Annotated in this window: 51 protein-coding genes, 1 tRNA gene and 3 pseudogenes (1 of these 55 running past the window's edge); 13 read left to right on the top strand and 42 right to left on the bottom strand. The window is 41.9% G+C overall.

Annotated features, from left to right (window positions below; genetic code table 11):
* The 4 genes in view from K1M91_RS04575 to K1M91_RS04560 are tightly spaced (each overlapping or abutting the next) and all read right to left on the bottom strand, a layout consistent with a single transcriptional unit that may run on beyond the window.
* Nucleotides 1-58, bottom strand: the 5' end (the start) of a protein-coding gene (locus K1M91_RS04575; protein ID WP_232800373.1) for an acyl carrier protein. Its footprint begins 158 nt before the window's first position; only the first 58 of its 216 coding nucleotides appear in the window; its start codon is at nucleotides 56-58; the stop codon falls past the left edge of the window.
* Nucleotides 43-1,839, bottom strand: a complete 1,797-nt coding sequence (locus K1M91_RS04570) for an HAD-IIIC family phosphatase (protein WP_232800372.1) — start codon at nucleotides 1,837-1,839, stop codon at nucleotides 43-45. Before K1M91_RS04570 ends, K1M91_RS04575 begins: the two co-directional genes overlap by 16 nt.
* Nucleotides 1,829-2,242, bottom strand: a complete 414-nt coding sequence (locus K1M91_RS04565) for a VOC family protein (RefSeq protein WP_232800371.1) — start codon at nucleotides 2,240-2,242, stop codon at nucleotides 1,829-1,831. Before K1M91_RS04565 ends, K1M91_RS04570 begins: the two co-directional genes overlap by 11 nt.
* On the bottom strand, nucleotides 2,239-3,141 hold the full coding sequence (locus tag K1M91_RS04560) for a class I SAM-dependent methyltransferase (protein ID WP_232800370.1): 903 nt from the start codon (nucleotides 3,139-3,141) through the stop codon (nucleotides 2,239-2,241). The genes K1M91_RS04565 and K1M91_RS04560 overlap by 4 nt, the downstream gene beginning before the upstream one ends.
* A 242-nt stretch (nucleotides 3,142-3,383) precedes the next feature.
* Between K1M91_RS04560 and K1M91_RS04555 the strand changes: the two genes are divergently transcribed.
* Genes K1M91_RS04555 through K1M91_RS04545 form a run of 3 tightly spaced genes read left to right on the top strand, consistent with a single transcriptional unit; the run spans nucleotide 3,384 to nucleotide 5,978 of the window.
* Entirely contained in the window at nucleotides 3,384-4,445 is a 1,062-nt protein-coding gene (locus tag K1M91_RS04555) for a hypothetical protein (RefSeq protein WP_232800369.1), read from the top strand.
* 4 nt (nucleotides 4,446-4,449) lie between these two features.
* Nucleotides 4,450-5,724: a 6-hydroxymethylpterin diphosphokinase MptE-like protein gene (locus tag K1M91_RS04550; RefSeq protein WP_232800368.1), complete on the top strand. Its 1,275-nt coding sequence runs from the start codon at nucleotides 4,450-4,452 to the stop codon at nucleotides 5,722-5,724.
* Entirely contained in the window at nucleotides 5,715-5,978 is a 264-nt protein-coding gene (locus tag K1M91_RS04545; protein WP_232800367.1) for a hypothetical protein, read from the top strand. The genes K1M91_RS04550 and K1M91_RS04545 overlap by 10 nt, the downstream gene beginning before the upstream one ends.
* On the opposite strand, the gene K1M91_RS04540 is transcribed toward K1M91_RS04545, so the two are convergent.
* The 23 genes from K1M91_RS04540 to K1M91_RS04430 form a co-directional block, all read right to left on the bottom strand.
* Nucleotides 5,961-6,878 carry a hypothetical protein gene (locus tag K1M91_RS04540; protein ID WP_232800366.1) on the bottom strand — a complete coding sequence of 306 codons (918 nt, stop codon included), beginning with the start codon at nucleotides 6,876-6,878 and terminating at the stop codon, nucleotides 5,961-5,963. The genes K1M91_RS04545 and K1M91_RS04540 overlap by 18 nt on opposite strands.
* Nucleotides 6,878-7,597 (bottom strand): class I SAM-dependent methyltransferase, encoded by a 720-nt coding sequence (locus K1M91_RS04535; protein WP_232800365.1) that lies wholly within the window; start codon nucleotides 7,595-7,597, stop codon nucleotides 6,878-6,880. The genes K1M91_RS04540 and K1M91_RS04535 overlap by 1 nt, the downstream gene beginning before the upstream one ends.
* Nucleotides 7,598-8,914: an NAD(P)-binding protein gene (locus K1M91_RS04530; RefSeq protein WP_232800364.1), complete on the bottom strand. Its 1,317-nt coding sequence runs from the start codon at nucleotides 8,912-8,914 to the stop codon at nucleotides 7,598-7,600.
* Nucleotides 8,911-10,998 carry a 6-hydroxymethylpterin diphosphokinase MptE-like protein gene (locus tag K1M91_RS04525; RefSeq protein ID WP_232800363.1) on the bottom strand — a complete coding sequence of 696 codons (2,088 nt, stop codon included), beginning with the start codon at nucleotides 10,996-10,998 and terminating at the stop codon, nucleotides 8,911-8,913. Before K1M91_RS04525 ends, K1M91_RS04530 begins: the two co-directional genes overlap by 4 nt.
* A 7-nt stretch (nucleotides 10,999-11,005) precedes the next feature.
* Complete coding sequence (locus K1M91_RS04520; RefSeq protein ID WP_232800362.1) at nucleotides 11,006-11,323, bottom strand: hypothetical protein; 318 nt, start codon at nucleotides 11,321-11,323, stop codon at nucleotides 11,006-11,008.
* Nucleotides 11,320-11,745: a flagellar export chaperone FliS gene (fliS, locus tag K1M91_RS04515; RefSeq protein ID WP_232800361.1), complete on the bottom strand. Its 426-nt coding sequence runs from the start codon at nucleotides 11,743-11,745 to the stop codon at nucleotides 11,320-11,322. Before fliS ends, K1M91_RS04520 begins: the two co-directional genes overlap by 4 nt.
* Before the next feature lie 19 nt (nucleotides 11,746-11,764).
* A complete protein-coding gene (fliD, locus tag K1M91_RS04510) occupies nucleotides 11,765-13,147 on the bottom strand; it encodes a flagellar filament capping protein FliD (RefSeq protein WP_232800360.1) in 1,383 nt (460 codons plus the stop codon).
* 31 nt (nucleotides 13,148-13,178) lie between these two features.
* On the bottom strand, nucleotides 13,179-13,613 hold the full coding sequence (locus K1M91_RS04505) for a flagellar protein FlaG (protein WP_232800359.1): 435 nt from the start codon (nucleotides 13,611-13,613) through the stop codon (nucleotides 13,179-13,181).
* A gap of 66 nt (nucleotides 13,614-13,679) precedes the next feature.
* Entirely contained in the window at nucleotides 13,680-14,495 is an 816-nt protein-coding gene (locus tag K1M91_RS04500; RefSeq protein WP_232800358.1) for a flagellin, read from the bottom strand.
* A gap of 294 nt (nucleotides 14,496-14,789) precedes the next feature.
* Nucleotides 14,790-15,608: a flagellin gene (locus tag K1M91_RS04495; protein WP_232800357.1), complete on the bottom strand. Its 819-nt coding sequence runs from the start codon at nucleotides 15,606-15,608 to the stop codon at nucleotides 14,790-14,792.
* Nucleotides 15,609-15,669: 61 nt separating this feature from the next.
* Entirely contained in the window at nucleotides 15,670-16,893 is a 1,224-nt protein-coding gene (flgL, locus tag K1M91_RS04490) for a flagellar hook-associated protein FlgL (RefSeq protein ID WP_232800356.1), read from the bottom strand.
* 5 nt (nucleotides 16,894-16,898) lie between these two features.
* Nucleotides 16,899-18,896 carry a flagellar hook-associated protein FlgK gene (gene flgK, locus K1M91_RS04485; RefSeq protein WP_232800355.1) on the bottom strand — a complete coding sequence of 666 codons (1,998 nt, stop codon included), beginning with the start codon at nucleotides 18,894-18,896 and terminating at the stop codon, nucleotides 16,899-16,901.
* Between the two features lie 149 nt (nucleotides 18,897-19,045).
* Nucleotides 19,046-20,095, bottom strand: a complete 1,050-nt coding sequence (gene flgJ / locus K1M91_RS04480; RefSeq protein ID WP_232800354.1) for a flagellar assembly peptidoglycan hydrolase FlgJ — start codon at nucleotides 20,093-20,095, stop codon at nucleotides 19,046-19,048.
* 8 nt (nucleotides 20,096-20,103) lie between these two features.
* Entirely contained in the window at nucleotides 20,104-21,201 is a 1,098-nt protein-coding gene (locus K1M91_RS04475) for a flagellar basal body P-ring protein FlgI (RefSeq protein ID WP_232800353.1), read from the bottom strand.
* Nucleotides 21,202-21,221: 20 nt separating this feature from the next.
* Nucleotides 21,222-21,896, bottom strand: coding sequence for a flagellar basal body L-ring protein FlgH (gene flgH, locus K1M91_RS04470; protein WP_232800582.1), 675 nt, complete (start codon nucleotides 21,894-21,896; stop codon nucleotides 21,222-21,224).
* A gap of 25 nt (nucleotides 21,897-21,921) precedes the next feature.
* Nucleotides 21,922-22,710, bottom strand: a complete 789-nt coding sequence (gene flgG, locus K1M91_RS04465; protein ID WP_232800352.1) for a flagellar basal-body rod protein FlgG — start codon at nucleotides 22,708-22,710, stop codon at nucleotides 21,922-21,924.
* A gap of 21 nt (nucleotides 22,711-22,731) precedes the next feature.
* Nucleotides 22,732-23,478: a flagellar basal-body rod protein FlgF gene (gene flgF, locus K1M91_RS04460; protein ID WP_232800351.1), complete on the bottom strand. Its 747-nt coding sequence runs from the start codon at nucleotides 23,476-23,478 to the stop codon at nucleotides 22,732-22,734.
* A 135-nt stretch (nucleotides 23,479-23,613) separates the two neighbouring features.
* Nucleotides 23,614-24,945 carry a flagellar hook protein FlgE gene (flgE, locus tag K1M91_RS04455; protein WP_232800350.1) on the bottom strand — a complete coding sequence of 444 codons (1,332 nt, stop codon included), beginning with the start codon at nucleotides 24,943-24,945 and terminating at the stop codon, nucleotides 23,614-23,616.
* Between the two features lie 46 nt (nucleotides 24,946-24,991).
* Nucleotides 24,992-25,789 carry a flagellar hook assembly protein FlgD gene (locus K1M91_RS04450; RefSeq protein ID WP_232800349.1) on the bottom strand — a complete coding sequence of 266 codons (798 nt, stop codon included), beginning with the start codon at nucleotides 25,787-25,789 and terminating at the stop codon, nucleotides 24,992-24,994.
* A 12-nt stretch (nucleotides 25,790-25,801) separates the two neighbouring features.
* Nucleotides 25,802-26,224, bottom strand: a complete 423-nt coding sequence (gene flgC, locus K1M91_RS04445; protein WP_232800348.1) for a flagellar basal body rod protein FlgC — start codon at nucleotides 26,222-26,224, stop codon at nucleotides 25,802-25,804.
* A 2-nt stretch (nucleotides 26,225-26,226) separates the two neighbouring features.
* A complete protein-coding gene (gene flgB, locus K1M91_RS04440) occupies nucleotides 26,227-26,622 on the bottom strand; it encodes a flagellar basal body rod protein FlgB (RefSeq protein ID WP_232800347.1) in 396 nt (131 codons plus the stop codon).
* A gap of 182 nt (nucleotides 26,623-26,804) precedes the next feature.
* A complete protein-coding gene (locus K1M91_RS04435; protein ID WP_232800581.1) occupies nucleotides 26,805-27,647 on the bottom strand; it encodes a protein-glutamate O-methyltransferase in 843 nt (280 codons plus the stop codon).
* A gap of 31 nt (nucleotides 27,648-27,678) precedes the next feature.
* Entirely contained in the window at nucleotides 27,679-28,596 is a 918-nt protein-coding gene (locus K1M91_RS04430) for a chemotaxis protein CheV (protein WP_232800346.1), read from the bottom strand.
* 242 nt (nucleotides 28,597-28,838) lie between these two features.
* Here K1M91_RS04430 and flgA point away from each other — a divergent pair, with 242 nt between their 5' ends.
* The 3 genes from flgA to K1M91_RS04415 all read left to right on the top strand — a co-directional run bounded on the left by flgA (nucleotide 28,839) and on the right by K1M91_RS04415 (nucleotide 30,357).
* On the top strand, nucleotides 28,839-29,516 hold the full coding sequence (flgA, locus tag K1M91_RS04425) for a flagellar basal body P-ring formation chaperone FlgA (protein WP_232800345.1): 678 nt from the start codon (nucleotides 28,839-28,841) through the stop codon (nucleotides 29,514-29,516).
* 74 nt (nucleotides 29,517-29,590) lie between these two features.
* Complete coding sequence (flgM, locus tag K1M91_RS04420) at nucleotides 29,591-29,911, top strand: flagellar biosynthesis anti-sigma factor FlgM (protein ID WP_232800344.1); 321 nt, start codon at nucleotides 29,591-29,593, stop codon at nucleotides 29,909-29,911.
* Nucleotides 29,911-30,357: a flagellar protein FlgN gene (locus tag K1M91_RS04415; protein WP_232800343.1), complete on the top strand. Its 447-nt coding sequence runs from the start codon at nucleotides 29,911-29,913 to the stop codon at nucleotides 30,355-30,357. The genes flgM and K1M91_RS04415 overlap by 1 nt, the downstream gene beginning before the upstream one ends.
* A 36-nt stretch (nucleotides 30,358-30,393) precedes the next feature.
* Here the strand turns inward: K1M91_RS04415 and K1M91_RS04410 are convergent.
* Together K1M91_RS04410 and K1M91_RS04405 are read right to left on the bottom strand one after the other, a co-directional pair.
* A tRNA-Arg gene (locus tag K1M91_RS04410) sits at nucleotides 30,394-30,470 on the bottom strand.
* Nucleotides 30,471-30,536: 66 nt separating this feature from the next.
* Nucleotides 30,537-31,700: a flagellar assembly protein T N-terminal domain-containing protein gene (locus K1M91_RS04405; protein WP_232800342.1), complete on the bottom strand. Its 1,164-nt coding sequence runs from the start codon at nucleotides 31,698-31,700 to the stop codon at nucleotides 30,537-30,539.
* Between the two features lie 405 nt (nucleotides 31,701-32,105).
* Here K1M91_RS04405 and K1M91_RS04400 point away from each other — a divergent pair, with 405 nt between their 5' ends.
* Nucleotides 32,106-32,930: a FlgO family outer membrane protein gene (locus K1M91_RS04400; RefSeq protein ID WP_232800341.1), complete on the top strand. Its 825-nt coding sequence runs from the start codon at nucleotides 32,106-32,108 to the stop codon at nucleotides 32,928-32,930.
* 14 nt (nucleotides 32,931-32,944) lie between these two features.
* Entirely contained in the window at nucleotides 32,945-33,397 is a 453-nt protein-coding gene (locus tag K1M91_RS04395) for an LPP20 family lipoprotein (protein ID WP_232800340.1), read from the top strand.
* A 245-nt stretch (nucleotides 33,398-33,642) separates the two neighbouring features.
* Here the strand turns inward: K1M91_RS04395 and K1M91_RS04390 are convergent, their stop codons facing one another.
* Entirely contained in the window at nucleotides 33,643-34,398 is a 756-nt protein-coding gene (locus K1M91_RS04390; RefSeq protein WP_232800339.1) for a DUF2057 domain-containing protein, read from the bottom strand.
* 75 nt (nucleotides 34,399-34,473) lie between these two features.
* On the bottom strand, nucleotides 34,474-35,496 hold the full coding sequence (locus K1M91_RS04385) for a porin (RefSeq protein ID WP_232800338.1): 1,023 nt from the start codon (nucleotides 35,494-35,496) through the stop codon (nucleotides 34,474-34,476).
* A 585-nt stretch (nucleotides 35,497-36,081) separates the two neighbouring features.
* Here K1M91_RS04385 and K1M91_RS04380 point away from each other — a divergent pair.
* The 3 genes from K1M91_RS04380 to K1M91_RS04370 all read left to right on the top strand — a co-directional run bounded on the left by K1M91_RS04380 (nucleotide 36,082) and on the right by K1M91_RS04370 (nucleotide 38,122).
* On the top strand, nucleotides 36,082-36,909 hold the full coding sequence (locus tag K1M91_RS04380; RefSeq protein ID WP_232800337.1) for an SDR family oxidoreductase: 828 nt from the start codon (nucleotides 36,082-36,084) through the stop codon (nucleotides 36,907-36,909).
* A 37-nt stretch (nucleotides 36,910-36,946) separates the two neighbouring features.
* Nucleotides 36,947-37,834 carry a TraB/GumN family protein gene (locus K1M91_RS04375; RefSeq protein ID WP_232800580.1) on the top strand — a complete coding sequence of 296 codons (888 nt, stop codon included), beginning with the start codon at nucleotides 36,947-36,949 and terminating at the stop codon, nucleotides 37,832-37,834.
* Between the two features lie 132 nt (nucleotides 37,835-37,966).
* The gene (locus tag K1M91_RS04370; protein WP_232800336.1) at nucleotides 37,967-38,122 is read left to right on the top strand and encodes a DUF3149 domain-containing protein; all 156 of its coding nucleotides are present in this window, start codon (nucleotides 37,967-37,969) and stop codon (nucleotides 38,120-38,122) included.
* 20 nt (nucleotides 38,123-38,142) lie between these two features.
* On the opposite strand, the gene cobC is transcribed toward K1M91_RS04370, so the two are convergent.
* From cobC to purL, 6 genes are all read right to left on the bottom strand, one after another.
* Nucleotides 38,143-38,739 (bottom strand): alpha-ribazole phosphatase family protein, encoded by a 597-nt coding sequence (gene cobC, locus K1M91_RS04365; protein WP_232800335.1) that lies wholly within the window; start codon nucleotides 38,737-38,739, stop codon nucleotides 38,143-38,145.
* On the bottom strand, nucleotides 38,724-39,515 hold the full coding sequence (gene cobS, locus K1M91_RS04360) for an adenosylcobinamide-GDP ribazoletransferase (protein WP_232800334.1): 792 nt from the start codon (nucleotides 39,513-39,515) through the stop codon (nucleotides 38,724-38,726). Before cobS ends, cobC begins: the two co-directional genes overlap by 16 nt.
* Entirely contained in the window at nucleotides 39,508-40,539 is a 1,032-nt protein-coding gene (gene cobT / locus K1M91_RS04355) for a nicotinate-nucleotide--dimethylbenzimidazole phosphoribosyltransferase (protein ID WP_232800333.1), read from the bottom strand. Before cobT ends, cobS begins: the two co-directional genes overlap by 8 nt.
* Before the next feature lie 360 nt (nucleotides 40,540-40,899).
* Complete coding sequence (gene cls, locus K1M91_RS04350; RefSeq protein WP_232800332.1) at nucleotides 40,900-42,372, bottom strand: cardiolipin synthase; 1,473 nt, start codon at nucleotides 42,370-42,372, stop codon at nucleotides 40,900-40,902.
* 65 nt (nucleotides 42,373-42,437) lie between these two features.
* Complete coding sequence (locus tag K1M91_RS04345) at nucleotides 42,438-44,783, bottom strand: GGDEF domain-containing phosphodiesterase (protein ID WP_232800331.1); 2,346 nt, start codon at nucleotides 44,781-44,783, stop codon at nucleotides 42,438-42,440.
* A gap of 322 nt (nucleotides 44,784-45,105) precedes the next feature.
* Nucleotides 45,106-48,993: a phosphoribosylformylglycinamidine synthase gene (purL, locus tag K1M91_RS04340; protein ID WP_232800330.1), complete on the bottom strand. Its 3,888-nt coding sequence runs from the start codon at nucleotides 48,991-48,993 to the stop codon at nucleotides 45,106-45,108.
* A gap of 253 nt (nucleotides 48,994-49,246) precedes the next feature.
* Between purL and mltF the strand changes: the two genes are divergently transcribed.
* Complete coding sequence (gene mltF / locus K1M91_RS04335; protein ID WP_348983260.1) at nucleotides 49,247-50,764, top strand: membrane-bound lytic murein transglycosylase MltF; 1,518 nt, start codon at nucleotides 49,247-49,249, stop codon at nucleotides 50,762-50,764.
* Here mltF and tadA read toward each other — a convergent pair.
* Nucleotides 50,761-51,270 (bottom strand): tRNA adenosine(34) deaminase TadA, encoded by a 510-nt coding sequence (gene tadA / locus K1M91_RS04330; RefSeq protein ID WP_232800328.1) that lies wholly within the window; start codon nucleotides 51,268-51,270, stop codon nucleotides 50,761-50,763. The two genes, mltF and tadA, sit on opposite strands and share 4 nt — an antisense overlap.
* A gap of 148 nt (nucleotides 51,271-51,418) precedes the next feature.
* On the opposite strand from tadA, the gene K1M91_RS21355 reads away from it, so the two are divergent.
* Complete coding sequence (locus K1M91_RS21355; protein WP_282561088.1) at nucleotides 51,419-53,347, top strand: methyl-accepting chemotaxis protein; 1,929 nt, start codon at nucleotides 51,419-51,421, stop codon at nucleotides 53,345-53,347.
* Between the two features lie 172 nt (nucleotides 53,348-53,519).
* On the opposite strand, the pseudogene K1M91_RS04320 reads toward K1M91_RS21355, so the two are convergent.
* The 4 genes and pseudogenes from K1M91_RS04320 to K1M91_RS04305 all read right to left on the bottom strand — a co-directional run.
* Nucleotides 53,520-53,912: pseudogene (locus tag K1M91_RS04320) on the bottom strand (transposase); the annotation flags it as partial.
* 225 nt (nucleotides 53,913-54,137) lie between these two features.
* Nucleotides 54,138-54,489, bottom strand: a pseudogene (locus tag K1M91_RS04315) (DUF4277 domain-containing protein); the annotation flags it as partial.
* A 447-nt stretch (nucleotides 54,490-54,936) separates the two neighbouring features.
* Nucleotides 54,937-56,007 (bottom strand): glycosyltransferase family 4 protein, encoded by a 1,071-nt coding sequence (locus K1M91_RS04310; RefSeq protein ID WP_232800327.1) that lies wholly within the window; start codon nucleotides 56,005-56,007, stop codon nucleotides 54,937-54,939.
* 662 nt (nucleotides 56,008-56,669) lie between these two features.
* A pseudogene (locus tag K1M91_RS04305) lies at nucleotides 56,670-57,341 on the bottom strand (transposase); the annotation flags it as partial.
* Nucleotides 57,342-57,671: the final 330 nt, after the last annotated feature.

The raw sequence follows: 57,671 nt of genomic DNA, 5'->3' as shown, positions 1-57,671 counted from the left end.
TCAGTTCAGGTGACACGTTTAGTGTTTGGCTCAGAATATCGACTAGTTTTTGTTGCATGGTTCATCCTCATTAATAATACAAATAAAAGAAGGTGCGATGAGCGGATTAAATTCTGGGCATTCGTATTCTTGGGTCGTGGGATCCTCGACGCTTGATGTTAATACAAATCCAGATTTCACATAAAAATCAGCTGTCTGCGCATTTTTATCGGTCTGAATGCGTCGTGCCGTTATGTTTTTTATTCCCTTAGCGCGACAAATTTTAATCACTTCGCTTAAGAAAGCATATTCAACTTGACGGCCCAAGGCACGACAAGACAGTAGCAAGGTGTCTATTTCAGCCTTGGTATCGCTGATATAGCGAATCAAAACAGAGCCAACAAGCCCCATCTCACCAAACCTATCATTAAGTGAGGCAGTAAGGATAAAGCCTTCTTCCCTCTCGATAAATTGCCTGATCTGTCCTTCACTGTAACGCAGTGTAGTCAAATTAAATTGGTTGGTTTTTTGTGTTTGTTGTGCCACACGCGGAATATCCGCTTCGCTTGCCTCTTTCACCGTTAAACACATATTTAATCCCTGAAGGTAATCCGACAACGAATGCTGTTGTTTAAACGCTTGACGTTTTTTTTGCGTTTGCAACATCTGTCCACGTAATTTATCTTCATCGGTTTGTCGCCACGTATCAAACCAAGTCGATGCATTTAATTTATTTGCATAAGTAGCTCTTGATTTAGGATCTAGCCATACGGCGGTCAACATTGGCAATTGATGACAAACCTGTTCAACTTCAAATTGACTGTCATCGAGAAATACCAAGCTATCGATACCAATATTTAGCTCATCAGCGATTTCAGCTAAATTAGTCGACTTATCTTGCCAATTAATTTTCGCGGCGGCGATGTGTTCTTTTTTCAACAACATATGTAAATGTTGATCAAAAACCTGCCACACATCTTCTTCATTATTTTTTGAACAAAGCGCGATCAGCACACCACGATGATATAGCTCAACAATCGCAGCCTGAAAGGCATAAAACGTATTACCGGGATAATGTGGTGAAAGTTGGATCCCTGAAAGCCCATCTTCACCGATAACACCTCCCCACAATGTATTATCACAATCAAGTACCAAGCATTTTTTTGCGGCTTGATGTTGAATGTGAAACAGCCCCATGGCCTGTTTTGCCAGTTCAATTAAAGTTTCTTTGCTGTACGGCGCTTTAGCCGCAAACCAATAACGCCAGTCATAAAAATGCTCTGTGCCAACGCTTCGCATTACTCGTTCACTTGATAGGTATTTAGCGGAATTAAAGGTTTCAAGCAGTTTATGAAGCTGAATATTTAAATGATGAATAAATGTGCTTTGCCCATGGGGTAAATAGGTATCGGCTTGCCCGTAGCTCGGATTGATTGGTAATTCAAAGTCATGCCAAATAATACTCGCTGTTGGCGACGTGGTCGCTAGTTGAGTTAATACTTGGAGAGCGGTTGCTAAGAAAAAGTCCGCTTCTTGCTGTCTTTGCAATGGCGTTAACTGGCAAAATTTTTCATTTATAGCAGGTAATGTCATGAAAAGATGCGGGTAGATCAAAATAAGATCGGTTTTGTCGTTAACAAGTTCAGGATTTGATGCGTCTTGCAATAAAGTATCAAATCCACCCCATGTTAATTGGGCATCATAACCAGACTGAGCGGCATAGTACTGCAGAGGTATCGCGATAGATTCTAATGTAATATTTCTTAATATCGAGATTCTAAGTGGTTTTAATGCCGCTTTATCTATACTTGCCAACCGAGATTGCATCTGTGTAAATGTCAGTGCTGGCTCAATCATCATGTAACACCTCGATCAAACCCACACCTCGCACGATATAAAAAGAGACATATTTACCCGCGAATAATATCGCCGGTTTTGGCGCTGAAACGGGAACAATACGTAAACCTTGCTGCTGCATGGAAACGATACTTTTTTCAACATCCTTTGCCGTGTAACACGTATGATAAATAATCCCTTGCTGTCCCTGCAAAATATTGTCTAAGGGGCCCGACTCGCCTGCAGGCCAAACGAGCTCCACTCGCGGCTGGTTAGCATGTTCAGCCATTTGTAAATTTACTTTTTGCAGCGGATCATAAAGCGCCTCACCAAGCTGATAGCCCAAGCCTTTGAGATAGATACGCGCTGCTTTTGGGTCATGAACGGCTAAACCAAAATGGTGAAATCTAAGTTGCCAGTCGCTCATCTTTTTTCCAATACCATCGCAGTGTTAATCGGTAGTTTATCAACAACGGTTTCCTCGAGTGTTTTACCTAAATAAGGAATTACAAGTTCATTTTTAATTGAAAAACCACTTTCATTAATTTGTTGACGTAAGCTCTGCATATCGGGGTATAAATAAATATGATCTATCGCTGGCGTATTAATACAAGTGGTAATAAAAACATGCGCGCCTTCATTAGCCAGCGTATATAGCTGTTGCAAAAATGCGCCAGGCTGCTCAACATGCTCGAGTACTTCTGCCATCACTAAGCAATCAAATGTTTGCGTCGAGTCCCACGCAAAAAAATCGGCCTCGGTAATAAGGTAATCCGCTGAGCAATTAAAATGGGGACAACTGAGAATCCGCTGAGTCATCTCAACGCTAGTGGCACTAATATCGACTCCTTGATAGAAGTTATATTGGCTACATTGCATCGCTTTCATAAAGTAAAAACCGTGACCAGGACCGACCTCAAGATAACGCCCGGTTCGTTGCTTAGGTAAAGTTTCAATAAAAAAGCGATACATGGCCAAATGATTAGGCCAAAGAAACGTCGACAACGCCAAGCCATGCATATATTGATTCATATACTCAGGGTGATGATACACTGAATTAGCCACTTCTTGGTAACTTTGATGTCGGTATTGGCCATGTCGACGGAAATACACTTGCTCACGAAAAGTATCCTTCACAATTAAATCATATGATTTAGCCAAGTGCTCCACCGTAATATCTTGAGCGAGGCAGTAATTGAGATATTGAAGAAATGTCGTGCGCTCTTGAGCACTAAGAACACTCAAACTGCGATCTAAAAATTGAGTTTGTAATGGATTTATACGGCCAATCTCAGTCAACAGTTGGGATAAAGGGGCATTGTTCATCTAGCAATCTCTCTCAGCATATAAATAACGGTGGCAAGCAAGGTTCGTTCAACAAAGCAAAAAGTAGGCCCAAAGTGAAGATAATAAGTATTTTATCTTATAACATTACAACATAGGTCGCTGTAAAAATTCATTCCCACATTAAAATGGTTATAGATGCCGTGAAAGGGACAAACATAAAAGACACGGGAATAAATCTTGCTAAGTTACAAACACTTTTTCAATTCAAGTAGGTAGTATTGTTGCAACAGATCACAATATCGTGGGCGTTAGCTAAATTAGAGCAAGCCTGTAGAGATTACCCCGCACTTACCATTAGTCTGGCGAATAACGAAAGCTGGCAGCATTTTTGTCATGAAATTAAGGTTCTAGCCCCAGAATACCAGTGGCAACTCGGTGACTATGCCCAGTCCTATAACTCGTTTTCCAGTTGCGAAACGCTACGATTACCAATAATGGTTTTCCAAGATGGTAAACCTGCTGCGATTTGGCCGCTCAATATTCATTCGGTAGTAGATGAATATCATATTTTAAGTAACTCCAGCCCAGTATTACCCCCCATGTTTAAATCGGTGCTAGCGGAAAAATCGCAGAAAAGCATCATACAGTGCTGTTTAAAAAGCTTGTATTTGCTCGCTGATGATTTAAGTGTCAAAAAATTGACAACCTGTACAATTGAAGGCTGGAATCATCATGAGCTATGGACTAAGGCGTGGATGATGCAAGGGGCTCAACTCCAGGCCAGCCATGAATGCTTTGTCGATTTAACATTATCAACCTCACTCTACAGAAAACAGCTGTCGAAGGGCTGTAAGTCAACCATCAAGCAGGCTTTATCATTGTGGGATTTTGAGCTGATAACATACATGAGCACAGCGCAACGAGATGCATTTTCGTATTTACACCAGCAAGTCGCTGGCCGCATCACCCGTTCGAGTGTCAATTGGGAAACGCAGCGACGACTCACTGAGCAAGGATTATCGTTCGCTATTTTTGTCTATGATAAAGGCAAACTTATTGGCGCAGCTCAATTTTTAACAAGTACAGAACTAAGCGCTTATGCCATCGCCGCCTATGACCGAAGTTTATTTCAGTTTCCTATTGCGCATGGCGTACAGTGGTTAGCTATAGAGCATATGCGCAGCTGTGCAATAAAAACCTATCATATTGGGGCAAGATGCTACCAAGGAGAATGGTTTCAACCATCCGAGAAAGAGCAAGATATTGGTCAATTTAAAGCAAGCTTTGCCTCAGAAATGCGATTAAAACAAACATTGATACTCGATATTCAAAAGGTGACTTAACCAGATGATTAATCAAGAAAATAGCTTTCTTACTCTGATAGCGAAACGATGGCCTGAAACCTATCGAAAGCTACTGCAATCACCAGCAATAAACCCTGAAGTTGTGAATGAGCCACAGGCTACCTTTGTTATCAACGGAATCCAATTAACCAGTTGCTACAATCAAACCGCTGAGGCGAGTGTACAGTGCAGCCTAATTAGAGCATCAGCTCAGGAGGTGACAGTATATGGTACTGCTCTAGGCCATGCCATAAATCAACTTCTCACTCGTGAAGATTTATTAAAAATAACAGTGGTGATCTTAAATTTGTCAGTTTTTAAATTGACCTTGCTTAAATTTGGCCAACACCAATGGTTAAGCAACCCTAAAGTAGATCTCGTGCTCGCTCGTACTTGCAACCAAGTGAAATACCCCTTTCTCGCTAGTCCTGCAGAATTAGTTCTAGCAGAGGACAGTGCGATGAGATTAAGAGATAAGGTATGCCTTGAGTTAGATACTGAGTTTATCGATTCGCATCACCAACACAACCAAGTCGCCAAAGAGCAGATAAATCATAACCTTGAATTGATCAAATCAGACCATGATGCACGTGAGCTCGTTTCAACTTACAAGTATAAAAAAGAAGTGTATATTGCCGCTGCTGGGCCGACCTTGGCTGATCATTACGCTCTATTAGCGCAACGCCCTGAAAATACGTTATTAATTGCAGTAGATGCAGCATTAAGGCCCTTAGATAGCCAAAATATTATTCCTGATATCGTTGTGACGATTGATCCCAAACCTGATATTTGCTTTGAACAGCTTGATTTAGAGGTCTATCGCAACACCTCATTAGCTTACTTTCCACGAATGGCATCCAGCTTATTGAAGAGGTGGCTAGGCCCTCGTTATTGCAGCTATTCAGTTGGAGCTCTATTCGACCCAATAAACCTCATTTATCCAAAAATGAGACTATTCAGTGCCGGAAGCGTGCTGCATCCAGCTGTGGATCTTGCAGTAAAAATGGGAGCTGACAAAATCATTTTGGTGGGTGCAGATTTTGGCTACCCCTACGATACAACGCACGCGTTTTGGCCAACAAATTTTACAATTCCAAGTATTGATGATATGGGCGTCCACTTAGTAAAGAATTGGAAACAGGAATATATTTGCACCCTACCCAATTTACGAGGATATTTACGTGATTTAGAGGACTACATTGCGCTACACCCGAACGTGAAATTTTATAGCGTAAGCCCCAATGGAGCCGAAATAAATGGAGCCCAATTATGGACATAGACGATACTGATCTGCGATCACAGTTAAAGGCTGTCGCACAGCTTTTTAGGCAAGGAAAAGAAGCGGCAGGAAACCAGCACTTAGTGGTGTTGATTGACACAATAGAAAAAGAGCAACGAACCCTAACACAGCAGCAAACGGAGCAACTAAACAACATATTAAAAGTGCTATTCGCAGCTCAACAGCGCCGCGATATATTGTTTGTAGCCGATATTATAGAGTATGAGATAACAAAATTATTCACCACTTTGTAAGATGTCCTTTAATCTGTCTGACCAAACAAGCTCACTGTGCAACGGGAAAGCTAAACATGGCCTGTAATCAACTGCGATTGGGGAACCGGAAAAATTAAAATTATAAAGTGCGGTCTTGATACCCAGTTGGGCTAACTTCAACTGCTTTTTCATCCGAAACTCTGCCGTCTCAGAGTGGAATAAAGGTGCTATTCCCGGTGCACCTGAGCGATATTCAACAACCTTATGCATCCACAAGGGCCATTGTTGAAATAAACCTATTTCAGCTAAACGGGACAAATTCTTTTGCCTAGCTTTTGATTCCATCGCCAATGCCTGTATTAAGTCACCTTGGATATCAGGTTGAATTAAATCGATGTTATTGTAGTAAGATTTTGCTATGTCTACGTTTAAGACATTATCCAAAGTAAGAGGACAAGGAGCCGTGCGGCCATTCTTAACAACTTGTAACTTTCCCTGATAACTCAATAATCCTCCAAGAGCTAATCCAAGGCATTTATATAAACTAATACAAGTATAACCATCAGTGACATTTGAGTAGCGAATGAGGGCATCAGGCGAATCAACCGCATCAACAATAATATAATCACTATACTGCTTCACCGACTCTATGACTGACGCTGGTAGAGGCCACCCCCATTGCTCATAAATAAGTATTGCATCAACCTTCATATCATAGCGAACAACTTCCGCCATTGGTATTGGAGTGGCGATACGCCCAAGACAAGAAATAACGCAAGCAGAGCTAAACTCAGGAAATGCTATTCGACTTACACGCGTCAAATTTAAGTCGAGCATCGATTGCTGAATAGCCTGCCTTCCACTAGCAAAAATATTTTCATTAGCAACACTTTCTCCACAAGGGAGCACATTGGGGTGTTCGCGCCAAAGATCAATCATTACGCACCAAGTTGTACAATTATATCTTCCCTTGTATTGCCAAATGGCAAATCACAAGGCTGAGAGCAAACATAGCTTTCACAGTTTTGTCGGCGTACATGTGCCAATATCTGTAGTACTAATTGATCATCAAAACCGACACTGGAAGTTACCGCTTCAAACGCGGGCTCATCGATACCACTTTGTTTCACTTGTTCATTCCAATCAGTTAAAAAGTCCGCGCCAGCCTGAGAGCTCAAAAAACGGTTCTTTCTATCTTTGTTGGGTATATCTCCTAATAGCAAACGCCCGCCGGGCTTAAGTAACTTTAGCGCTTTATCTATAAAATCAAACACCTCGCCTTCATCTGCAAGACAATGTAGTACACTGTAAACTAAGATTTTTTCGAACTTTGGCAAGGTTATCAGATCAACATCAAGAAAGTTACCAGCAACTAATGACTGACCGCTATGTTGATATCGCTTTGTTAACTTATCTAAACAACTCGGGTGGTCGATACCGGTGACACTGCGACATATAAAGGACATCGGGATCAATAAATTACCTGTTCCGCAACCAATTTCTAATAGATTATCGGTGGCTTGCAAATCCAATTTATGGAGGATATCAGGCACAATACGCTTTTCGGCAAGTTCCTGCACTCCATACCGGCCTGCAATTTGCGTGTGATTATTAATAGATGAGGCTCTTGCCCCATAAGCATGGTAATAAGTCGTCATTTATACTAATCGTCCTTTGATTAATTCAGCCGCTTGGATTAATAGGTCCGCCATAAAAAAGCCTTTACCACTGCCTCGGCCTACTAACACTAAATTTGGGTAAGAAGCGGTTAGGTGCTCATTATAAGCAATCTGATTAGCGTGGCCCTTTGCGCTTAAAACAGGAAAACCATTTTTTATTTCAACGCAATTTTGATACAAACAGTGATGACGATGATCTATTATACCCATGGTATTTAGTTCTTTAATTACATGATCAATGCTAGCTTGAAAGTCATAACCTTCTTCATTTAAGGCTTCAACCGTTACTCGGTATACATCATTATCATCCGTTAAATTCTGGTACACTGTGACTCGACCACTTAAGAATTCAGGTTCATGTACATTAATATAGTAAGCATCTGTTAGTAACGGTTTATCAAATGCAAAGTGAAATAATGCCGTATTTCTAAACACCGGTCTTTCTGGCGCTGATGTACTGTTTAAATAACGAGCTAAAAATGCACTCGGAACAGACCAAACGAGAAGATCTGTATCAAGCATGCCTTGTGATGTGCTGATACTTTTGATCGAGTTGTCTCTATCTTGTTCGAAGTTTTTACATTGGCAGCCAGTCAATACTTTCACCCCCTGAGACTTTAGTTTATCTAATAACAATAGATACCAACGGCCAATGCCTCCTTGTTTAGGGTAGTATTTTGCAGCACCTGAAGACGCATGATGATAACCAATGCGACAATTATAATCATCAAGCTGCTTTAACTGTTCTGAAATAGATGGATTAAAAGCCAATACTCTATTTAAATCGAAAAAGGAAAAACATGCAGGGCTTAATTGATGAGCTGGACAGCCAAAATATTTCAATACAATGGGTCGTATAACCTTTTCAAAAATTAAATCTCCGTAATGATTACGATATAAAGTTTCCAAATTTTTAGGTGATGTATTTTTCCCTTGTTGCTCCAGTAATGAGTAAGAAAGCACCATTGCATCTTCCCGCTCTGACAAATTAACAAAGGGACTGATAGAGCTTAAGCGTCCATCATAAAAACTAGCAGAATGGCCCGTGTCAAACTGTTTTAGCTCTCCATTGGCATGATTAAACATAAAGTCGTCAAGCTCATCAATACCCGAAGAAGAGGCAACATGAGTGCCATAATCAAACGCACCAAAATCTGTTTTTATGCTTCTTAGCAATCCCCCAGGCTCAGCCTCACTATCAATAATGGTAACGTCAAAGCCCTGTTTGCGTAGGATAAATGCCGAAACAAGGCCAACAACTCCAGCACCTACGACGACCGCTCTCTTACAACTCATTCATCCACCTTAAAAATGGTTTTATCACGCCATTCTGAAAGCATTTCTGTGGTATCAGCATGGAGTAACTTCTGATGATATTTTGTTTTTATTGCTTCTAAGTAATCTCTCAATATTTCTAAGCCTTCCAAATTCACTTTCACAGCTATTTCTGGGTCTTCAATACTTTGCAATATTCGGCTGAGAATGGTGTGGGTATACAAGATACTGCCGCGAATCATATCCCTGAAGTATAAACTTTCTTGCTCACCACCTGATTCAAGGTAAATATATTGCCTATATAAATTAGTTAGCGCATCAAAACGTGTTACCTGTGGCTCATATGTTATTTCAATCAAACCATCTATAAATTCGTCAAAATTTAATTGACTTAGGCCTTGTTCAAATTCTATTGCTAAATCAATACAATCTCTGTGGTAATAGTCAAAGCAGCGATCAACAATCTCTTTTTTATCAATTGCTGAGGTACCTAATTCGAGTAAGTGAGGCTCTAATGGCTGAGCACCTTCTACGAACACACCATCACTCAAGTTAAAACAGTTAATATGAGGGGATCTTGTAATGAATGCAGTTAATGATTGAGCTGAATAGCCAAAAGCACTACTAGTACGAACACTGCCACCAAAATTACCAGGTAGTTCAAGGTGGTTCTGATCCTTTAAATCAAATAAGGCTTTATCTTCGCCATCTTCTTTGTAGTAAATACTATCTTTACTGTGGTGTTGACCAAAAGGAAAGCCAAGATCAGTACCTATAAAATAAAACTCTCTAAAGCCTAACGCCTCAACAAGCGTTAACGCACAATTAGCCACTGTTGGATTACAGTAAGCAACACGCTTAATGGAAGTACCTAAATGGCTTAAAGAGCGTGTAAGCAAAGTTGATGGCTCATCAGCCTTAAGACCTACCATTCTCCTCTCAAATAAACCAAACACCTCTGGGCTCACTGTATTGATTGATAAAAAAGGAATTTTTTTTAACAGTGATTTGTCAACAGAAAGTAAGCGGTCATGCACTGGGCGGGTTCGCTCTTGTTCAACATGAAAATCAGGCAAAATACCATTTCTTAACAAGCTATCAATTGTTGTGCCGCAACTGACAATAATGGCTCTATCAGCATGGTTTTTAATCAACGCCATGTTCTTGTCTAAGGAAGGGCCATTGCCGCAGATGAATACAGGTACCGTTGCATTACATGTAAGTGGTTCTTTAACAGCAATTGCAGGGCTAGTTCTCAAGTTATGATAGTGATGAGCAACGGCCATCAAAGCATCATCAAAAAAACCAAAGCCATATACTAACTCATACGACTTTAACTTAAACAACTTCACTGCATTCGATATTTTCTCATCTAAATAATGCTCATACACAAATGCTTTAGATATGTCATAACGACCTTTTCTAAATAAGTCTGAACCTAAATCAGCAAAAAAAACCTCCTCATCCCCCCCTAAGCTCAGATGAAGTGAGCCACCTTTTTCATCTAGCGTAGTTAAAATGTAATGCCAATCAATTAGGTGTAATGAAGCATAAAAAAAGTCATGATTAGGCTCATAAATATATATCCGATTAACTTCATGTGTCGAAATCAGATTTTCTAAGTAAAACCCCGTCCCTAGGCCAAAACAAATGAGCATGCCTAATGCTTCTGGGAAAAAAGCCTCTTTACTTATACTCGTTTCATACTTTTTTTCTAATGCGATAAATTTTTCAAGAAAATCAAGATGTATAAAGTTCGCTATATTTTCATGCTTACCGCGCTTAACAGAGAAATTAGTCGTTTGTGGAGAGCGCTTAAAATATTCAAAGTCCATTAAACTAGTACGAAAAGCATCACCACCAAATACTAGCTCATCTGTACCTTTAGTTACTAAATCAACACTGAAATCGGTCGCTACTAATTCGAATTTTTCAGGTTGGTAATGAGCGAAAGCTTCTGCTATTGCGGGAATATAATCTTGAAAGGCTTTAATATTGTTTGCAAAAACACTTTGATAATCTTTTGCTATATAGGGGACACGAGCAATTGTCTCTTCTATCGAAGGTGTAGCAAATGAGGGGGGAGCACTGGGAATGTCGGACATGGTTGGGTCACCTAAATTTATTTATCGCTATGTATTTTGACACCTTAGCGTTAGCTAACTTGCGAGCCTGCTCTTGCTGTTTGAGTGCTTGCTTTAGCAGACTAAGTTGGTTTAACTGATTAGCATCACGAGCTTGAATAGAAAGTAAAAAGTCTTTAATTTCTGATGTTGTAGCAGATTGGTTAGCGCTATTCCACAGTTGTTCAATCAAGTTTTGACGTTGCAACAAAACTTGATTTAATTCCTCTATACTCTCTCCTGCAATTAATTCACTAGCGCGGCAGGTCAAATATTCAATTTTTTTAGTAAGCTCTGTTCGCATCATGCTGTTGAATTCTGGGCCGCTCGCATTTGCTCTGCTTTTGCTTTATCCGCTTCTGAGATACCTTCCCATGCCTCTTTAATTGGTGAGATTAAAGAGACAACTTCATCAATTTGCTGGCCAGATTGATCAGCAGAAGCCTCGCCTAACCTTCTTATCATGTAATCATATAACTGATAGAAGTTTTCACCTATTTCAGGGCTTTGTTTCATATCAATGCCATCTTGTAGGCCTGCAATAATACCAATCGCTTTGTTTAATGATTTTGATTTTCCTTCAAAATCCTTTCGAATAATACAGCCTTTAGCAACAGCAAGAGTGTCAACCAACCCTTGCATCAACATCAGAATGACTCGATGTGGATCAGCGGCAAGCAATGATGATTGATGATTTGTATTCTGATACGCTTTTATATTAGCCCGCATGTTGGTTTACTCCCTACCTCTATTTTTTCTCTATGGGTTTCAATACACTTTCTATGTAAGAGCTAGTCGCATTATATTGAGCAATCGTTACATCCAATGCGGTATATTTCTGTCTCAGAGTAGCCTCATAAGATTCCATATAACGACCCAGTTTTTCCCTATCGTCAGCAACACGAGTGAGAGAATCCTTGAGGGCTGCCTCACGCTCTTGTACGACACCACCGTTTTCCAAGTAAGACGCCGTAAACGTACTTAATTGTTTTGCCACACCATCGTCACCTGCAAATAATGCGCCAAGATCAGCAAGGTTATTAGAAATAGCGCTATCCAAACGCTGACTACCACTTTGCTGCCCATTTTTCATGATGCTTGACACTTCTAGTTCACCGTCAGCATTCATCGTGATACCTGCATCGTAAAGCATTGATAAGGCACCGGATGTGCCTGTCACAGGAGAGCCAACAATTGATCGGAGCTGTGATTCATAACTGCGAATACTTGAGTCGAATGCAAGCGGCCCATTCGTGGGGTCAGATAAAGCATTAAGTGTTTTCTGTAATGCATTATAGCCGTCAACGAAATCATTGATTAAGGCTTCAACACCGTCGGTGTCAACCCCTATATCCAAAGTGAGTTTTTCCCCTGCTTGCGTCAAATTACTGACTTCCAATGCAATACCACTGATCGCATTTGAGAATGTATTGGTTGATGATGTCACCGTCTGACCATCAATTTTGATCTCTGCATCCGTTGCGTTTTTTGCCGATACCATACCTGTTGATATAGCCGCTAAGCTGGCATTATTATTAGTCACTGATAATTGATTTGCCTGGCCTGTTACTTCAGAGGTATAAGTCAATACAGGGCCTGCATCAGAGTTAATTATATTTGCTTTAACGCCGAAGTTATCACTTGAGTCGTTAATTTTCTTTTGAATATCTTCCAGTGTATCGGTCGCGTCAACTGAGATATCAAAGGTATTACTACCTGCACCAAATGTTAGTACCCCACTACCAACGGTATCCGTTGCAGCAGAAAAAGCCCCCGGCGTAGAGTCAAGCCGAGAGCCTTGAGCGAGTTTCAGAACCTCAACTTCAAAGGTGCCTCCAGTTACTACGCCATCGGTGGTTGCCTTTATTATATTACTATTATTATCTGTACTACCGAGATAAGAATATGAAGACTTATTCTGAAAGAAAGTGTCAGGATTTGATAACTTTTTGAGTACATCTTGGAATTGAGATAGGGATGATTTAAGAGTACCTACTCCAGATAATTCTTCCGTCGCATCTAATTCACGCTCATTAATAGAAGCGACTCGAGTACTTTGCTCTGCTTTAACAAAGGTAGATATGATGCTTTCAAGATCCAATCCAGATCCAATACCCGTTAGTGTCGCCATTTATGGCCTCCAAACTTGATCACAAAACGCATTAAGCCTTACTATCAATAAGTATACCAACTTTATTGGTTAACTCCTGCTCGAGCTCTTTAATTTTTTCTGCAATCCTTAGCATTTCTTCACTTGGAAGTTGTCTGACTAATTCCTTGGTCTGCTTGTCTGTAACGGTAATCACTGTTTTATCGGTTGAATCGTCAATGGAAAAGTTAACTCCTCGCTTGCTGCTATCTAGGAATCGTTGTACTAAAGAGACGGCTTCTTCAACTTTTTTATTATCCGAAGCGTCTATCTTAGCATTTCTAGGTATTTCTTTGCTCTCGACATCAGCATTACTTTGATATTTATTGCTTGCTTCAGATGCTAATGCGACTTGGTCATGACTGTTTTGCTTGTTACTCGACTGTAAACTTTGTTTAGCATAAGAATCAATCACAAAGGAAGCTACATTGGGCTCACTTGTTTTCATATTAACCCCCTACGAATTAAAGCACCTATAGGCATAGGTGCTTTATCTGTTACCTAGTTGCCCTGATTAACCTATTAATGATAGGGCAATTTGTGGCTGTTGGTTAGCCTGGGCGAGCATAGAGCTTGCAGCTTGCTGCATAACAGTGTTCCGTGCCATTGAAGCCGATTCTTGCGCAAAATCAGCATCCATAATACGAGATTTAGACGCTGATACGTTCTCAGCAATGTTAGTTAAGTTGCGTATAGTTGATGAAAAACGGTTTTGTTTTGCACCCAAATCTGCCCGCTTATCATTAACTGCTGCTAATGCAGAATCGAGGTCAGCAATCGCAGTCTGTGCTAATGCTGCAGTTGAAATACCTGAATCTACACCAAGAGCAGCAGCATCCATAGACACAGACACTCGTACATCAATGGTTTGACTTTGGTCCGCACCCACTTGGAATGCTGCGCTGTAGCTACCATCTAATAATGTTACACCACCGAAGGTTGTGGTTGACGCAACACGAGTTATTTCGCTTTGTAACTCAGTGTATTCTTTGTTTAGGGCTGCACGGTCAGCAGTGGTATTCGAACCATTCGCTGATTGCAGCGCCAATACACGCATGCGTTGTAGCATATTTGTCGTTTCATCTAAGGCGCCCTCAGCTGTTTGTGCTAAAGAGATACCGTCATTAGCATTACGTGCGCCTTGGTTTAAACCATTCACTTGCGCTTGTAAACGTGAACCTATTTGCATCCCAGCTGCGTCATCTTTAGCACTGTTAATACGCAGGCCTGAAGACAGACGTTGAAATGATTGAGATAATGCATCTGTTGAATTGGTTAAGTTACGTTGTGAGTTCATTGATTGAACGTTGGTGTTTACATAAAGAGCCATGGTATTTCTCCTATTAAGCTTTAATATCCAGGGTCTGCTGCTTAAACTTGATGTTGCCACAGCCCTTTGTGTTTGTTTGCACCTTACTTTCTGTGCTCATAAACTGTATCGGCGTAAGGAAATAATCCTTGAATCTTTTTTTAATATTTTTTGTGTTTTTTAATTTTACCTTAATAAACAGAAACCTAAAAAGTACATAAAAGGGAAAAGCAAGTGATTAATGAAAATAATAGAAGATAATATAGAAGGGATAAAAAGGGAAAAGCCCCAAAAAATGGGGCTGAGGATCACTCCTCACCCATTTAGAAGTGATAATGCAATTTGTGGTTGTTGATTAGCTTGTGACAACATAGTGCTTGCAGCTTGCTGCATCACCGTATTTCTAGCCATCGCTGCTGATTCCTCAGCAAAATCGGCATCCATAATACGCGACTTTGACGCCGATACATTTTCTGCGATATTTGTTAAGTTGCGGATAGTAGATGAAAAACGGTTTTGCTTAGCACCCAAATCAGCTCGCTGATCGTTCACATTCGCCAGCGCTGAACTTAAATCGGCAATTGCCGTTTGTGCATTAGCTGCAGTCGAAATACCGGCCGTAACCCCCAAAGTAGTCGCATCCATCGAGACACTAACACGCACGGTAATGGTTTGGTTTGCATCTGGACCAACCTGGAAAGCGGCAGTATACGTACCATCAAGTAATGTCACACCACCAAAAGTGGTTGTTGACGCGACACGGTTTATTTCATTTTGCAGCTCAGTATACTCTTTATTCAAAGCCGCACGGTCTGAAGTTGTATTAGAGCCATTGGCTGACTGCAAAGCTAATACACGCATACGCTGTAGCATATTAGTCGTTTCATCCAATGCACCTTCAGCAGTCTGGGCGAGGGAAATACCATCATTTGCATTTCGAGCGCCTTGATTTAAACCGTTAACCTGCGTTTGAAGACGTGTGCCTATTTGTAAGCCAGCTGCGTCATCTTTTGCACTGTTAATCCTAAGGCCAGAAGATAAACGAGTAAAAGAAGTACCTAATTCATTACTCGCTTTAGTTAAGTTTCGTTGCGAGTTTAGAGACGCAACGTTGGTATTTACATATAGTGCCATTTTTTTATCTCCATGATTTACAACACTGATAAAAATGCAACATGTATGCCACTTTTAACAATCAAACGTAATCGAATAACGACAAACTAGTGACTTTATTAAAAGTGGAATACGCAACTTGCATTGCCATCTCTTGTTGCGCGAGTTTAGCTGAGGCTTCTGCGTAATCAGTTTCTGATAAGCGCGCCCTTGCTTCTTGGTTTAAAATATCAAATGAGCTGTTAGATGCTTCGACACGTTTCATGGTGTTGATGCGAGAACCTATCTCCCCTATAACACCTAAAATTGAATCAGCTGAATTCTTTAAACCAACCGTTACGTCTTTTAAAATAGGCTGCAAATCAGCTTGATCAACAGTTGGATCTTTCAATGCATTTTTAAAATCTTCTAAATGATTCAAGACGTTTTCATTACTAGGAGGATCGAGGTCGATCTGCGCAGTCGTGCCTGCAACGCCGTCTAAAGTTATTGCCATACCGGCAAACTCAATGGCTTGTCCTGGCACAAAGTTGCCGCTTATGGGTGGAGTCAATGGGTTATTACTAGCGTCAAGAATAACGAAGGTATCTGGAGCACCTGGGGTCGTGACGACATTCAGCTGACTATTCGCCGGATTAGCAAAGTCATAGCTTGCTTTGTGATAATTATCAAATTGCTCTTGCGCAGTAATTTCCACCTTAATGGTTCCCGCTGAAGGAACACCAGTTGCGGTATAGCGTGCAGGCACTTTTTCAAAAATATCTAGGCCAGAGTCACCTTGTTGTACAAATACACTCGGTGAAATTTGGATTTGATTAGTGACGCCATCTCCTTGAAATACATAGCGCCCTGTTGCAGGATTTTTAGCAAAAGCCTGCATATTCGACTGGCTGCCGGAGAAAATAAAATCACCACTGGCGTTGCGCGCATTCATCAAATCATAAATTTCGCTTTGTAACCCCTCAACCTCCGTTGCAATCGAAGCGCGCTCTTTGCTCGATAAAGTACCGTTATTCACTGTGATCGCTAATGTGCGCGCCCTATCAATCGCAATTTGAATTTTATCTAGTGTCGACTCTTCGACACTTAGGCCCCCCGTAACCAGTGTCGAGTTTTTAATGTATTGCTTATTGGCTTCAATCACTTCCGATAAACGGTTGGTTTTGGCAAAACCAGTCGGGTCTTCAGACGCCAATTGGTAGCGCTCACCACTAGTAAGTTGATGTTGGGTCTTGACTATATTGCTGGTGCTACTGGCCATATTGGCAGTGCTAGCATGAAAAATCTGGTTGGTTGAGATACGCATGAATATTACCTCGCCGCATTCAATAAGGTATCAAAGGTGGCCCTAGCAGCACTGACAATTTGCGCTGCAGCGCTATAAGACTGCTGGAATTTCAATAAATTAGAAGCCTCTTCATCAAGATTTACACCCGACACGCTTTCATGCCAATTAGTGCTTTGATCAAGTTTGGCCACCGAGGCTTGAGCGGCAACAATGGCATTACCGGTACGCTCACCAATACTTGATTGCATACGGGAAAACCCTTCATGTAGCGTCATTAAATTGTCGCCTGATGCGACGACATTTTTACGCATTAGGCTTTGGTTTTGTAAATCTGCCATTTTTAGGCCGTTACTATTATCAGCAAAGCCGTTGTCGTTAAATCCAATTGAGAATGTCTCGCCATGAAGCGGGTTCCCCGTTAGGCTAATCTCATAGCCGGGATCCGTAATAGCTGGCACAGCGTTCGCTAACAGGTTCTCTCCAGTGCCAGGAGGACTCGTCACACTACCCAGTAAATTTGCGGGGCTATTGCCGTCATAGATTTCATAAACGATGTTACCGCCAGAGGTATTTATCAATACCTGCTGCGGCGCAGCAGCAGTTAGCCCCGTCGTTGCGTTAAAAGCATAGGTATCGGTTGCCGTTACCCCTTCTAATTCAATATGGGCTTTACTGGTATTGCTAGCACTCGCATCCACTCGAATAGGTGACGCCAACGCTAGCTCTTCAGGGCGCACCATGCTGATATCAATTAAGTCGGCAGCATCACGGGTAGGCTGTACTAAAAATTTGTCTCCTGCCACATATGGCGGCGGATCAAAATCGAATTTAAGACCGTGGCTTGGAATTTCAATACTGCCTGGCAATGCCCCTACTATATCCCCAGCGGGGATAAGGCTGCGTTGTCCATTCTCTAGCGCATAAACTTCAAAACTATTGGCACCAGTCATCCGCACTTCGTAGTCAGCAGCCGTAACGGCACTGCCTAAGCCGGGTAAAAAACTACTAGTAATCCCTTTTGAGGTATCAGAATTACTGGCGTAATTATGCGAAGTTGTGGTAGGTAGCTGAAAAATATCGCCACCAATATTGCCATCTAAATCCATCCCTAAGCGGTTTTGAGTATTAAATGCATCCGTGATAGCAATGGCCAACTGCCCCATACTATTCCTAACTTTGCCTATTTCTTGATCGCGAAAATCAAACAAAGCGGCCAATTTACCACCTGCTTTGGTGCCGTTAATGCCAGCACTAACGCCCGCAATAGAATACTCTAAATCACTTTTTCGGCCATCGGGGTTACCGTTAACAACCTGAAATTGTGAATATTCAATTCCCGTCACTAACGGATCACCGTTACGCAACATTACCTGCACTGCACCACTTTTACCGTCAATAACATTGATATCGACTTTTTCAGCAAGCAAGCGTATAGCCTCATCACGATGATCGAGTAACGCGCCCGATGCACCACCGGGCAAGTTATTGGCTTGCATTACTTCTTTATTGAGTTCACCGACGTTTTTAATTAAGGCGTTAATTTCAGAAACTTCTGTACCAATTTCTTTATTAACCGTTTTCTCTTGCTCGCTGTAATTCTTAGCTAGCATGTTATAAGTGCTGATCAACGATTTAAGCTCGCCTAACATCAGCTGGCGTGTATCAAGGGAAGTGGGATCGTCATTGGCGGTATGAACAGATTGGTAGGTCGAATCAAAGGCGGTGCCTAAGTTATTCGCCTTATCGCTCATCATAGCGTCGGTACGCTGTAGCTCAAAACTTAACGCTTGAGCATAGGCATTTATACTGGTGTCGCGGCGCATTTCACTTTGAGCAAATTGGTCTAACACACGACGATCAACAATACCTGACACCCCGGCATTAAACTGATCGGAAACGGCTATATTGCGCTGGCGGGTATAACCCTCAGTATTAATATTTGAAATATTATTACCTGTGGTCGCCAACATGCGCTGAAACGCATTAATGCCTGATGTGCCAATTTGTAATAGATCTGCCATAACAACCTCAGTTTCTTCCATGCCCGAAACGGACACCGACGGAAAACAATCACTTGTTCTAGCAATGCATTAATTATGCCAATTATATATAGCGAGTAATATAGTAGACTAGGAAACGGCGGCAACCTTTTGCCGCATAATACGCTGTATTAAATGTGTGATTCGACGCGTTTTAGCACGCTCATCACTTTATCGGCGTAGCGAGGATCGGTGGCATAGCCGGCTTTTTGTAGCTGACGCATAAAACGCTCGGGATCATCAGTGGTTTTAAGAGCATGTTGGTAGCGTGGGTTTTGCTGTAAAAACTGCACATAATCGCTAAAGCTTTGTTCAAAATCTTGATAAACGCGAAACTTAGCGCGCTCTTTCACTGCTACCCCATCGTAGTATTCTAACGTGTCTTTATTCGTGTGTTTGCCTTCCCAGCGACGGTCCGCCTTAATGTTAAACAAGTTAAAGCTAGAATCATTATTCATGGTTTGAATAACCTTTTTACCCCACCCCGTTTCAAGAGCCGCCTGTGCCACCAAAATAGTTGGGCTCACGCCAAGTGCCTGCGCCGCTTTTTTGGCAAAAGGTAATAACGACTGCACAAAAGATTCTGGGCCATCAAATTTAGCCGCCTTACTCGCTTCAATTTTTAGTAAATCCGCCTCTGATAACGCCTGCTCTAGTGCGCGACTTGAAGCTGCGAGCGCTTTTACATCATGAGAAGAAGGTAAAATGGAAGACGGTGATAACGGCAATGGGCCATGATTAGAAACACTGCGTCGCGCTGGCACACTGAAAGCGTCAGGGGTGCTATCTTTCATCACGGTGGCAAAAGTTTGGCGCCCTGGCATATTGAGTGGCTCACCCTCTTCGCGCTTGGTGTGGCCATAACTGGGATCAAGTTGTCGTGTTAACACCTCAGCTAAGCCCATGGTACCCGACTGGCTTAATTCCAGGGATAGCTGCTGATCTTGCATTTGCTGATAAAACTTAGTGTGACGATTATTAAATGGACTGTCGGTTTCAAACGCTTCGTTTGCTTGGCGCATGCTTTTAATTAACATCCCAGTGAACATAGCTTCAAATTGCTTGGCCACTTCTGATAGTGCACCCTTCTCATCTTTTTGCGCGGCTTCACGCAATGAGTTTAAGCTTTGCACATCGTAATACGTGCTGGGTTGTATATTGCTTGCGCCTAGTTTATCCATGTTACCGCCTAGATAATAATTAACTCACCTTGCAGCGCGCCGGCTTGCTTTAAGGCTTCTAAAATTGCCATTAAGTCACCCGGTGCTAAACCGACTTGGTTCACCGCACGAACCAACTGGTCTAAACTCACGCCAGTATCAAACTTAAACATACGACTGTCTTCTTGAGTGACATTAATTGTACTGTTATCTGTCACAACTGTTTCACCACCCGCTAATGCATTAGGCTGTGACGCAGTCTGCGCTTCTGCGATAGTCACCGTGATACCACCGTGAGTAATGGCTGTTGGCAATAAACGAACATCTTTACCAATAACAATGGTACCAGTGCGTGAGTTCACTATTACTTTGGCACTTTCTGACGCAGGCTCAAAGTCTAAATTCTCTAACGTTGCAAGATAAGACACACGTTGCGAGATATCTCTTGGCGCATAAACACGGACCGACGTCGCATCCATTGGCTTTGCAGTATTTGGGCCAACTAGCTGATTGATGGTATCCGCCATACGTTTAGCGGTGCTAAAATCAGGTCTATTTAAGTTGAAAGTGAGGTAATCACCATTGCCAAAGGGAGAAGCGATCTCACGTTCAACAATCGCACCATTAGAAATACGACCAACGGTTGGCGTATTGATAACGACTTTTGAGCCATCAGCCCCTTCGGCGCCTAAACCACCTACCACTAAACTACCTTGTGCAAGGGCATAAACGTTACCATCCACCCCTTTTAGAAAAGTTTGTAATAATTCACCGCCACGTAAGCTTTTTGCTTCACCTATAGCAGACACAGTTACGTCAATTTTTTGACCAGGTTTAGTGAAAGCGGGTAGTTCAGCAGTGATCGCCACAGGGGCAACATTTTTTATTTTAAGTTTTACGCCCTGAGGTACATTAATACCAAAGTTACGTAGCATAGTGGCAAAAGACTGCTCTGAAAACGCACTGCTTTTTTCACCTGTGCCAGGTAAGCCAACCACTAAACCGTAACCTACCAATTGGTTAGAGCGAACCCCTTCAACAGAGGAAACATCTTTTATCCTCACCGCTTGGCTATTGAAGCTAAACAATAGTGCACTGAAGGTAAATATTGCGAGTAAGCGTTTCATAATCTATTCCTTCACTTAATCTATAGTGGCCAGTATGGGCCGTTGAAGAATTTGGTTAACCACCCCTGACGCTGAGTGTTGGCAAAATCACCAGTACCGCCATATTGAATGCGTGCATTAGCTATACGCATTGATGAAACCGTATTATCACTGGAGACATCTTCCGCTCGTACAATCCCCGTTAGGCGCACAAATTCATCACCGTTATTGAGCATGATCCACTTCTCACCTCGTACCACAAGGTTGCCGTTGCTAAGCACTTTCACCACATTAACCGAGATATTACCGTTCAAGCTGTTACTTTGGTCAGCTTGTCCTTGCCCGCTAAAGGCGCTGGTTTGCCCCAGTCCAAGTTCAATCGGATTACCGCCAATTTTAGCTACACCACCTGGGATCGTAACCTGGTCAAGGTTAAAACTATTGCTTTTATCTAAACCAGATTTAGCTTTCTTTTTCGCTGAAGTTGACTCTTCTAAATTAACCGTAATGATATCGCCGACACGGTGCGCCTTGATATCAGAGTATAAATTGTTCGCGTATTTTTCTTGAAATAAGGATCCCGTTTGCACCACTTGTGTTTCGGGATCTTCTGGGATAACCGGCGCAAATTCAGGATCATTTTTAACCGGATCATTAGGCAAAGAGGTACAAGCTGCCAAAGATAAGACAAATAAAGATACTGTGATTTGCTTTATGGTTGATAGATTCATGACTCTCTCCTTACAACTGCTGACTAACAAATGACAACATTTCGTCAACGGATTTAATCACCTTCGAGTTCATTTCATAAACTCGCTGACTTTCAATTAGGTTAACCAGCTCTTCGGTGACATTGACGTTTGATGTTTCCAGTGCACCTTGCACAACAGAGCCAATACCATCATTACCCGGAATACCTTGTAGTGGCGCACCACTTGAACCCGTTTCTAAGTACAAGTTTTGACCTATGGGTTCAAGACCAGAGGGGTTAACAAAGTCCGACAGATTTAACTGACCAACGACTTGTGGCTCTGCTTGCCCCGGTACTTGCACCGACACTTCACCATCTTGTGACACGGTAATGGATTGCGCATCTTGCGGCACTTGAATCTCAGGCTGCAACGGATAGCCTGCTCCTGGTGTCACAATTGTCCCTTCATCATTGAGCATAAATTGACCATTGCGAGTGTAAGAAGTGGTGCCATCGGGCATTAATATTTCAAAAAAACCACGGCCATCGATCATCATATCGAGAGAGTTGTCAGTGGTTAAAATATTGCCTTGCTCAAAGTTTTTTTGGGTTGCCACTACTTTTGAACCAGAGCCGACCATTAAGCCAGAGGGTAATTTAGTGTCTTGCGACGAACGACCACCTGGTTGATTGATGGTTTGATATAACAAATCTTCAAATATGGCGCGGCTCTTTTTGAAGCCCACGGTACTGGCATTTGCCAAGTTATTAGAAATGGTCGCAACATTAACTTGCTGCGAATCTAACCCTGTTTTACTTATCCATAGAGCGGGATGCATAAAGCCTCCTAGTAAAAATTATTAGATAATGCGCAGTAAGCTGTCTGACGCGCGGTCAATATCTTCTGCTGTTTTCATCATTTTGATTTGCATCTCAAATTGACGCTGTAAGTTCATTAAACTGGTCATTTCGCTGGCGGCGTTAACATTGGAGCCCTCTAGCGCACCTTGTACCACTTCAACCCCCAATGCCGCAGGCTCAGGTTGGCCATCTGCGCGGCGAAAAAAACCATCTTCACCACGCATTAGATCTTTAACATCTGGGTTGACCGTTTTAATCATACCCAATTCTTCCATCGCATTTGGCGGTGCGCCTTCAGGGCGAATTTCCACCATACCATCACGACTAATTTCAATCTTTTCTAACGGCAGCGGGAATATAATCGGCGTACCATTAATGCCAAGCACCGAATTACCTTTCATGTCTTTTAGTTCACCAGTGACATCAATAGTCAGCTTTCCGTTACGGGTGTACATTTCTTCACCCGCAGGGTTTTGCACTGCAATCCAACCTTGGCCATCGATTGCTAAGTCCAAGTTATTACCTGTTGTTTGCAGTGGGCCAGGCTCAAAGTTTTGTGAGGTCACTTCTGTTAAAGAAAATACTCGCGTTGGTAAACCAGGACCAAAGGCTTGCATCGAGCGCGCTTGCTCCAAGTCTGATTTAAACGCAGTGGTATTCACATTTGCAAGGTTGTTGCCGCGTACGGCAATCCCGTTCATGTTTTCTTTGGCGCCTGACATGGCGATATACAATAAATTGTCCATCTGCTTACCTTAGTCAATTCTCTGGCACTAATGCCTTAACTAGGTTAATGCAAACACAATGCCAAAAATAATAAATAAGCAAAATGGGATAAAAAAAGGCCACTTTCGTGGCCTAATCAAGGAGAGGAATCCTGGTTACCTGATCTGTAGAATAGTTTGCTGCAAGGTACTGTTCACTTCCAACGCCCGTGAGTTAGCTTGGAAGTTTCGCTGTGCGCTGATCAAATCCACTAACTCAGTCGATAAATTAACGTTAGATTGCTCTAAGTTCGATGAATTGATTTTACCAAAGGTACCCGAGTTACCCTCACCGGCAATAGGCTCACCTGAGTTTTGCGTCGCTTGCCATGACGTGTCGCCAATCTGCGCTAACCCTTGAGTGTTATTAAATTTTGCAATCGCAACTTTACCCATATATACGGTAGAGCCATTACTAAACGTCGCCTTCACTAAGCCATCAGTTGCGATGTCTATCCCTGTCAATTTACCGACTGTTGAGCCATTTTGTGACAACGCAGACACTTCAAAAGCAGCACCAAATTGTGTTGGATTATTAAAATTAAATGTCACGGTCTGAGTGGGATCTGCGCCATTAGTTGACCCCAAAGCAACCGTAGTAATAGGTAATGGGGACACTGGTGTTCCTGGATCTAATTCACCATCGGTTCCAAATACCATACGGGCCGATGTTGGTATAGTTGTATTCGGGTTACTCGCATTAGCAACATTAGCCGTACCGCCAGCAATATCAACGGGCTTTTTATCAACATAAGTGACCACATCCCAAGAGTTTTCAGCGATTACTGGCGGGCCGACAGGATCTGGCGTACGTTTGATGAAATAAGTTTGGGCGACATGAGGTTCGCCTAAAGAATCATAAGTTGTAACAGAAGTTGATGACGTGTAGGTATCAGGATTACCTGGGTCAAAGTCGCCAATATCATGCTCTGTACCACCCGATGGTAAATTAAACGTCATATCAACCTGATCGGTTTGGGTGGGCGAACCAACACTTGTACTGATTTGCAATGGCCGCGTTGCCGCCATACTCACAGAAGATGGGTTACCGTTTGAATCAACAGGGTAAGCTTGTAAAAACTGACCACTAGCGTTAACAACATAGTTTTCTGAGTTTAAATTAAATGCGCCAGCACGAGTGAAATTGCGGGTTAATGTTGTCGGATCTTCTGCTGTTACAAAGAAGCCTTCCCCACCAATTGCCATATCGAGAGAGTTTTGGGTTGTGAGTAAACTACCTTGATGGAACTGCTGAGCAACTTGAGCTGTTTTAACCCCATTACCCGTAGCCGTTTTACCATTCGAAAAAATCGATGTAGCGTAAACATCGGCAAACTCTGCTCGTGATTCTTTGAAACCAAATGTGTTGACGTTAGCTATGTTATTAGCGGTAACATCAAGGTCTTTTTGCGCTGCATTAATGCCGCTAAGTGCAATATTAAAAGACATAACTACTCTCCTTTATCATTCTTTGATGGCAATTGAGTTATCATTATTAAGCACCCAATTGCTCTTTAAGTCTTGCTGCTACCTGCTCTACACTCTCCCCAGCATTATCATCAGCCTCCGAGGGTACAGTGGGAGGCGTCACTGGTAAGTTACCCGCCGTCTGAGATACCTCAAGAACATCAGACAACATCACACTTCCTATCCCCTGCAAATTTAATACCACACCGTTAGTTCCACCAGCCAAGCTGACACTTTCAACGTGTGCATAATTAGCAGTAGGTAAATCCGTACTCTCACCATTTACTCGGGCATTTGCTTTCACTTTATAGTTGCCAGGCGGCATTAATTCGCCGGCTTCATTCTTGCCATCCCAGCTATAGCGCACATTGCCAGCAGGTTGATCATCCATTTTAATAACTCTAACTAAATTACCTTTTTCATCTTCAATGCGCACGGTCAAGTTCTTCATTGGCTGACCAGAAATGGCGACACCTTCTAATGCTTTATTTTTGGCGAGGTGTCCTTCATCAGTGGGAACGAGTACATTTCGTCCAACTAAACCGGAAGCCTGTAGCGCTTGAGTTGAACTCATAATTGAGTTCATGCTCTCAAACTGCTTCCCCATATCAGCAATACCTTCTGCTGTGGTAAACGACGCCATTTGTGCCACCATTTGCGCATTATCAACCGGCTTAAAAGGGTCTTGATAAGCAAGTTGCTGTGATAAGAGCGAAAAAAAGTCTTCTTGATCAAGCTCTTTTTTATTCGCTTCAGCGGCCTTATCGGTAATGCTTTTCTCTTCCCAATATAAGTTGCTGGTCGAGACATTATTTACGCTACTCATTTAATGCCTCCTTTACTGGCTTTTACCAAGTTGAAGTGTTTTTGATAGCATTTGTTTTGCCGCATCAGCTATCTGTACATTAGTCTGATATGAGCGAGAAGCACTCATCATATTGGCCATCTCCTCCACCACATTCACATTGGATCGGTAGATAAAGCCGTTGTCGTCTGCCATTGGATGATTAGGTAGGTATTCACGTGTTAATGGCGCATCACTTTCAACAATACCAAGCACCTTTACTTTCACATTCGCACTTTGCTGACCTTGAGCCTTGCTTAATTCAGCAGCAAAAACAGGACTACGAGCACGGTAGGTTTTATCGACACTGCTACTGACACTATTGGCGTTCGCCAAGTTACTCGCGGTGGTGTTCAACCGTACAGATTGAGCGCTCATCCCCGAAGCAGAAACATCTAACACTCTAAATAAGCTCATAATTATTGTCCTTTAATGGCTTTTCTGAGAGAGGCGATCTTACTGTTTAGAAAACTCAGACTCGCTTGATACTCCATTGAGTTTTGCATAAATTGATTTCGCTCAACCTGAACATCTACGGTGTTACCGTCGCCTGTGTCAGGCTGATTCGGCTGTCTGAATTTAATACCCGGCTGTAAATCTGATTGCATAGTGAAGTGCCTAGTATTCGTTTTCTCAAGTGAAAACTGACTCCCTGATTTCGCGGCAGCAAGGGCATCAGAGAAGCTAATATCTCTTGCCTTATAATTAGGTGTATCGGCATTGGCAATGTTACTTGCCAGCATTTCAGAGCGCTTAGATCTAATGCCTAACGTATACTGATGTATGCCTAATGCTTTTTCAAAATTAATGGCCATATATCCTCCTGCCTAACTAGGGATATACAAAGCAATTCATGTGCCAAGTTTTAATATAGGTTTTTATTAACTTTTAACTGATAAACAGCAGTCATTAGCGGTATGGAAGGACAACAAGGTCTAGCAGAGGGAAAAAGTTTGCCATAAAAAAAGCGGCAACTTGCCGCTTTTTATTGGTCGAGTTAGCGCCTAGGCTCGGGAGCCTTCAGCTTATATACAATACCGGGATTACAACGTTGCATTTCAAACCTGTCGGTTAAACCGGTTAATGATTCAGACGCCCCCAGCATTAAATAGCCGCCAGGATTAAGGGCGCCAGCAAATTGATTAAGGATTTTCGATTTAACTTCAGGTGAAAAATAAATCAACACGTTACGACAAAAAATAATGTCAAATTTACCAAGCAGAGTGTAACTATCAAGTAAGTTAAACGAACGAAAAGAAGCCAATTTTTTGACTCTTTCTGACACCCTCATGCGACCAGAGCCGTCATTAACCGCCTCAAAAAACTGTCGTTTGCGTTCCGGCGATAAACCTCTAGCTAAGGCTAAAGAGTCGTACTCACCTTTTTTACAATGCTCCAGCATCGCACTCGATATATCCGTGCCCAATATCTGTACGCCTTGCGGCATTGCGCCAGGCTTTTTCATTTGGTATTCAAGTGTCGACATCGCAATGGAATACGGCTCTTGGCCTGAAGATGATGCGGCAGACCATATTTTAAGTGGTCTTTTATTCGCACTTAAGTCTGGGTAAAGCTTATCAACTAACAATTGGAATGGGTAAGTATCACGAAACCACAGCGTTTCATTTGTTGTCATGGCATCAATAACAGAGGCTCGCAAGTCTCGTTCACGAAAACTCATTGAACGCTGAATTAACTCAGGTAATGAATCGACCTTATATTGGCTTAATAACGGCGATAGCCTACTCTTCACCAAATATTGTTTATTTGCCCCTAAAACAATCCCACACTGTACTTCTAAAAAGTCAGAAAATTGTTTATATACTTCATCAGACAACATTTTTGCAGTCAAATTAATGCCCTTTTAATATTTAACTGTTCACCGCTTCTTTCACCGCAGTCGCTAGTTCATCAGGATTAAACTTGGCAATAAAATTATTTGCACCAACTTTATTAACCATAGCTTGATTGAAAACGCCGCTTAAAGAAGTATGCAAGATAATATGCAGTCCCTTTAGTGCTGGTGTAGCTCTAATTTCAGCCGTAAGGGTATAGCCATCCATTTCTGGCATTTCTATATCAGAAATAACTAATGCTATTTGATCGGTAATAGGCCCATCTTTCGCCATCTCTTTCAGCATGACCAAAGCTTCACGCCCATCTTTAGCCAGTAAGCATTCTACACCTAACGATGTCACCGCTTTTTTCACTTGATTACGTGCCACACTAGAATCATCTGCAACTAAGATTTTCCGACCATGAATTTTTTCACTGGTATCTGGTGTTTTAAGTGACTCACTGACATCCGTATTAACTGGAGAAATTTGGTCCAAAATTTTCTCTACGTCAATAATTTCTACTAACTCATTGTCAACCTCTGTAACCGCAGTCAGGTAACTAAAGCGCCCTGCGCCCTGCGGTGGCGGCATAATTGCCTCCCAATTCATATTAATAATACGTTCAACAGAATTAACCAAGAAACCTTGCACTGAACGGTTATATTCAGAAATGATAATAAAGCACTTAGACAAGTCTTCAATTGGTCGGCCACCTGTTGCCAAACTAAGATCGATCACTGAGATCGTTTTACCACGAATGTGAGCGACACCCCGAACAACTGGGTGTAGTTTTGGCATGGAAGTCAATGGCGGGCATTGCAGTACTTCTTTTACCTTAAATACGTTGATACCGTAACGTTGGCGCCCCACCAGTTTAAATAGTAATAGTTCTAATCGGTTTTGTCCTACAAGCTGGGTACGCTGGTTTACCGAATCAAGTAATCCTGCCATAACTGTCTCCGTTTATAATTCAATCGCTTCTGCATTCGTTCTGCTCGATACACCTACCTTGCAATGGCATCGCTATTGCAAGTTTGCAAATGTGTATCCAAACGCTCATGCTTAATTGTGTTTAGTTGCAATGAGCAAATTGCATGAGTTAAGTTTAAACCCTATTTTCGCACTAGGTTGAGAAATTAAACCTAATATACTGATTTTTTGACACCAAACCTTATATCAATGCTAGGAGCAAAATGCTGAATCGGATTTTTATTTTATTATGCAGTTTAGGTATTTATCAGGCTTTTGCTAGCCCTAATTACCATATATTGATAGAAAAGATGGCAGAAGATGAAGTTGCAGCACAAATTCAGTCACCCGCCAATGGCAAAGTAGACATCCAAGCAACGCCATTGGATGATCGATTATCGCTGACACAATGTGAAGCACCGCTAGATGTCGTCATAGTAAATGGCCAAGTTAGAAAAAACACCGTGGTCAAAATTACCTGCGATACCGCCCCTTGGCACACTTATGTCCAAGTTCGTGTCAAAATAACGACTCCTGTAGTAGTCGCTAAACGGTTACTGGCACCTGGTGCCATTCTTTCAGACCAAAACATTACAATCTCATTTGTTGAGCTTTATACACTGAGAGGCAATGTAGTTGCCGATCCACTCAAGTTATATGGCGTAAAAGCAAAACGCAGGATCCCGAAAGGTCGCGCAATTAAAATGCGTGATGTTTGTTTTATTTGTAAAGGGGATAATGTAGTGATTAAAGCAAGAGTGAGTGGCCTTGAGATAAAAACCAATGGTATTGCTATAAATAGTGCCTCACTCGGTGATACCATTCGTGTTAGAAACGCCCAGACGAATAAGGTTGTGGTAGGAAAAGTGACCGGCATAAGCGAAATGGAAGTAAAATTATAATTTCTGCTAAAGTTAGTGCTATCGCTGCCGATAAATCTAATACCGGTATTATTACATCTAGATAGGTTGTTATTATGGCTATTAATATGCACAACGTTGGTAACAGGTCCAACCTTAATGTAGAACAAAAACAACAAAAGCAAGAGCAATTGACTCGTGCGAATGAGCAAGCGCCAAGTAAACCGGCTGCAAGTAAAGATTCTGTTTCTTTAACGCCACAGGCACAAGCATTGAACAGCTTAAAAAAGCAGTCGTCAGAGCCAGCGGTTAACCGTGAGCGTGTTGAGACCCTCAAAAAAGCGATACTCAACGGTGAATACAAAATTGATGCAGACAAGTTGGCTAAAAATATGACAGAATTTGAAGCTAAATTCGGTCAATCATTTGGTGTCTAATGCCTAACTCAATCTCAGATTCAATTTTAGCTTTGCTAAAACAGCAACTTGACAACACTAGCTTATTAGCAAAAGTGATAGATGATGAGTATCAAGCACTAATAAAGCGCGACTCAGATACGCTTAACCAGTTGGTACAAGATAAACAATCTTTACTCGCACAAATAGAGCAACAGGATCTCAATATACAACAGCACCCCGAAGCAAGTGCTTTAACAGATCAGTCAGCTCAAGACGTGCAGCAAATATTGAATGAAATAAAGCAGCAATTTATTACATGCCAGCAGCAAAACAGCGTTAATGGTGAGTTAATTGAAATGAGCTTGCGCACTACTCAGCATCTAGCCGGCGTGCTCAACCAGGCCAAAGCAGCTAATTCATTAACATACGATGCTAAAGGGCAAGCAAGAGGAGGAAGTTTACTCGGTAAAGGCATAAAAGCGTAACCTGCTTTGTATTAGCTGTATTAGTTCAGACAAATATGGCGCTTCCTACAGGAGTCGAACCTGTGGCCTACCCCTTAGGAGGGGGTCGCTCTATCCTACTGAGCTAAGGAAGCATGGCATAATTATACTCAACCCTTTTATTAAATATACTTTTTATTTCAATACGCCGCTCTTGAAGCTTATTTAATATTCGCAAAATCATTGAGTTGGATGTTACTCGCTGGCAGTGAATCCAACGCCTGCAAAACTGCAGAATCCCGATACAACTCTATAACCTTAGTATGAATTGCACTACTCTCTTGACGAAAGCGTGGAATGCCAAATTGATCCGTATAACTGCCATTATGTGACAACTGAATAGCTTGACCAATTTTCAAACCATTTTTACTGCCAAGATTAATCTGTACCTTATCATCATGAACGGCAATAACTTTTGCCATCGTATCAACACACTCCAACGCAGCGGTTGTATTAATCAACACATCATCCATTACGGCTAATAAACGCTGACCATAGGGAGCATCCCAGAATTTTTTTGAAGATAAATCAACAATATCTTGCTCTTTATAGGTCCACATTGCGCGCTGACGATAGTGTTTAACGTCAAGTAACTCGCCAGATAGACCATCAAATAAATAAGTACTTAAGTAAAAATTTCTTGGTGCCTCTTTAAAGAAGAAGTCGTATGGTTGCTTCTTGTCTCGCTCAACGGAAACATCATCGATACTCCCCAGCAGCACAAACTGACTATCAGCCCGACTGGCGATAGCAATGACTTGATCACGTACCGCATGGTGCCTAGCATCAAGTAAATTAGGATTAAAATTAACATTTTGATTAATGAATTGGCGCACATCAAAGGCACTATGATTGAGGCTTAACAGATTATTAAGCTTGCTTGTAAATTCACTATCAATATGAAATATTCCCCCATTTATTGCTTGCTCTCTATTTCTAAGCTTAAAACGAACCAATGCCAAAGATTTGGCATATTGCTGTTGCTGACAGCGAGGTTGATCACTCGCTAAAACATCTACTTGAACGGAAACATAAATAAAACCATTTTCAATACGTTCACTCGTTACTTTCAAGCCTCTAATTTCACCTTCTCCGGCCAGCTGTAACTGCTCCTTAGCTAAAATGCCATTATCAAGTTGCTGTAAGCTTTTGATAGAAGCGCCTGCATACAATAGCGCTTGTCTGACAGCGTCTTTCACACCACTTTCCCGAGCTTGAGCTATATCGTCATTGAGAATAGGCGCTTGCCCTTGGGCTTCAAACCATGCCGCTTGTGCCGAGCTGGTAACCATAATGAACCAAAAAATGCAGATAAACTTAGCCATAACACAGCCTCACTGATACAAAATAAACGAGTCGATAAAAGACCATTGACCACAGCCCAAATTGAATAAACGCCCAAGTACGAGAACAATATAGAGCCAATACTATTTCAAGTGACATTTAGACTTAAAGCAATAAGCAAGCAATATTTAGGCCAAAACAATCTACTGCAGATTGTTAACAGCACATCAGTTGTGGCACTTGGTACATTTATTGCTTTATTTCTAACCGAGGTGTTAGCAAGACATTGGGCTTACTAGTCACATTTACCTAAATTTTAATTATTTAGCCAAAAGTCATAATGTTCATCGTTAGTAGTCACTAAAGTGTTAAAGCTTTATTTAGCTAAAGAATTGAGCATGTAAGTCGATATAGCTATTTATAGATAGATCGATAGAGGGAATGAAATGAACAAACAAGCTTGGTGTCTCTGTTGTGTCGCCATAACAATGTCTGGCTGTGCAACCCAACCTAAAAACGATATTGTCATTATCGATCCGAATGCATCGGAAAATATTACCACTAACAGTCGGCAATATACTGCCGATTCACAAACCTCAGTCAATACGATTTATGTCCGTTCAAGTACATTACCCACGAGCCATGCTGATAATGAAACAAAATCGCAATACTATGGCAGCTACGTCTCTCCGGGATACCGAAGTTGGCGCCAAGTTCAGCCGAAGCGACCTGATATGTTGCCGGGCGACCGCGCGCGCGAGCTTGACTACATCATACGTGCTTTAGCCGATCAACTAGCCCTAAATAGGGATCCTAACGCGAGTAAAACGCCTATTGCGGTCACTTCTTTATCTAATATTGATGACTTACAAAATACGAATTGGCTCGGGCAGGCAATTTCTGAGGCGTTTATTCATGAACTGCATATTCGTGAAGTGCCTGTCATTGACTTTAAAACGACAGGGAAAATAAAAGTAACTCCTGAAGGTGACTTCGTATTTAGCCGAGAGTGGGACCAGTTGCGTAGTAAAATTCCGGTTTATCGTATTTTCACTGGCACCATGTCACGTAATGATGAAGGTGTAGTAGTGAACGTTAGAACCATTAATATGCAAACTTTACTGGTAGAGTCTACAGGACGTGCTTTCATTCCGAATCGCTTATTAATAGGTGCTAAAAACAGCTTAAATGCAGGTAAGAACGATGCCTATATTCAAAGATCCAGCGTCCCTTCAGGGGTGAACGGTCGTACCGTCGAATTTGTAAAATAATAGGAGTCATCGCTATGTTCAAAGCGCCTCTCATTGCTGCAGTATTACTCCTTAGTGGTTGTTCGCAAATTGCAAATACGCACATCGAGTATGAAACCGTCAAACCAGAAAAATTCCCTGTTCTGATTGCAGTGGGCTATGCTCCAATTGATTTACAACCTGGCGTAACTAAGCAGCAAAAAATGCTCAATGCTATCCGCGCATCTAAACTCGATGCTTATAGAGAGCTAGCGGAACAAGTTTATGGGCTACAAATCAGCAGTCAAAATACCTTAAACACATACATTATCGGCTCAGATAAGGTAAAGGCCCAAGTAGATGGCTTGATCAAAGGAGCACGAGTGGTGCAAAGCTACCCAATGGGTGAAATGTATGCCACCGAATTAGAATTAGATACTGAGCAGCTTTATTACATAAACGAAATGCAAAGCATGCCACAAAAAGTGAAAAAGATTACTTACTATTAATAACTTACAATCAAGCTTATTTAGTTGAGATAGATGCCTAACACATCCGTTCCGGTTTGGAAAACATGAGCTTGAAGAAAGCGACTTGGAGAGGTTGAAATTTAGCCCAAATCTAAGCAGATACTGAAACATCATTTCTCGACTGACAGTTCAGGCCAGACTAATGCGATTAGTCTAGTTAGCCCATCACGAGCTAACTCACTAATGCTAATTTGGCGCGTAAAAAGCGATAGTCTAAAATAAGCCTATTTATTTAGTAACCAACTAAGAATACTAGATTTATCTGCTTTATCAGCCTTTGCATACCAATAGGCTAACATTTCTAACGGCTTAGAATCAGAGATCAATGGTTGCTTCACTTCAACTCGGTTACTAAATGCCCAATCTTCAAATGCCTTCTGCTCATTCTTACCAGCTTCATTATACCAATAGCGGACCATTTCAACAGCGGTAGAGTTAACCCTAACTGGTGCTGACTGCGTATTACTCTGAACAGTATTGTTATTAAGAGCCGTCTGCGCTGCACCAGCTACAGTAATATCATTCTTACGATTATATGCGTTAAGCTCTTTAGCATAGTCTCGTGAAATACCGCCTAATAACGGTAACTTATCTTGTTTATAATCAATACCTTTTGCAGACTGAATAATGAAAGCTGAATTCTGATTAAATGCTTCAGCTTGCTCGACAGTATTAATGCTATCTTCAACACCTACATCCAATTTTTGATCGGCAGCGTTAAAGCTTATGACTACTGGATCAGAATTAAATTTCTCATACTCGCCATACCTAGTAACCAGTTTAGCGACCCGAACCACAATTTGATTAAAGCCATTATCTAGTTGCAAAGTGGATAATTTTTTTAAACGAAAGCCAACCTCTTCGCCATTTATAACTAATACATTCACATCATCTTTCAGATTCACCTCAACTTTAGCTAAACTACTAAATGAAACAGTCAGCAACCCCACTGTTACCATTTTTAACCAAATTCTCATCATAATTTCCTTCAAAAAAAAGAGCACCCAGAAGGTGCTCATTTACATAAATTAATAAGGCAGTAGTTTCACTTCGTATTAGAAGTAGTATTCTGCACCGATTAATAGGTTGTTATCAAAACCATCTGCTGCGTTCATTTTGTAGTTACGTAGATCCATGAACAAGTAAGTGCTTGGTAACAAGTAACCTAGACGAGCTGTGATAGCTGTATCGCCAGTATCTTTCATCTTGTTGCCATTTTGCTCTGCATCGGTAGTTGCAGCGTAACCTAGTTTGTAAACAAAAGAGTTGTTAACGTACTGAGCAGTAGCAGAGTATGCAATTTGCTCTTGGTCTGCTAATTCATTGTTCATAAGCTTAACAGCAGCAGTAAACGTTAATGAATCAAAACCAGCAGATGCACCTAGAATTGCGTAATTTGTATCGCCTTTCTTAACACCAGCAGAATCTTTGTATTCAGCTTGGTTGTAGTAACCGCCGTGAATATTTACAGGGCCAGCTTGGTAAGATGCAGCAATACTTGCAACGATTGCATCAGTAGTCGATTCCATGCCACTTACAGTTGCTTGGAAGTTAAAACCGTTAAAGGTTTCAGAATCAAAACGGATTACGTTATCTGCACGATCTTGATAACCACCGTTAATATCGTTGTTCCAGTCGAACACGTTACCTAGACCAGGGTTTGAGTGTGGCCAGTCAACGTAATTGTAAGCAGCAACTAACTGACGACCGTATTTGATAGAACCAACGCCATCAAAGCCTAGACCTAGGTAAGTATCACGAGCACCTAGCTGACCGTTGTCATTGTGTGTCCAAGGTGTAGCAGAATCAAAGCCGCCGTGGTTTGCGTTACCACCTTCGATTTGCCATAGGAAGTTTGGACCGAAATCTTCAAACTCAACTACACCACGGAAACCAATACGAGATTCGATCGTTGCAGTGATAGTCTCGTCTGCACCTTTTGCATCAGGTGATGCAATTGTAACAAAACCAGCAGCTTGACCGTAAAATTGTACTGCGTCGCCAGCTAGTTGAATTGCTGCATTTGCGCCCATCGATGCAGTTGCTAAAGCAGCTGCTACTAGAGTTTTCTTAAACATTTGTCGCTCCTTGAATATAGACTCAGCGTTTTAAGTCAGTTCCTGTGTGTATAAATCCTATACAGCTGGAACTTTATTTCTTCATTAAATGTAACCAAATTAGTTACAAATTCTTATTTGGTGGTATAGCAAATCATTTGCTCACCGCCTTATGGAATTTCATACTACCTTCGCATTACAAATTATCAATATAATTTACCAAACAAAGAACAGAAAACAGAGTTTGATCACAAAAATATATTGAACCTTTTTCAAACCATTATAAAACAATGGGTTACGTGATTTTGAATGTTACCAAAGGGGTTTAAATACTGCTTAGCTAACAATGAATATCTAAACATTTGTTAGCAAAATGTCCAGCACTGCTAATTCATGTTTATTTATCATAGGACTAAGTCAAGCCTTAGCCAAGGCTGAATATAAATACAAAATTTGAGTATTTTGTAAGTAAAAGGATTATAACGCCCTTAACCGAGCGTTCAACTTTTCAACACAAATTATGTTTGAGTATTTGAGTTAGCTCGCCTTTTTGCTTAAGTTAAGCCTTGGTTATTGTACATTTCATGTCTATCAGTAGAGAAAATAATGAATTCGACAGTTTTAATTAGCGGGTGCTCTAGCGGAATCGGTCTTTATTGTGCAGCCCAGCTACAACAAGCTGGCTTTCAGGTTTTTGCCACAGCGCGAAAAAAATCAGACTTGGCCCATTTACGCGCAATAGGCTGCCAAGCTATTTATATGGAAATGTCTGATCCTCAATCTATACAGCTTGCAGTAGATGAAATTCTAACTGCTACTAATGGCAAACTGGATATCTTATTCAACAATGCAGCTTTTGGCCAACCTGGCGCCGTGGAAGACTTACCAACACAAGCCCTAAGGGAGCAATTTGAGACCAACTTATTTGGCTGGCATGAATTAACCAAACTTATTATCCCTGTGATGCGCCGCCAAGGTCATGGCCGAATTATACAAAATAGTTCGGTATTAGGATTAGTCGCGATGAAATACCGCGGAGCCTACAACGCCAGTAAATTTGCTTTAGAGGGATTAACCGATACCTTGCGGTTAGAGTTAGCTGGCTCAGGCATCCATGTATGTTTAATAGAGCCCGGCCCCATCAAAAGCCAATTTAGACATAATGCACTACGAGCATTTCACCAACACATTAATATTGCGAATAGCCATCACCAGCAAGCTTATGAAAATACAATTGCTCGCCTTAGCGCATCAGAAAGCAATAGTGCATTTACCCTAGAGCCCATAGCCGTATTTCGCGCGCTCAAGCACGCGATTCAAGCACCTAAACCCAAAGCGCGGTATTATGTTACCTTGCCAACCTATGTTTTTGCTCTGTTGCGAAGAGTATTACCAACACGTTGGCTCGATTACCTGTTAAATAAAAGCGATTAATTAGCACACTCTTTTAAAGGAAACTAATGTGAAACGGATGGTATTATTTTTTGTTGCAACCCTCGTATCTCAATTTTGCTTTGCTAATAGCACCCCTGCGTTCTGGCAATTGACCAAACAAGATCATGCAACACTGCACATTTTAGGCTCCATTCATGTCGGCAGTGAAGAGCTTTATCCTCTTCCCGCTCATATAGAACAAGCATTCAATAATGCTTCACAACTTATCGTAGAAGTCGATATGAGCAGAGTAACAAAATCGGATTTAGAGGAAGTACAACGCTTAACCCACTTACCTAATCCGCAAAGGCTAGCTGACGTTATGCCTATTGAACAATATCGCACTTTAAAGGCTATGCTAAAGCCGCTGGGATTAAATCGTCCTGAAGTAAAAGCATTACAACCTTGGTTTGTTATTATTTCAGCCATGCATTTAAAGTTAGAGCAAATTGGCTATTTAGCCGCAATGGGTATTGATCAACATTTCATTCAAAGCGCTAATAAAGTCAAAAAACCTATCGTTCAACTTGAAAACATGCAAAAACAAATCTGGAATATGTCGCAGCTAGCGCAAGAGAGTGAAGAATTTGTTGAGCAAAGTATGAAAGAGTTAGCAGAAATCGACCAACTCGCTCCCAAGTTATTAGAGGCTTGGTCTCAAGGTAACTTGTCGAAATTAACAACCTTACTCATTGCAAATGACCAGCCAGAAAAAGATCTCAATGCTTTTCAAACAATGATGTTAGAGAGAAATCAAGACTGGTTCGAGCAATTAACTGCACTCCCCAAAGAAAGTGACGCATTCATTGTCGTTGGTACATTACACCTTACTGGTGAATCCAACCTGATTGAACTACTCGAGCAGAGCGGCTATCAAGTCACAAGCATTGCGCAAGAGATTGAGCCAGCCAGTGTTGTTGATTAACAAATTGTGCGAAGATTCCTTTCGCCTTGACTCGATTAACGTTGCTATAACATCCTTGCTTGATCAGGATCATCACATTTAAAACGAGATGTTTTTACACTTTCGTCACTAGCTATATATGAGGATACAGTGATGGAACTTTGGATGGACCTACTTTTTGGCAACCCTATCGGACTTGCATCTATGGCTGTTATTGGCACCACAGTTGGCCTATGCACCTTTTATGCGGTGTATTTTTTAATCAAAATAAAAAATGCGAAGCCGCCAGTTGAAGCCCATAAAGCATGATTTCATTGGATTGCCCTGACTTAGGTGCAATCCAGCTTTTTGTCAGGCAAGCGATTAAGGTAGTCAAGCCTGCAATATTTGCCTTGGCAAATAACCTTAGTGACAGAGCCATAAGCCAGACCAAGTTGTACGCTATTTTCAAGGGGGATCCCCAGTAACGAAGCAACAATGGAGCGGATCACGCCAGCGTGAGTAACGATCACTATCTTACTATCGACATTATCCTTGCTATTACAAAGCGCGAACCAAGCTTTTACTACGCGTTGATGAAACACCTCTAAGCTCTCGCCATTGGGTAAACGGTGGTGAACAAGGTTGTCATTCCATTGTTCGATATCACCTTTCTCGATATCACACCATAAACGACCCTCCCAATCACCAAAGTCAAACTCTGACCAACTGGGCTCAATTAACGGCGTTGTCGTCAACTTTTGCGCAAGTAATAAGCAACGTTGTGCCGGACTTGAATAAACTTGATTTGGCGACATATTTCTAACGAGCGCTTCAAGTGGTTTTGCTTGCTCAGCAAAATCAGCACTAAGGGGTAAATCTAAACGCCCATAGCAAGTGCCCACGGCTACATCGGGCTGCGTGTGACGTATTAGATAACATTCCATACTGATGCTCCCAATACCAAGTACACCAGCACTTCAGTTATTTGCTGGCTGGCACCTAAACAATCTCCAGTAATCCCCCCTAAGACTCTGTTAAACCAGTAACGTAATGCAAAAAAAGTGACCACCAACAATGCGATGGTAACCATAATGACCTCTCCTGCTAGCCAATACAACGGAAGAGCAGCCAGCACAGCAGCCACGAATAACTCCCCAATTGACAACCCTAACTGTGTTTGGCCTATTTTACTGTCAGATTGTTCCCGTACATAAGGAAGCGATGCCATTAATAGTAGCGGTACGAAACGACTCACACTGTGACCCACCCAAACGCTAAGTAAGATATCAGGCACACTCAACAGCGCCTGATGCTTCAGTAATAGCAGCAAACATAAGCCAACACTGGCATAAGTACCCACCCGAGAGTCCTTCATGATGGTCATAATGGCTTGTTTGCCGTAACCACCACCAAAGCCATCACAAGTGTCTGCAAAGCCATCTTCGTGAAATGCGCCTGTTAACCAGATAGTCGCCACCATCGAGCAAATTACCGCAATGGACTCACTCAGCACTAAACTCGCTAACCAGTAGACTAAACAAGCAACGGCCGCAACCAACCAACCTACTAACGGAAAATATACATTCCCTTTAACCAGATCTTGCCCGTTAAATGTCATACCTTTTGGCCAAGGTATTCGGGTATAAAATGTCAACGCATGAATAAATCGACGCCATTGCCCAACTAAAAAAAAGGGCTTAGGCGCAGAGACATCAGGCATGGTCGACACCTGCTGAATCAAAGGAAGCCATTTCGTTGACAAAAGATATGGCCGATACTAATAATGGATAAGCCACAGCAACACCAGAGCCTTCACCTAATCGCATATCAAGATCAAGTAGAGCCTCAACCCCCATAGCCTTAAGCATTTTTTTATGGCCCTGCTCTTTTGATTTATGGCAAAAAACGGCGTAGTCAATAAAATTCCCATCCATTTTACTCGCCATTAAAGCAGCACTGGTGGCAATAAAGCCATCTACAAGCACCAACATTCTTAGCTCTGCCGCTTTGAGCATAGCGCCACACATCATAACAATTTCAAAGCCGCCAAATTCAGCCAAAATTTGTTGTGGTGAAAGCTTGTTACCTTTAATTCTTTTAAGGGCTTTTTGAATAACTTTAGCCTTATGCTCTACCGCCGTTTTTTCTAAGCCTGTGCCACGACCAGCACATTCAGTTGCGCTCAATCCTAACGTCACAGCCATTAACGCAGCGGCCGACGTGGTGTTACCTATCCCCATTTCGCCAAAACCAATAACATTCGCACCACGTTTATGGCGATCGTCAACTAATTCAGCCCCCTTAGTTAACGCTTGTTCGCATTGCGCCATAGTCATAGCCGCCTGAGTAACAAAGTTTTGTGTCCCCTTGGCAATCGACGCATTAATTAACACACTATCTTCTGGCAACTCACCATTTACTCCCGCATTAACCACGCGAAATTCAATGCCGTGTTGACGACAAAAACAATTAATTGCCGCACCACCTTGAATAAAATTAAGCACCATTTGCTGTGTTACCCCTTGAGGAAACAAGCTTATCCCTTCCGCAACGACACCATGATCGGCAGCAAAAACCAACATTTGTGGCTGCGATAAATTAGGCTTTAATGTCTGCTGAATACGACAAATTTGCAAAGCAAGGGATTCAAGTTTACCTAAACTACCAAGGGGTTTAGTTTTGTTATCGAGGCAATGTTGAATTTCAGTATCAAGCTGTTGATTTAACGCAGGGATTGTAAACATAGCGAATTTCAGATGAGAATAAAGCCGCTTACTATAGCCTAGCAACGAAGAAAAAACAGTGACAAATCACAATCCCACGGTGAAAGCGCCTAGCGGATCGAAAAAATTATCTCTTCACGGCTAAAAAATGCTCTTTAATCGGAATTAATCCAAGAAAAATTAACAATAAACTTCAGTTTAAAAAGTAACGCAACTGACATTACTTTCTTTCACTTTTGCTCTGTTTAAACCAACCAATATAATGAATGGAACACTTTTATCTCGATATTTCGATTTCAGGAATGAAAGTGCAAAGGAACATATTCACCACGTTTTGGTGAGAGCAAGCATGCTGTTTTGGTTATGTCGAGCTGGGATTATTTACAAAATAGGGCTAAATAAATAAAAAACATTCTCCCAAAAACGCCTAATACGCGACCGCTGCCGCCACTGATTAAGCGTTAATTTTTCTGACGCGAGCATATACTGTAATTGCAGGTTCAAAACCCGCCCAGCAAACTCAGCATCATCCACTAGCATAGTCACTTCAAAATTTAGCCAAAAACTGCGTCGATCAAGGTTCACCGTTCCCACCAGTGCTACCACTTCATCAACCACAATGCTTTTTGTATGTAATAGGCCACCATGAAACTTGTATATTTCAACGCCCGCAGCTAATAGCTCGTCATAAAATGCACTAGCGGCATATTTCACCATTAATGAATCATTCAGTGCCGGTAAAATAATTTTAACCTGTACACCGCGATGGGCCGCGGCCTGTAAGGCCTTATGCAAACTATCATCGGGAACAAAATAAGGCGTTGTTAGTACCAAACTGTGCTTGGCTTGATAAACACAGGTCAGCAGTAATTGATGAATACAGTCACCGCCGGGGAATGGACCTGAAGGGATCAACTGCACGCGGTCGCCGCAACCACCATGTAATGTGTCTTGCGTGCCAAAGGGAGTTAACAGCCGTTCGCCCGTTTCCATCTCCCAATCCCACTGCAATAAAGATGTAATCAAAGCAACGGCTGGCCCTTGTACCCGAACCATCACATCAATCCATTCACCTAAGCCTGCATCTTGTTTAAAAAAACGGGGATCAACAATATTCATACTGCCGGTATAAGCGATCCGCTCATCAATACAGACCAATTTACGATGCATGCGCAAATCTTGTCGCTGAAAAAACATTCTCAATGGGCCGCTTTTTAACACCTCAACTAACTGTACCCCTGCAGCGCGCAACTCATCAGGGAGTTCAGAATCAAAAAAAGCACGGCTACCAACAGAATCTAATAACAGTTTACAATCTACCCCACGTTTGGCTGCATTACCTAATGCATCTGCAAGCTGGTCAGAAAAACCACCTAAATGCCAGATATAAAATTCCATCATACAGCTGTGCTCGGCCTGATTAACCTGTTCAATCAGCTCAAGCAAAATAGTATCTGTTGTATCCAGTAGCGTTAAATGATTGCCCGCAATACTGGGCATTCCCAACAAGCCTTCAATTAAATCATGCATGGGCTTGGCTGTATCGCTCACCTCAAGGGCACGGGCAGACTGGTTTTCGCGAAAAGTTTCAATGGCTAATTTAAAAGGTGAAAACATGTGTGTCGCGCGCTGCGCACGTTTTTTTCCTAGGTTTAATTCACCAAACAGGAAATAAAAGCCAACACCGGCAAAAGGTAATGCATAAATAATTGCTAGCCAAGATAATGAAATACCAATTTCTCGGCGTTTCATGATGACGCGTAAGGAAACAGAAATGATGATCAAGGTATGGAGTAACACTAAGCTCCAAGCTAGCACGTCACGCCAAACGTAATTAATCCATTCACTTAACATGATAACCCTAAAGGCATAATTTAGATTACATAATCATACCTTCAGAGCGCGCCGTCAAGTAAGCCTTAACGACGACAACGCAAGAAAAATGCAGCTTTTGCTTTGCGCATTGGTTTTGAAACATGAAAGCCTTGCACTAAATGACAACCCAAGTCAGACACGTACTCTACTTGCATATCGGTTTCAGTGCCTTCGGCTACAACATCAATACCGAGATTATCTCCCAACGAAACAATTGATTTAATGATAGCCTTTTCTATCGGGTCGACATGAGCATGACGAATAAAATCTTGCGCTATTTTGATTTTATCCACATGAACTCTCTTCATATTATTAAGGGATGAACGGCCAGTTCCAAAGTCATCAATCGCTAAACGCACACCAAGCTTACTCATATTAATCAAATTAGCCCGCACCACGGCCGAATCATCTGATAATACGTCTTCCTGCACCTCAAATTCCAACAAGTGAGCGGCGCAGCCTGTGTCTTTTAAGTAACTCAACACATTACTCATCAAATCGGCTTGCATTAATACACAAAGGGATAAATTCACAGCAACCCGACCAAAGTGTATGCCTTGTTCTTCCCACTCCGCCGCTTGTAAGCATGCTTGTTGGATCACCCATAAGTCGATGTTTGCCATTAACTCACTTTCTTTAGCCACAGACAAAAATGACAATGGCTCTATAATGCCGCTAGTCGGATGATTCCAACGAATTAACCCTTCTACAGCGACCACTTTATTTTTTTTCAAATCAAGTTGAGGTTGGTAATAAAGTTCAAACTCATTGCGTCTTAAGGCAAATCGCAACTCATTTTCTAAGGTAAATTGTCGCTGCGCGGCCAAAGTCAATTCTTCAGTATAAAACTCGTAATAGTTACTTCGATCTTGTTTAACCCTGATCAACGCGGCTTCGGCATTACTGAGTAACGAATCGGCGGTTTCCCCATCATCGGGATAGAGGCTAATACCAATATTGACATTTAAATATACGGCTTGTTCGTCAACAATTAAGCCACAAGATAACTCTCTAGCCAATTTCTTCGCGGCATGAGCAGCATCTTGTTCATGAACCATTTCATCTATCATGATCGCATACTCATCACTACCGAAACGGGCGATCACATCTTTTTCAGAAAATATCTCCGTTAACCTTTTGGCCACTTCTTTCAATACACGGTCACCAAAATTATGACCCAAGTTCTTATTCACTCGACTAAAGCGGTCAAGATCAATATGCATAATGGCAAAACCATGGCCATTACGCCGTGCCCGTTGCACACTGTCTTCGAGGCGATGAACAAAGAACAGGCGGTTACCAAGACCTGTTAAACTGTCATGATATTTAATATATTGCAGCTTTTCTTCTGATTGTTTCAACTCACTTAAATCAGAGAAAGTAGCAACATAGTTAGTGACTGCGTTATTCTTATCTTTGATTGAGCTAATATTCAGCCATTGATGATAATCTTCACCATTCTTACGTCGATTAATAATTTCACCATGCCAATTACCCACACTGTCTAGTTGATGCCAAAATGACTGGTAAAACGCATCATCATGTTTACCCGACTTAAGTAATGCTGGCGTATTACCTAGCGCTTCTTCTTCACTGTAACCAGTAATCAAACTGAAAGCCGGATTAACCGATAAAATAGTGCCCTTTTTATCAGTAATTAGAATCCCTTCTTGAGTATTTTCAAACACAATGGCTGCGCGTTTTAACTTTTTCTCAGCTTTGCGCTTTTCGGTAATATCTCGACCAACACCAATTAACCCTAGTACTTCTCCTTGTTTATCAAAATAAGGGACCTTGTACATATCAATTAAGTGCTTCTCACCGTTGTGATAAGTCAGAGTTTCTTCTGATGTAAGAATTTCACCCGATTCAACCACGTATTTATCTTGCTCTTGACACATTAACGCCTGATTGGGTTCAAAAAAGTCATCATCTGTATGACCTAAAATGGCATATTCAGGCTGACCAGCAAACACTTCAAAAGCCTGATTACAGCCCATAAAACGGCTAGTAGGATCTTTATAAAAGATAAGATCTGGGATAGTGTTTACAGTGGCTTTTAATAAAGAGTGAACATCGTCTAATTGTTTTTTTAGTATGCGGTTTTGCGCCATTAAATCACCAGTGAGCTCTCTCTGAATTAAGTCTAATTGCAGATGAACCAGCTGTGTTTGCTGCTGAGTTTGGCATTTTGATAGCATGTCTTGTTGCTTTGGTGTAACAGGCTTATCAATCAGAATCAGTTGCCAAGCTTGCTGCAACTTTTCTTCAAAATCGTTACTGTTATTCACATCAGAAAAACTAAACAACTCCTGAGTTAGGATTTGTTCTACAAGTTTTTTTGCCGATAAGGCATTATCACCAAAATAAAGAACCGTTTTTAAACTCAAGCAAACCACCTATTATGTTCAAGTGAACAAAACGCTCGCCGATTAGTTTGCTGCCCAAAACAAACCAATCAGACAAAGAACATTAAAACTCAGTTTTAGTAGAATAATTATTAGTACAACTGATATTGAGCTGAGAGCAAGGACTCAAATGAGAACATTATTATGAAAGATAAGCTTCCCAGCAGTTCTAAAATATATATCTAGTTTAATTAAAGTGAGATCAGCATCAAACTCTTGAGCTCGTTTATATTTATTGATTAGTTACAGGCACAAAAAAAGGCCGAAACATCACTGTTTCAGCCTTAATACTTAAGTACTAGATTTAACCTATATTAGCACGCGCATTTCTAAACATACGCATCCATGGGCTGTCTTCGCTCCACTCATCAGGATGCCAAGAGTTGGCTACCGTTCTAAACACACGCTCTGGGTGAGGCATCATGATCGTGACACGACCATCTTGCGTGGTTAAACCTGTAATGCCGTTTGGCGAACCATTCGGGTTAGCGGGGTAGGCTTGTGTCGGTTGACCATAGTTGTCAACAAAACGCAGTGCTACCGTGCCAGATTGCTCTATGGCGGTTAATGCGTCAGCACTGGCTACTTCAACACGACCTTCACCGTGAGAAACAGCGATTGGCATCCGTGAGCCAGCCATACCGCCTAAGAAGATAGACGCGGACTCTTGCACTTCAACCAAACTAAAGCGAGCTTCAAAACGCTCAGAATTATTACGCACAAAACGTGGCCATAACTCTGACCCTGGGATCAACTCTTTTAGGTTTGATAGCATTTGACAACCGTTACACACACCGAGTGCAAAGCTATCATTACGGTTAAAGAAACTTTGGAACTGGTCACGAGCGCGGTCATTAAATAGGATAGATTTAGCCCAACCTTCACCGGCACCGAGTACATCACCGTATGAGAAGCCGCCACATGCCACTAAGCCAGCAAACTGCTCAAGATTGACGTTACCCGCTAAAATGTCACTCATGTGTACATCTACCGCAGAGAAACCAGCGCGATCAAATGCTGCCGCCATCTCTTGATGTGAGTTAACGCCTTGCTCACGCAATATCGCCATTTGCGGCGCAACGCCCTTAACAATGTAAGGCGCAGCGATATCTTCATTGATATCAAAACTTAACTTAGCCGATAAACCTGGGTCCTTGACGTCTGCTTTGGCGTCAAGCTCTTGCTTAGCGCACTCAGGGTTGTCACGCATGGCTTGCATTTGGTAAGTGGTTTCAGCCCACACCATACGAAGTTCATTACGAGACTCAGTCAGTACCGATTCACCATTACGGGTAAAGCGCACCGTATCGTCGCTATTAAGCGTACCAATTACATGGCTATTTGCCGCCAAGCCATGGCCTGCCAGCGTCGTTAATACGGCTTCTTTGTCGCTGCTGCGAACTTGAATCACAGCACCTAACTCTTCACTGTACAGTACCGCTAAATCATCCGTGCCAAGGGCATCAAGTGCTACGTCAACACCGACATGACCGGCAAATGCCATCTCCGCAATAGTGGTGAATAAACCACCGTCACTGCGGTCGTGGTAAGCCAATAGTTTCTTATCGATTACCAAAGATTGGATAGCATCGAAGAAACCTTTTAGCAATGCAGGGCTATCAACATCTGGTACGTCGTTACCAAGCTGTTTGTACACCTGTGCTAGTGAAGAGGCGCCAAGACGGTTTTTGCCGTTGCCTAAGTCGATAAGGATCAGCTCGCTGTCACCTTTATCAGTGCGCAATTCAGGAGTGACCGTATCGCGAATATCTTCAACGCGAGCAAACGCTGTGATCACAAGTGACAATGGTGAGGTCACTTCTTTCGCCTCTCCGTCTTGCTCCCACTTAGTCTTCATCGACATCGAGTCTTTGCCTACTGGAATAGTAATATCTAGCTCAGGACACAACTCTTCACCGACCGCTTTCACCGCTTCATAAAGGCCGGCATCTTCACCCGGGTGACCCGCTGCCGCCATCCAGTTAGCAGATAGCTTAAGACGGTTTAGCTCACCAATATTGGTTGCTGCGATGTTAGTGATGGCTTCTGCCACCGCTAAACGCGCAGAGGCGCCAAAGTTAAGTAACGCAACTGGCGTACGCTCACCTAATGACATCGCTTCACCGGTATATGTATCGTAGCTACTTGCCGTCACGGCGCAGTTAGCTACCGGAATTTGCCAAGGGCCAACCATTTGGTCACGTGCCACTAGACCCGTTACCGTGCGGTCACCAATAGTAATAAGGAAGGTTTTCTCAGCAATAGAAGGCAAACGCAGTAAACGATGCGCCGCATCTTTTACTGTAATACCGGAAGTATCTAATTCCTTACCTTGCGCTTTCGCACTTTTCACATCGCGGTGCATTTTCGGCGCTTTACCTAACAACACATCCATCGGTAAATCGATTGGTTTGTTGTTAAAGTGATCATCGTTTAGGGTTAAGTGCAGCTCTTCGGTTGCTTCACCTAATACCGCAAACGGCGCGCGCTCACGCTTACAAATAGCTTCGAATACTGCCATGTTTTCAGGCTTGATCGCCATTACATAACGCTCTTGCGACTCGTTACACCAAATCGCATGTGGCGCCATGCTTAGCTCATCGTTCGGGATAGCGCGCAGATTAAAGTTACCACCACGGCCGCCGTCATTAACCAGCTCAGGCATTGCATTGGATAAACCGCCCGCGCCCACATCGTGAATAAATTGGATGGGGTTATCGTCACCCATTTGCCAACAGCGATCGATCACTTCCTGACAGCGACGCTCCATTTCTGGGTTTTCACGCTGTACTGACGCAAAATCTAAATCTTCTGCCGATTGCCCCGAGTCCATTGACGATGCCGCGCCGCCACCAAGACCGATATTCATCGCAGGACCGCCCAGCACCACTAGCTTAGCGCCAACTGGAATGTCTTTTTTCTCAACATGCTCTTCACGAATGTTACCTAAACCACCCGCTAACATAATTGGCTTATGGTAACCACGTACTTCAAGGCCATTGTGGCTGTTTACTTGCTCTTCATAAGTACGGAAGTAACCTAAAATATTTGGACGACCAAATTCGTTGTTAAATGCCGCGCCGCCCAATGGGCCTTCTAGCATAATATCCAACGCGGAAACAATACGACCAGGCTTGCCAAAGTCAGTTTCCCAAGGCTGTTCAAAACCTGGAATGCGTAAGTTAGATACACTAAAACCGACTAAGCCTGCTTTTGGCTTAGAGCCAATACCCGTTGCGCCTTCATCACGAATTTCACCGCCGCTGCCCGTAGCTGCGCCCGGCCAAGGCGAAATAGCCGTTGGATGGTTATGGGTTTCAACCTTCATTAAAATGTGAATGTTTTCTTGGTGGTAGTTATATTCACGGCTGTCTACATCTGGGAAGAAGCGACCTGCCTTAGACCCCACCATTACCGCGGCATTGTCTTTATAGGCTGACAATACGTTTTCGCTGTAGTTTTCGTAGGTATTTTTGATCATTTTGAACAGCGACTTTGGCTGCTCGATACCATCGATTGTCCAATCGGCATTAAAAATTTTGTGGCGACAATGCTCAGAGTTAGCTTGCGCAAACATCATTAATTCAATGTCATTTGGATTACGGTTTAACTTAGTGAAGTTTTCAACCAAGTAATCAATTTCGTCTTCCGCTAACGCTAAGCCTAGTTCAACGTTTGCCGTTTCAAGCGCTTGACGGCCACCCGCTAAAATATCAACACTCGACATTTCACCTGGCTGCGCTTGTACAAACAGCTTGTCTGCTTGAGCAAGTTCGTTGAATACGGTTTCCATCATACGGTCGTGCAATAAGTCAGCAACTTGGCTAAGTTGCTCAGGTGAAACCTCACCTTCTATGTAATAAGCAATGCCGCGCTCTAAACGCTTCACTTTGCTTAAACCACAGTTTTTTGCAATATCGGTCGCTTTCGATGACCAAGGAGAAATGGTACCCGGGCGAGGGGTAATTAAGACAAGCTGGCCAATTGGCTCGTGCTCTTGAATACTCGGTCCGTAAGTTAATAATTTTGCTAAAACCGATAACTCAGCTTCAGTTAATGATGCCGATACGTCGGCAAAGTGCATGAATTCAGCGTAAATATTGGTTACAGGCAGTTGTGAATCAACGCAGTTTTTCAGTAACTGGCTCACTCTGAAAGCTGACAGTGCAGGTGCACCTCGCAAAATTTCCATCAACATCTCTCACTCTTATTGTGTGGGTGGGGTTTGAATCGCGCGTATTATAGAGAAAAGGAGAAGACAAGGCTATACAACAGATGAGATAAGAAGCTGTTGAGATGACCTCACCACCCACATAAGATAAAACAAAAATCAAATAACAGTGGCATAAGCTACTCACTTCGCAGCTTTATTTTGATTCTAATGACTCAGATAGTTATAGCTGGTATAAATAGTTTGATTTTGGTTATTAAGGCAGTTCTAACGTTTGAAAAACAACTCTTCTATTACATGTTTATTGTTGCTAGCCCTGAGTCTATTCATGAGTGGCTGTGAGCCTTTGCAAGACTTTAGTCAATTGCAACAAATACAACAACGCGGCGTGCTGCGCGTGGGCACCTTAAACACCCCTGTCAGTTATGTTTATGTTGGTGATACGTTATCAGGTATGGATTACGAGTTAGCCAATGATTTTGCCAACCACTTAGGGGTGCGCCTTGATATGTCCCCCGCCTATTCATTGACTGAATTATTTAATGAGTTAGATAACGGCAACATCGATTTTATTGCCGCAGGGTTAACCTTAACACCAGAGCGCGCCGAAAAATATCGCAGTGCTCCGCCATTTTATAATGTCTCGCGTACCTTAGTTTATCGTCAGGGCAGCAATAAACCGAAAGACTTTTCTGAAGTGGATGACCCTATTTTAGTATTGAAAGACTCCGGCCCAGAGGAACTGCTCAAACAACGCAAAATTCAATACCCCACCTTAGATTGGATTGCGACTGACGATGAAGATCCAATGGTAATACTGCGCATGGTGGCAGACGGCGAAGCAACTTATGCCATGGTAGATGATAAAGTGCTCGCGCGAGCACAGCGATATTACCCCAGTTTAGCTGAAGCCTTTACCCTAGAAAAACAGCTTCCCGTTGCTTGGATGTTAAAGAAAAGTATTGACGATAGTTTGTATTCCGCTCTGATTGAGTTTATTGGTAGTAACCATCAATCAGGCCATGTTGCCAAATTAATTGAGCGTTATTTTGGTCATATTGAAAAATTTGATTTTGTGGATGCCCGCAGCTTTTTACAGCGTGCAAAAACAACCTTACCTCGCTATCGCGAGCTATTTGAAAAATATCAAACGGAGCAATTTGATTGGATTTTGTTGGCTGCTATTAGCTACCAAGAAAGTCACTGGAAACCCAATGCTCGAAGCCCAACGGGTGTTCGAGGCATGATGATGCTAACCAACGACACCGCCGATTTTGTGGGCATAACCAACCGTCTTGATCCCGAGCAAAGTATTGAAGGTGGGGCAAAATATCTCACCTATTTATTAGGCTTAATACCAGATAGCGTGCATAAAGATGAAAAAATTTGGTTTGCACTGGCGGCTTATAATCTTGGCTTTGGTCATTTAATGGATGCGAGGCGACTAACTAAATCGATCGGTAAAGATCAAGACAACTGGGCAGACGTAAAAGATGTATTGCCTTTATTACAACGTAAACAATGGCATCAACGCACGCGATACGGCTATGCACGTGGTGGTGAAGCGCGCCATTATGTTAATAACATTCGCCAATACCAGGAGAGCTTGGTTTGGCTAATTCGTGAGCAAGCCAAAGAAGCATTACTGGCAGAGCAAGCAGCATTACAGGAACAACCGCCAACCTTGAGTGAAGATGCCTCTTCAGCAACAGCGACACTTGAGCAAACGAGCTCAGCGGTTACGTTAGAACAAGCCAGTGCTGCAATCAACACCGAAATAGTAACGCCTTAATTTTCTCCTTTAGCTAACGCCGCTTTTTGCGCTAATTTTAGCGCTTTATGCTCAGCGCGGCGTTGGCGAAAAAACGCGCTTATTTTTTCACTGCACTGTTCGCTTAATACGCCAGCGCAAACGTCCAAATTATGGTTTAACTTGTCACTAGCAACCAAATTAAAAGCGCTACCTGCCGAGCCTGTTTTAGCATCAGCAGCGCCATAAACAAGGCGACCCACACGCCCGTGTACCATCGCCCCTGCACACATAGGGCAAGGCTCTAAGGTAACGTATAAAGTTGTATCTAATAAGCGATAGTTATTGATATTTGCACCGGCTTGGCGCAACGCGATAATTTCAGCATGGGCACATGGATCGTTGAGCGAAATAGACTGATTCCAGCCTTCACCAATCACTTGATTATCTTTAACTAATACTGCACCAACTGGAATTTCACCGACTGCCTGCGCTTTGTCGGCCAGTAATAATGCATGCCGCATCCACTTCTCATCGTCTTCTGACATACCGCCTCCTTGAATCGGCGCATTATGGCTGAAGCTACCTTACGAGGCAATCATTGCGCAACACAGCATAAATTAACAATTCTGATACATTTCGCTAAAATAGCTTGCTAGACTTAGATCTTATACCTTTACCGAATAGGGTCATAGTATGCTCGCGAGATTTAAAAGCCCTCTATTACTGCAAGTTATGCTAGCAGTATTTATTTTGGTCGCCCTACAGACGCTCCTTACTCTAAGCGTGACTAAAAGTAGCATTAACAGCCTAGTGGATAATTTGGCGCTCGAATTTAAAAGCAGCAATCAAAGTACGCAGCAAACTATAGACTTAGCTCAACAAGCCATCGCAAACGCAATGCTCAGTAGCACCCAAAAAAGCCAAAGAGCACTCGACACTAGCTTAAATCATGGCTTAAATGAGGCACAAAAAAATATTAGTGATTTGGTCGCTAACCACGCCAAACAAAGTATTCAAGCGCAAGCGACTTTACTCGCTTCCGTCTCTCCTCCATATATTTGGGATAAAGATATTCCCAAACTAACAGAGTTAGTTATCGCGGCTCATCAAAATCCTAAAGTGTTATTTGCCATCTATTTTGACGCACAAGGAAAGTACCTAACTCGGCATATTGACCGTAGCTCAGCCAAAGTGACAGCGTTAATAGAACAAGGCACGGGCAGAAGGAAAATGGATAAACTGATCAGTGGCGCAAAGTTGTCAAAACAGGTTTATATTGCTGAAGCGGATATTAACCCTAAAGGCTCAGTTATTGGCAAGTTCATCATCGCCGTAGATACATCAGAACAAGCACAATTGAATGAAACCTTAGGCCAACAATTCTCTAGCTTAATTGATACCAGTGCAAATGAAGTAGAACAAGTTTTAAACAACGAAGCCAAATTAACACAACAAACCTTAAACTCATCATTGGATAAAGTCCGCGAAGGAAACCAGCAAACGGCCAATAATATCAACCAGGCTGTACAAGAGAACGTTGTTAGCTTAATTAGCGATCTTTGGGTTATTTTACTGTGTTCAGCTGTCGCATTATTAGTTGCCCTCACCTTTATTATCAGCAACCGTATTTTGTCGAAAATAACCATGCTGACCAGTGCTCTACAAAACCTAGCTCGCGGCGGTGGTGACTTAACACAGAAAATTTCCATTCATTCTAAAGATGAAATCGGTGCTATGGCCCATAGTGTTAATGCTTTCCTAGAGAAAACCCGTAAATTGATAATTGAAGCCAACCTAGCAGCCGATCAAACGGCATCACAAAGCCAGACTATGCAACAAAAATCAGCAGGGGTTTATCAAGCCCTGACTAAACAACAACAGGAAGTTGATGTGGTAGCAAGTGCCATGGTTCAAGTCATGCAAAATATCAATCAAGAAGAAGCCGAAGTACAAAAGGTGATGTCGAGCATTGATCAAGTAAAAACAGACAGTGAACAAAACAATGCAACATCACAACACGTAAAACGATTAATTGAGCAACTAGTTGAGCGGGTAAGTCAAACCAACCAAAGAGTCGGCCAATTTGAGCAACTAAGTTTAAAAATTGGCAGTGTACTCGATGTGATCCAAGGCATTGCCGAACAAACAAACCTATTAGCCCTTAATGCTGCCATTGAAGCTGCGCGAGCAGGTGAAACCGGACGAGGCTTTGCCGTGGTTGCTGATGAAGTGCGCACCCTTGCCAGTCGTACACAAAGCTCAACCTTAGAAATTCAACAAAGTATTGAAGCACTACAAACAGAAGCGCGCACTTTAGTGAATGAAATGGAAAGTACCTTTGAACACGCCAATGAAGGTATTAATGAGCTTAATCAAGCAGATGCTCTGCAAGATGCCATTTTCCACTCGATTGCTGAATTATATGAAATGATTGAAAATATCGCGCAATTATCAAAACAGCAAGTTGACGTCACTCATGAAGTAAACCAAAGTACTGAACGAATGCAAGATGCCTGCGCTTCGTCACTGCTTTCTGTTGAACAAGCCAATGAAGTAAGCGAGCAACTTTCTAGCTTATCAGCTAAGTTAAAACAGACCATGTCGCAGTTTAAAGTTGATTGATTTGCAATCAGCGATGAAAAAACGGTGGCCAACGCCACCGTTTTCATTTTAGTTTATTGCTTTTTAAGATTATTAATAAGCAGTTTAAACTCTAATAATTCAACCAGTTAAAAACTGAAATATTAAACCATAATTTCCTTGCTTAAAATATTCAGTCATAATTCTTAAGCAAATAACCGGACTTACTCACCCCCATCACAAGGCAGATTAAGGCGATAGGGAACTGGCCAGACTGTTTTTTAATTGAACTAATACATTTTAATGAAACTAAATTTTACTTCATTTCTTTTGCAAAGAAGGCGCTGGCCTTTTTTAATATTTCTTTTTCCATGCGTAATTCTTTGTTTTCTTTACGCAATCGCTTCAATTCATCCCGCTCCGATTCTTCTAAAGTAATGCCTTGGCGCTCTGCTTCAAACTTTTCTTTCCACTTGTAAAGTAGACTGGTGCCAACCCCAAGTGACTTGGCCGCTTCCGCAACACTGTAACCTTGCTCTGTCAACATCAGAACGGCTTCATCCTTAAAATCTTGAGGATAGCTTTTATGTGATTTTTTCAGGCTCATATCACTTCCTCAATCTATTGACGTTATTGTCTCAAAATTAAGTGTCCGATGGGATTAGACCAGAACAAAGCACACATTTTACCGTTATGAGGCGCTAGGTTGTTTTTTCGTTGCAACTCGGCAAGAGTTAACCAATCAGGCTTGCCCATTGCGAAGCGCTTAACGCACATTTATACTTCTGAAGTATCGATTTAGCCCCTAGCCAATCGGCTCTAATTGCGTTGAGTCGAGTGCTAATAGCGCCTCTTTGGCAGACTTAATGGTCATCGGGACGCGCGTAATGAATTTTTGCTTTTGTTCATCAAGAGACTGATACTGCCTTGCGTGTAAAGCGCGGCATCAGCAATAAAGTAACGGCTGTTTTGTGCGGCCTTCAGGCATTGAATATGGTGCTTGGTGACCTCGGCAAAGGCTTTTTAAGCACCATTGCCAGCCCAGCATCACCATGAGAGACATGATGGCCCGAGAGTTTGAGAATGGCTCAGCCAATAAAGCGAGGTAACCCGATTTCGTAACAAAAAGCAGCAATTAAGCCGAGGTGATCGAGGCGTTTAATGACAGGCTGAGGGGCAGATATAATGAGCGACCGTTAAATAGTAGTAATAGATCAAAGTAGGGATTCGCGGTCAATAGGAGCTTGGCAAAATTGCGCAGAAATGTTCGTGCGTTCACACTATATTAAATCTGGAACTAGCTGTGGAATGACGGATTATAAAGGCTCAGATTAAATTTGGAATAATGCGGAGTATTGAGCGCTTACATTATAACAACGTTAGACCATACCATTTCAATGGCGGTTTAACGCCAAATGAATCAGAGCAAAGATACGGGCTTGATTCTAACTTGTGGCCAAAAATACTTGACCACTACATATGAGGAATGTGAGTTACCTCTTTTTGGGGTTTTGATTCAAAGATTCGACACTTTTATCAAAACGGGTAACTCTCACTTTCCAAGCCAATGCATCAGCTCTTGTCCGAGCTAGTACAGATGAGTCAACACCACAGGAAGACCAAGGAAAACTTCATCCGCTTAGTTCTGAATAAATTTCAGAAAACTGCGGAAGAATAACATCTAAAGAGAAGTGATTATTAAACTTACACTTAGCTCTATTTCCTAGCTTCTGAGATAAATCTTCATCAGCTAGTAATTTAGCGATAGAATCTTCAAGTGCCGCCGCATCACCAGCTTCAATTAAGAGCCCATCTTCTTCATTCGTAATCGCATCAGGTATCCCTCCTGCGGTTGATGCTACAATCGCTAAGCCTGCGGACATCGCCTCAATAACCCCCATAGGAAAGCCTTCATTAAAACTAGGTAAGGTAAATATCTGAGAAGTTTCAATTAATTCCAACTTCTTACGCCCGGCAACCCAACCTACAAATTGGATACAATCTGTAACACCAAGCTCTTCTGCATATTTTTTAAACAGCTCAACATCGCCATCCCCTCCTAAGATTAACTTGTAATGAGGAAACCTTTTTCTTAAGCCTACACTTGCTTTAATTAACTCATAAACTCCTTTTCTTTTACCTAACCTCCCTAGAAACAATACCGTTCCAGGGATTACTTTATCTCGAGAAAGCTCCAAAGAAGGTACTGAGTTATAAATTGTAACAACTTTACTTTTATCCTTTACAATAGTATCAACCCATTTTTTCCAGCTCTTTGATAAAACAACAACTCGATCACAAGAAGAAAAAGTATCTCGAATTTTTTGTTTCTTAGGTTCTGAGCACTCATTTTCAAAAAACATTTGAAATTCAGAGCCATGTAAATGCAAAACAACTTTATTATTCAAAGCTTTTGCAAGTGAAATAACAATTGACTTACGTGTAAAACTCCCTCTAGATGACATGTGAACATGAACTAGGCCAACGTTAAAAAAAATAGAGTAATATATAATTTTCAGTAGCGCCGGCAGGAATAAAGCACATTTATTAATTCCAAAAAAACGCTTAGAATTTGTATGGGTTTGAATTAGCCTTACGTTTTCTTTCTTAAAGAAGCCTGCATCATTAAAGACATTCAGTACTGTTGCAATACCTCCTGATTCGTTAATCCCTGTTCCTACAACCAAATTTATTTTTTCCACATAAACCTCTAAACTGAATAAGAATTCTTCTACAGAGCATATCGAATGCTTAATATTTTCGCGGCACAGAGTCTACAATAGATACCTCAATAGAGAGCGAAGCTAATTAAGGTGAGCTTTCCTTTGTAAGGGAACGGCCATTCCTTCCCTTATCAAAGTTCAGTTATCACCAAGTTTATAGCCAGCCCATTAAAATTGTCGCTAAACAAAGGCACTCTCTTATGGTCAATTGCAAACTCTGCAGTATGGATAATGGGGCACTTGCTGTCCCACTACTAGCCGCCTTATATTATCGCAGCATTATAAGAGCTTTTTATGAATAATTCACATTTTTGTTCTAACTAAATATGCTTGAAGATTTATTACCTTTCACAGCAAGGGGTTAGCTGTGAAAGGTTCGCGGTCTTGACATATATCTAGCGTCAGTTGCACCTTGGTTTTACCGACATGAGTTGCTTTCATACAGAGTGCGTGGCGCGGCCTAAGATGAAATTAATTCTCATTTCATTAATCGAAGATCCAATACTAACAGCGCATGCTTTCAATACCAACAACGATATTGCCAATGATAAGGTTTAAGTAAAGCATCCTTTATTGGCAGGTATTTTTTGCTGGGGGACAGTTTCACCTTGGAAATCAACGATGCAAACATATAGAATAGGATTCAGTAGATTGTCAGCCACTGAATCGGAGTGCTTACGCTTTGTTGTGACCTTGTAAGCCAGTCGCTGTATGACTTTAAGGCGTGAGCGACGCATAATTTTACGAACAAGATAGCGACCAACTTGACAGCCTTCTTTGCGCAGCCTTCTTTGCGCAGTCTCTTTACCATTTCACGGTTCCCCTGCTGCCACAGCTCTTTTCAAAAAGGCGTCGGATACGACGATATAACTTCAACGTATCCAAGCTGATGATTGTTGCAGGGCGTTTAAGCCAGTCATAATAACCGGACTTACTCACCCCCATCACAAGGCAGATTAAGGCGATAGGGAACTGGCCAGACTGTTTTTTAATTGAACTAATACATTTTAATGAAACTAAATTTTACTTCATTTCTTTTGCAAAGAAGGCGCTGGCCTTTTTAATATTTCTTTTTCCATGCGTAATTCTTTGTTTTCTTTACGGAACCGCTTCAATTCATCCTGCTCCGATTCTTCTAAAGTAATGCCTTGGCGCTGTGCTTCAAACTTTTCTTTCCACTTGTAAAGTAGACTGGTGCCAACCCCAAGTAAGTTAGCCGCTTCCGCAACACTGTAACCTTGCTCTGTCACCATCAGAACGGCTTCATCCTTAAAATCTTGAGGATAGCTTTTATGTGATTTTTTCAGGCTCATATCACTTCCTTAATCTATTGACGTTATTGTCTCAAAATTAAGTGTCCGATGGGATTAGACCAGAACAAACAAGCCACGAAACGAGAAGAAATCACCTTCTACAAAAATCTAGAGAAGGGCCTAACCAAAGAGCTTAAGCAATTGAATAAGTGTAAGCGCTCAATTAGCTGGTTAAGCGCTAATCTGCCCCAGTGATTTCAACATTCCATGGCATGAGCTCTGTCATATCTGCGGCGGGATCTCGCTTTGGTAGCTAGGGTCTGTTGATCTTTCGTGATTATTTTTGCAGCGAATTGTTGGGTATTTATACAAGGCAGCGCTTTTGTGGTG

This window comes from Motilimonas sp. E26 (assembly GCF_021278025.1).
Lineage (GTDB): Bacteria > Pseudomonadota > Gammaproteobacteria > Enterobacterales > CBDFNC01 > Motilimonas.
Note: the sequence above shows the minus strand (reverse complement) of the source record. Positions and strands in the feature narration are given on the sequence as shown.

Coding starts and splice junctions, on each gene's coding strand:
- K1M91_RS21355 (WP_282561088.1), top strand. CDS start 51,419: ATGCTCGCGAGATTTAAAAGCCCTCTATTACTGCAAGTTATGCTAGCA.
- K1M91_RS04380 (WP_232800337.1), top strand. CDS start 36,082: ATGAATTCGACAGTTTTAATTAGCGGGTGCTCTAGCGGAATCGGTCTT.
- K1M91_RS04450 (WP_232800349.1), bottom strand. CDS start 25,789: ATGAGTAGCGTAAATAATGTCTCGACCAGCAACTTATATTGGGAAGAG.
- K1M91_RS04565 (WP_232800371.1), bottom strand. CDS start 2,242: ATGAGCGACTGGCAACTTAGATTTCACCATTTTGGTTTAGCCGTTCAT.
- K1M91_RS04405 (WP_232800342.1), bottom strand. CDS start 31,700: ATGGCTAAGTTTATCTGCATTTTTTGGTTCATTATGGTTACCAGCTCG.
- K1M91_RS04390 (WP_232800339.1), bottom strand. CDS start 34,398: ATGATGAGAATTTGGTTAAAAATGGTAACAGTGGGGTTGCTGACTGTT.
- flgA (WP_232800345.1), top strand. CDS start 28,839: ATGCTGAATCGGATTTTTATTTTATTATGCAGTTTAGGTATTTATCAG.
- tadA (WP_232800328.1), bottom strand. CDS start 51,270: ATGTCAGAAGACGATGAGAAGTGGATGCGGCATGCATTATTACTGGCC.
- flgE (WP_232800350.1), bottom strand. CDS start 24,945: ATGTCTTTTAATATTGCACTTAGCGGCATTAATGCAGCGCAAAAAGAC.
- K1M91_RS04475 (WP_232800353.1), bottom strand. CDS start 21,201: ATGAAACGCTTACTCGCAATATTTACCTTCAGTGCACTATTGTTTAGC.
- K1M91_RS04430 (WP_232800346.1), bottom strand. CDS start 28,596: ATGGCAGGATTACTTGATTCGGTAAACCAGCGTACCCAGCTTGTAGGA.
- K1M91_RS04545 (WP_232800367.1), top strand. CDS start 5,715: ATGGACATAGACGATACTGATCTGCGATCACAGTTAAAGGCTGTCGCA.
- K1M91_RS04550 (WP_232800368.1), top strand. CDS start 4,450: ATGATTAATCAAGAAAATAGCTTTCTTACTCTGATAGCGAAACGATGG.
- K1M91_RS04530 (WP_232800364.1), bottom strand. CDS start 8,914: ATGAGTTGTAAGAGAGCGGTCGTCGTAGGTGCTGGAGTTGTTGGCCTT.
- K1M91_RS04400 (WP_232800341.1), top strand. CDS start 32,106: ATGAACAAACAAGCTTGGTGTCTCTGTTGTGTCGCCATAACAATGTCT.
- K1M91_RS04395 (WP_232800340.1), top strand. CDS start 32,945: ATGTTCAAAGCGCCTCTCATTGCTGCAGTATTACTCCTTAGTGGTTGT.
- K1M91_RS04525 (WP_232800363.1), bottom strand. CDS start 10,998: ATGTCCGACATTCCCAGTGCTCCCCCCTCATTTGCTACACCTTCGATA.
- K1M91_RS04540 (WP_232800366.1), bottom strand. CDS start 6,878: ATGATTGATCTTTGGCGCGAACACCCCAATGTGCTCCCTTGTGGAGAA.
- K1M91_RS04570 (WP_232800372.1), bottom strand. CDS start 1,839: ATGATGATTGAGCCAGCACTGACATTTACACAGATGCAATCTCGGTTG.
- cls (WP_232800332.1), bottom strand. CDS start 42,372: ATGTTAAGTGAATGGATTAATTACGTTTGGCGTGACGTGCTAGCTTGG.
- K1M91_RS04500 (WP_232800358.1), bottom strand. CDS start 14,495: ATGGCTCTTTATGTAAACACCAACGTTCAATCAATGAACTCACAACGT.
- flgJ (WP_232800354.1), bottom strand. CDS start 20,095: ATGGATAAACTAGGCGCAAGCAATATACAACCCAGCACGTATTACGAT.
- flgK (WP_232800355.1), bottom strand. CDS start 18,896: ATGGCAGATCTATTACAAATTGGCACATCAGGCATTAATGCGTTTCAG.
- K1M91_RS04505 (WP_232800359.1), bottom strand. CDS start 13,613: ATGAAAACAAGTGAGCCCAATGTAGCTTCCTTTGTGATTGATTCTTAT.
- flgB (WP_232800347.1), bottom strand. CDS start 26,622: ATGGCCATTAATTTTGAAAAAGCATTAGGCATACATCAGTATACGTTA.
- flgL (WP_232800356.1), bottom strand. CDS start 16,893: ATGCGTATCTCAACCAACCAGATTTTTCATGCTAGCACTGCCAATATG.
- cobT (WP_232800333.1), bottom strand. CDS start 40,539: ATGTTTACAATCCCTGCGTTAAATCAACAGCTTGATACTGAAATTCAA.
- flgM (WP_232800344.1), top strand. CDS start 29,591: ATGGCTATTAATATGCACAACGTTGGTAACAGGTCCAACCTTAATGTA.
- flgG (WP_232800352.1), bottom strand. CDS start 22,710: ATGCATCCCGCTCTATGGATAAGTAAAACAGGGTTAGATTCGCAGCAA.
- fliD (WP_232800360.1), bottom strand. CDS start 13,147: ATGGCGACACTAACGGGTATTGGATCTGGATTGGATCTTGAAAGCATC.
- K1M91_RS04370 (WP_232800336.1), top strand. CDS start 37,967: ATGGAACTTTGGATGGACCTACTTTTTGGCAACCCTATCGGACTTGCA.
- fliS (WP_232800361.1), bottom strand. CDS start 11,745: ATGCGGGCTAATATAAAAGCGTATCAGAATACAAATCATCAATCATCA.
- K1M91_RS04520 (WP_232800362.1), bottom strand. CDS start 11,323: ATGATGCGAACAGAGCTTACTAAAAAAATTGAATATTTGACCTGCCGC.
- K1M91_RS04560 (WP_232800370.1), bottom strand. CDS start 3,141: ATGAACAATGCCCCTTTATCCCAACTGTTGACTGAGATTGGCCGTATA.
- K1M91_RS04435 (WP_232800581.1), bottom strand. CDS start 27,647: ATGTTGTCTGATGAAGTATATAAACAATTTTCTGACTTTTTAGAAGTA.
- K1M91_RS04495 (WP_232800357.1), bottom strand. CDS start 15,608: ATGGCACTATATGTAAATACCAACGTTGCGTCTCTAAACTCGCAACGA.
- K1M91_RS04375 (WP_232800580.1), top strand. CDS start 36,947: ATGGTATTATTTTTTGTTGCAACCCTCGTATCTCAATTTTGCTTTGCT.
- K1M91_RS04415 (WP_232800343.1), top strand. CDS start 29,911: ATGCCTAACTCAATCTCAGATTCAATTTTAGCTTTGCTAAAACAGCAA.
- cobS (WP_232800334.1), bottom strand. CDS start 39,515: ATGCCTGATGTCTCTGCGCCTAAGCCCTTTTTTTTAGTTGGGCAATGG.
- purL (WP_232800330.1), bottom strand. CDS start 48,993: ATGGAAATTTTGCGAGGTGCACCTGCACTGTCAGCTTTCAGAGTGAGC.
- K1M91_RS04385 (WP_232800338.1), bottom strand. CDS start 35,496: ATGTTTAAGAAAACTCTAGTAGCAGCTGCTTTAGCAACTGCATCGATG.
- flgF (WP_232800351.1), bottom strand. CDS start 23,478: ATGGACAATTTATTGTATATCGCCATGTCAGGCGCCAAAGAAAACATG.
- K1M91_RS04535 (WP_232800365.1), bottom strand. CDS start 7,597: ATGACGACTTATTACCATGCTTATGGGGCAAGAGCCTCATCTATTAAT.
- cobC (WP_232800335.1), bottom strand. CDS start 38,739: ATGGAATGTTATCTAATACGTCACACGCAGCCCGATGTAGCCGTGGGC.
- flgC (WP_232800348.1), bottom strand. CDS start 26,224: ATGAGCTTATTTAGAGTGTTAGATGTTTCTGCTTCGGGGATGAGCGCT.